The sequence below is a fragment of the Rahnella sp. 2050 genome, assembly GCF_040544515.1.
Taxonomy (GTDB): domain Bacteria; phylum Pseudomonadota; class Gammaproteobacteria; order Enterobacterales; family Enterobacteriaceae; genus Rahnella; species Rahnella aceris.
Genome location: NZ_JBEPKE010000012.1, coordinates 1 through 57,018, shown reverse-complemented (window position 1 = coordinate 57,018; position 57,018 = coordinate 1). Strand labels below are relative to the sequence as shown.

At 49.2% G+C, this 57,018-nt stretch carries 56 protein-coding genes and 6 pseudogenes (1 of these 62 only partly in view); 26 read left to right on the top strand and 36 right to left on the bottom strand.

The genetic code is table 11. From position 1 onward, the window contains the following. The 6 genes and pseudogenes from ABIC79_RS24490 to ABIC79_RS24465 form a co-directional block, all read right to left on the bottom strand. Positions 1-290, bottom strand: the 5' portion of a protein-coding gene (locus ABIC79_RS24490; protein ID WP_013578412.1) for a thioredoxin fold domain-containing protein. The gene continues 241 nt to the left of window position 1, outside the view; 290 of the gene's 531 nt are visible here — the first part of the coding sequence; it begins with the start codon at positions 288-290; its stop codon lies beyond the left edge, outside the window. A 36-nt stretch (positions 291-326) separates the two neighbouring features. Continuing rightward, positions 327-869 (bottom strand): annotated as a pseudogene (locus ABIC79_RS24485) (ATP-binding cassette domain-containing protein); the annotation flags it as partial. Beyond that, positions 844-1,281: a fumarylacetoacetate hydrolase family protein gene (locus tag ABIC79_RS24480; RefSeq protein WP_242775689.1), complete on the bottom strand. Its 438-nt coding sequence runs from the start codon at positions 1,279-1,281 to the stop codon at positions 844-846. The gene ABIC79_RS24480 and the pseudogene ABIC79_RS24485, both read right to left, overlap by 26 nt. Positions 1,282-1,322: 41 nt before the next feature. After that, complete coding sequence (locus ABIC79_RS24475; protein WP_041689240.1) at positions 1,323-1,541, bottom strand: aldo-keto reductase family protein; 219 nt, start codon at positions 1,539-1,541, stop codon at positions 1,323-1,325. A 171-nt stretch (positions 1,542-1,712) separates the two neighbouring features. After that, positions 1,713-2,123 (bottom strand): GlcG/HbpS family heme-binding protein, encoded by a 411-nt coding sequence (locus ABIC79_RS24470; RefSeq protein ID WP_013578413.1) that lies wholly within the window; start codon positions 2,121-2,123, stop codon positions 1,713-1,715. Positions 2,124-2,151: 28 nt separating this feature from the next. Continuing rightward, positions 2,152-3,372 carry an MFS transporter gene (locus tag ABIC79_RS24465; RefSeq protein ID WP_354568765.1) on the bottom strand — a complete coding sequence of 407 codons (1,221 nt, stop codon included), beginning with the start codon at positions 3,370-3,372 and terminating at the stop codon, positions 2,152-2,154. A 105-nt stretch (positions 3,373-3,477) separates the two neighbouring features. Between ABIC79_RS24465 and ABIC79_RS24460 the strand changes: the two genes are divergently transcribed. The 4 genes from ABIC79_RS24460 to ABIC79_RS24445 all read left to right on the top strand — a co-directional run bounded on the left by ABIC79_RS24460 (position 3,478) and on the right by ABIC79_RS24445 (position 4,941). Continuing rightward, entirely contained in the window at positions 3,478-4,170 is a 693-nt protein-coding gene (locus ABIC79_RS24460) for a TetR/AcrR family transcriptional regulator (RefSeq protein WP_013578415.1), read from the top strand. 35 nt (positions 4,171-4,205) lie between these two features. Then, positions 4,206-4,412 carry a tautomerase family protein gene (locus ABIC79_RS24455; protein ID WP_354568762.1) on the top strand — a complete coding sequence of 69 codons (207 nt, stop codon included), beginning with the start codon at positions 4,206-4,208 and terminating at the stop codon, positions 4,410-4,412. Further along, on the top strand, positions 4,361-4,573 hold the full coding sequence (locus ABIC79_RS24450; RefSeq protein WP_354568760.1) for a tautomerase family protein: 213 nt from the start codon (positions 4,361-4,363) through the stop codon (positions 4,571-4,573). Before ABIC79_RS24455 ends, ABIC79_RS24450 begins: the two co-directional genes overlap by 52 nt. 71 nt (positions 4,574-4,644) lie before the next feature. After that, positions 4,645-4,941, top strand: coding sequence for a putative quinol monooxygenase (locus ABIC79_RS24445; protein ID WP_013578417.1), 297 nt, complete (start codon positions 4,645-4,647; stop codon positions 4,939-4,941). Positions 4,942-4,995: 54 nt separating this feature from the next. Here the strand turns inward: ABIC79_RS24445 and ABIC79_RS24440 are convergent, their stop codons facing one another. The 3 genes from ABIC79_RS24440 to ABIC79_RS24430 are packed head-to-tail and all read right to left on the bottom strand — an operon-like array spanning position 4,996 to position 8,220. After that, positions 4,996-5,889 (bottom strand): metallophosphoesterase, encoded by an 894-nt coding sequence (locus ABIC79_RS24440; RefSeq protein WP_013578418.1) that lies wholly within the window; start codon positions 5,887-5,889, stop codon positions 4,996-4,998. Continuing rightward, positions 5,886-7,415 (bottom strand): alkaline phosphatase family protein, encoded by a 1,530-nt coding sequence (locus ABIC79_RS24435; protein WP_013578419.1) that lies wholly within the window; start codon positions 7,413-7,415, stop codon positions 5,886-5,888. The genes ABIC79_RS24440 and ABIC79_RS24435 overlap by 4 nt, the downstream gene beginning before the upstream one ends. After that, positions 7,405-8,220 carry a DeoR/GlpR family DNA-binding transcription regulator gene (locus tag ABIC79_RS24430; RefSeq protein WP_013578420.1) on the bottom strand — a complete coding sequence of 272 codons (816 nt, stop codon included), beginning with the start codon at positions 8,218-8,220 and terminating at the stop codon, positions 7,405-7,407. Before ABIC79_RS24430 ends, ABIC79_RS24435 begins: the two co-directional genes overlap by 11 nt. 575 nt (positions 8,221-8,795) lie before the next feature. Between ABIC79_RS24430 and ABIC79_RS24425 the strand changes: the two genes are divergently transcribed. Genes ABIC79_RS24425 through ABIC79_RS24410 form a run of 4 tightly spaced genes read left to right on the top strand, consistent with a single transcriptional unit; the run spans position 8,796 to position 12,718 of the window. Then, complete coding sequence (locus ABIC79_RS24425) at positions 8,796-9,905, top strand: ABC transporter substrate-binding protein (protein ID WP_241917318.1); 1,110 nt, start codon at positions 8,796-8,798, stop codon at positions 9,903-9,905. Beyond that, on the top strand, positions 9,889-10,839 hold the full coding sequence (locus tag ABIC79_RS24420) for an ABC transporter permease (protein ID WP_013578303.1): 951 nt from the start codon (positions 9,889-9,891) through the stop codon (positions 10,837-10,839). The genes ABIC79_RS24425 and ABIC79_RS24420 overlap by 17 nt, the downstream gene beginning before the upstream one ends. After that, positions 10,836-11,630: an ABC transporter permease gene (locus ABIC79_RS24415; protein WP_013578304.1), complete on the top strand. Its 795-nt coding sequence runs from the start codon at positions 10,836-10,838 to the stop codon at positions 11,628-11,630. The genes ABIC79_RS24420 and ABIC79_RS24415 overlap by 4 nt, the downstream gene beginning before the upstream one ends. Continuing rightward, complete coding sequence (locus ABIC79_RS24410; RefSeq protein WP_013578305.1) at positions 11,627-12,718, top strand: ABC transporter ATP-binding protein; 1,092 nt, start codon at positions 11,627-11,629, stop codon at positions 12,716-12,718. The genes ABIC79_RS24415 and ABIC79_RS24410 overlap by 4 nt, the downstream gene beginning before the upstream one ends. A gap of 1,026 nt (positions 12,719-13,744) precedes the next feature. On the opposite strand, the gene ABIC79_RS24405 is transcribed toward ABIC79_RS24410, so the two are convergent. The 8 genes from ABIC79_RS24405 to ABIC79_RS24370 all read right to left on the bottom strand — a co-directional run bounded on the left by ABIC79_RS24405 (position 13,745) and on the right by ABIC79_RS24370 (position 22,132). Continuing rightward, a complete protein-coding gene (locus ABIC79_RS24405; protein ID WP_241917317.1) occupies positions 13,745-14,809 on the bottom strand; it encodes a Replication protein in 1,065 nt (354 codons plus the stop codon). Positions 14,810-15,081: 272 nt separating this feature from the next. Further along, positions 15,082-15,348, bottom strand: coding sequence for a replication regulatory protein RepA (gene repA / locus ABIC79_RS24400; RefSeq protein ID WP_241917316.1), 267 nt, complete (start codon positions 15,346-15,348; stop codon positions 15,082-15,084). 591 nt (positions 15,349-15,939) lie between these two features. After that, a complete protein-coding gene (locus tag ABIC79_RS24395) occupies positions 15,940-17,214 on the bottom strand; it encodes an efflux RND transporter periplasmic adaptor subunit (RefSeq protein WP_354568755.1) in 1,275 nt (424 codons plus the stop codon). Continuing rightward, positions 17,207-18,691, bottom strand: coding sequence for a TolC family protein (locus ABIC79_RS24390; RefSeq protein ID WP_241917314.1), 1,485 nt, complete (start codon positions 18,689-18,691; stop codon positions 17,207-17,209). Before ABIC79_RS24390 ends, ABIC79_RS24395 begins: the two co-directional genes overlap by 8 nt. After that, positions 18,684-19,934, bottom strand: coding sequence for an ABC transporter permease (locus ABIC79_RS24385; RefSeq protein ID WP_420878720.1), 1,251 nt, complete (start codon positions 19,932-19,934; stop codon positions 18,684-18,686). Before ABIC79_RS24385 ends, ABIC79_RS24390 begins: the two co-directional genes overlap by 8 nt. Then, complete coding sequence (locus ABIC79_RS24380; protein ID WP_241917312.1) at positions 19,921-20,634, bottom strand: ABC transporter ATP-binding protein; 714 nt, start codon at positions 20,632-20,634, stop codon at positions 19,921-19,923. The genes ABIC79_RS24385 and ABIC79_RS24380 overlap by 14 nt, the downstream gene beginning before the upstream one ends. Then, entirely contained in the window at positions 20,634-21,611 is a 978-nt protein-coding gene (locus ABIC79_RS24375) for a hypothetical protein (protein ID WP_241917311.1), read from the bottom strand. The genes ABIC79_RS24380 and ABIC79_RS24375 overlap by 1 nt, the downstream gene beginning before the upstream one ends. A gap of 50 nt (positions 21,612-21,661) precedes the next feature. Next, entirely contained in the window at positions 21,662-22,132 is a 471-nt protein-coding gene (locus ABIC79_RS24370; RefSeq protein ID WP_354568752.1) for a hypothetical protein, read from the bottom strand. 496 nt (positions 22,133-22,628) lie between these two features. On the opposite strand from ABIC79_RS24370, the gene ABIC79_RS24365 reads away from it, so the two are divergent. Continuing rightward, positions 22,629-22,898, top strand: coding sequence for a hypothetical protein (locus ABIC79_RS24365; RefSeq protein WP_112198284.1), 270 nt, complete (start codon positions 22,629-22,631; stop codon positions 22,896-22,898). 390 nt (positions 22,899-23,288) lie between these two features. Here the strand turns inward: ABIC79_RS24365 and ABIC79_RS24360 are convergent, their stop codons facing one another. Then, entirely contained in the window at positions 23,289-25,061 is a 1,773-nt protein-coding gene (locus tag ABIC79_RS24360; RefSeq protein ID WP_119261680.1) for a sensor domain-containing phosphodiesterase, read from the bottom strand. Positions 25,062-25,479: 418 nt separating this feature from the next. Between ABIC79_RS24360 and ABIC79_RS24355 the strand changes: the two genes are divergently transcribed. Together ABIC79_RS24355 and ABIC79_RS24350 are read left to right on the top strand one after the other, a co-directional pair. Further along, a complete protein-coding gene (locus ABIC79_RS24355) occupies positions 25,480-26,010 on the top strand; it encodes a GNAT family N-acetyltransferase (protein WP_047609663.1) in 531 nt (176 codons plus the stop codon). Further along, a pseudogene (locus ABIC79_RS24350) lies at positions 26,010-26,227 on the top strand (DUF7661 family protein). Before ABIC79_RS24355 ends, ABIC79_RS24350 begins: the two are co-directional and overlap by 1 nt. A 242-nt stretch (positions 26,228-26,469) precedes the next feature. Here ABIC79_RS24350 and ABIC79_RS24345 read toward each other — a convergent pair. The 3 genes from ABIC79_RS24345 to ABIC79_RS24335 all read right to left on the bottom strand — a co-directional run bounded on the left by ABIC79_RS24345 (position 26,470) and on the right by ABIC79_RS24335 (position 29,354). Then, on the bottom strand, positions 26,470-26,841 hold the full coding sequence (locus tag ABIC79_RS24345; RefSeq protein WP_241917310.1) for a VOC family protein: 372 nt from the start codon (positions 26,839-26,841) through the stop codon (positions 26,470-26,472). A 456-nt stretch (positions 26,842-27,297) separates the two neighbouring features. Beyond that, positions 27,298-27,921, bottom strand: coding sequence for a histidine phosphatase family protein (locus tag ABIC79_RS24340; protein WP_241917309.1), 624 nt, complete (start codon positions 27,919-27,921; stop codon positions 27,298-27,300). 194 nt (positions 27,922-28,115) lie between these two features. Beyond that, entirely contained in the window at positions 28,116-29,354 is a 1,239-nt protein-coding gene (locus tag ABIC79_RS24335) for an IS110 family RNA-guided transposase (protein WP_241917308.1), read from the bottom strand. Between the two features lie 540 nt (positions 29,355-29,894). Here ABIC79_RS24335 and ABIC79_RS24330 point away from each other — a divergent pair. Beyond that, entirely contained in the window at positions 29,895-30,491 is a 597-nt protein-coding gene (locus ABIC79_RS24330; protein ID WP_241917307.1) for a nucleotidyltransferase domain-containing protein, read from the top strand. Positions 30,492-30,571: 80 nt separating this feature from the next. Here the strand turns inward: ABIC79_RS24330 and ABIC79_RS24325 are convergent, their stop codons facing one another. Then, a complete protein-coding gene (locus tag ABIC79_RS24325; protein WP_241917306.1) occupies positions 30,572-31,528 on the bottom strand; it encodes an IS110 family transposase in 957 nt (318 codons plus the stop codon). Positions 31,529-32,073: 545 nt separating this feature from the next. On the opposite strand from ABIC79_RS24325, the gene ABIC79_RS24320 reads away from it, so the two are divergent. Continuing rightward, the gene (locus tag ABIC79_RS24320; protein ID WP_354568747.1) at positions 32,074-32,463 is read left to right on the top strand and encodes a hypothetical protein; all 390 of its coding nucleotides are present in this window, start codon (positions 32,074-32,076) and stop codon (positions 32,461-32,463) included. A gap of 177 nt (positions 32,464-32,640) precedes the next feature. Here the strand turns inward: ABIC79_RS24320 and ABIC79_RS24315 are convergent, their stop codons facing one another. The 7 genes and pseudogenes from ABIC79_RS24315 to ABIC79_RS24285 all read right to left on the bottom strand — a co-directional run bounded on the left by ABIC79_RS24315 (position 32,641) and on the right by ABIC79_RS24285 (position 37,501). After that, positions 32,641-32,874 (bottom strand): hypothetical protein, encoded by a 234-nt coding sequence (locus ABIC79_RS24315; RefSeq protein ID WP_241917304.1) that lies wholly within the window; start codon positions 32,872-32,874, stop codon positions 32,641-32,643. A 37-nt stretch (positions 32,875-32,911) separates the two neighbouring features. Next, the gene (locus tag ABIC79_RS24310; RefSeq protein WP_241917303.1) at positions 32,912-33,307 is read right to left on the bottom strand and encodes a plasmid partitioning/stability family protein; all 396 of its coding nucleotides are present in this window, start codon (positions 33,305-33,307) and stop codon (positions 32,912-32,914) included. A gap of 18 nt (positions 33,308-33,325) precedes the next feature. After that, entirely contained in the window at positions 33,326-33,508 is a 183-nt protein-coding gene (locus ABIC79_RS24305; protein ID WP_241917302.1) for a plasmid segregation protein ParM domain-containing protein, read from the bottom strand. Positions 33,509-34,871: 1,363 nt separating this feature from the next. Beyond that, the gene (locus tag ABIC79_RS24300) at positions 34,872-35,150 is read right to left on the bottom strand and encodes a ribbon-helix-helix domain-containing protein (protein WP_121019193.1); all 279 of its coding nucleotides are present in this window, start codon (positions 35,148-35,150) and stop codon (positions 34,872-34,874) included. Then, on the bottom strand, positions 35,150-35,785 hold the full coding sequence (locus ABIC79_RS24295; protein WP_037035481.1) for an AAA family ATPase: 636 nt from the start codon (positions 35,783-35,785) through the stop codon (positions 35,150-35,152). The genes ABIC79_RS24300 and ABIC79_RS24295 overlap by 1 nt, the downstream gene beginning before the upstream one ends. Positions 35,786-36,038: 253 nt before the next feature. After that, on the bottom strand, positions 36,039-36,299 hold the full coding sequence (locus ABIC79_RS24290) for a hypothetical protein (protein WP_241917301.1): 261 nt from the start codon (positions 36,297-36,299) through the stop codon (positions 36,039-36,041). Positions 36,300-36,332: 33 nt separating this feature from the next. After that, positions 36,333-37,501 (bottom strand): annotated as a pseudogene (locus ABIC79_RS24285) (ISL3 family transposase). 429 nt (positions 37,502-37,930) lie between these two features. On the opposite strand from ABIC79_RS24285, the gene ABIC79_RS24280 reads away from it, so the two are divergent. Both ABIC79_RS24280 and ABIC79_RS24275 read left to right on the top strand, forming a co-directional pair. Then, complete coding sequence (locus ABIC79_RS24280; protein ID WP_353050908.1) at positions 37,931-37,999, top strand: DUF6500 family protein; 69 nt, start codon at positions 37,931-37,933, stop codon at positions 37,997-37,999. Next, positions 37,996-38,461 (top strand): annotated as a pseudogene (locus ABIC79_RS24275) (DUF4113 domain-containing protein); the annotation flags it as partial. The gene ABIC79_RS24280 and the pseudogene ABIC79_RS24275, both read left to right, overlap by 4 nt. 634 nt (positions 38,462-39,095) lie before the next feature. Here ABIC79_RS24275 and ABIC79_RS24270 read toward each other — a convergent pair. Further along, complete coding sequence (locus ABIC79_RS24270) at positions 39,096-40,145, bottom strand: RepB family plasmid replication initiator protein (protein WP_241917300.1); 1,050 nt, start codon at positions 40,143-40,145, stop codon at positions 39,096-39,098. An 819-nt stretch (positions 40,146-40,964) separates the two neighbouring features. On the opposite strand from ABIC79_RS24270, the pseudogene ABIC79_RS24265 reads away from it, so the two are divergent. From ABIC79_RS24265 to ABIC79_RS24255, 3 genes and pseudogenes are all read left to right on the top strand, one after another. Next, positions 40,965-41,414, top strand: a pseudogene (locus ABIC79_RS24265) (integrase core domain-containing protein); the annotation flags it as partial. 316 nt (positions 41,415-41,730) lie between these two features. After that, positions 41,731-42,087 carry a hypothetical protein gene (locus ABIC79_RS24260; protein WP_354568742.1) on the top strand — a complete coding sequence of 119 codons (357 nt, stop codon included), beginning with the start codon at positions 41,731-41,733 and terminating at the stop codon, positions 42,085-42,087. 117 nt (positions 42,088-42,204) lie between these two features. After that, entirely contained in the window at positions 42,205-43,527 is a 1,323-nt protein-coding gene (locus ABIC79_RS24255) for an IS4-like element IS1271 family transposase (protein WP_354568740.1), read from the top strand. A 59-nt stretch (positions 43,528-43,586) separates the two neighbouring features. On the opposite strand, the gene ABIC79_RS24250 is transcribed toward ABIC79_RS24255, so the two are convergent. From ABIC79_RS24250 to ABIC79_RS24235, 4 genes are all read right to left on the bottom strand, one after another. Further along, positions 43,587-44,120, bottom strand: a complete 534-nt coding sequence (locus ABIC79_RS24250; RefSeq protein WP_014683039.1) for a flavodoxin — start codon at positions 44,118-44,120, stop codon at positions 43,587-43,589. Positions 44,121-44,185: 65 nt separating this feature from the next. Then, positions 44,186-47,710, bottom strand: coding sequence for a pyruvate:ferredoxin (flavodoxin) oxidoreductase (gene nifJ / locus ABIC79_RS24245; protein ID WP_354568737.1), 3,525 nt, complete (start codon positions 47,708-47,710; stop codon positions 44,186-44,188). Between the two features lie 989 nt (positions 47,711-48,699). Beyond that, complete coding sequence (locus tag ABIC79_RS24240; protein WP_014683042.1) at positions 48,700-50,160, bottom strand: sensor domain-containing diguanylate cyclase; 1,461 nt, start codon at positions 50,158-50,160, stop codon at positions 48,700-48,702. Between the two features lie 355 nt (positions 50,161-50,515). Next, positions 50,516-50,857 (bottom strand): MFS transporter, encoded by a 342-nt coding sequence (locus ABIC79_RS24235; RefSeq protein WP_354568735.1) that lies wholly within the window; start codon positions 50,855-50,857, stop codon positions 50,516-50,518. Positions 50,858-51,008: 151 nt separating this feature from the next. Here ABIC79_RS24235 and ABIC79_RS24230 point away from each other — a divergent pair, with 151 nt between their 5' ends. Further along, positions 51,009-51,269: a type II toxin-antitoxin system TacA family antitoxin gene (locus tag ABIC79_RS24230; RefSeq protein ID WP_112198336.1), complete on the top strand. Its 261-nt coding sequence runs from the start codon at positions 51,009-51,011 to the stop codon at positions 51,267-51,269. Continuing rightward, positions 51,266-51,745: a GNAT family N-acetyltransferase gene (locus tag ABIC79_RS24225; protein ID WP_354568732.1), complete on the top strand. Its 480-nt coding sequence runs from the start codon at positions 51,266-51,268 to the stop codon at positions 51,743-51,745. Before ABIC79_RS24230 ends, ABIC79_RS24225 begins: the two co-directional genes overlap by 4 nt. A gap of 91 nt (positions 51,746-51,836) precedes the next feature. Here ABIC79_RS24225 and ABIC79_RS24220 read toward each other — a convergent pair whose 3' ends face one another. Continuing rightward, entirely contained in the window at positions 51,837-52,886 is a 1,050-nt protein-coding gene (locus ABIC79_RS24220; protein ID WP_354568788.1) for a tyrosine-type recombinase/integrase, read from the bottom strand. A 330-nt stretch (positions 52,887-53,216) separates the two neighbouring features. On the opposite strand from ABIC79_RS24220, the gene ABIC79_RS24215 reads away from it, so the two are divergent. From ABIC79_RS24215 to ABIC79_RS24190, 6 genes and pseudogenes are all read left to right on the top strand, one after another. Next, positions 53,217-53,462, top strand: coding sequence for a type II toxin-antitoxin system Phd/YefM family antitoxin (locus ABIC79_RS24215; protein ID WP_013578405.1), 246 nt, complete (start codon positions 53,217-53,219; stop codon positions 53,460-53,462). Further along, the gene (locus tag ABIC79_RS24210; protein ID WP_013578404.1) at positions 53,459-53,725 is read left to right on the top strand and encodes a Txe/YoeB family addiction module toxin; all 267 of its coding nucleotides are present in this window, start codon (positions 53,459-53,461) and stop codon (positions 53,723-53,725) included. Before ABIC79_RS24215 ends, ABIC79_RS24210 begins: the two co-directional genes overlap by 4 nt. Positions 53,726-54,218: 493 nt before the next feature. Continuing rightward, positions 54,219-54,413, top strand: coding sequence for a hypothetical protein (locus tag ABIC79_RS24205; protein WP_354568729.1), 195 nt, complete (start codon positions 54,219-54,221; stop codon positions 54,411-54,413). Positions 54,414-54,536: 123 nt separating this feature from the next. Beyond that, entirely contained in the window at positions 54,537-54,755 is a 219-nt protein-coding gene (locus ABIC79_RS24200) for a hypothetical protein (RefSeq protein WP_148232237.1), read from the top strand. A gap of 423 nt (positions 54,756-55,178) precedes the next feature. After that, the gene (locus tag ABIC79_RS24195; protein ID WP_013578402.1) at positions 55,179-55,712 is read left to right on the top strand and encodes a thioredoxin fold domain-containing protein; all 534 of its coding nucleotides are present in this window, start codon (positions 55,179-55,181) and stop codon (positions 55,710-55,712) included. A 93-nt stretch (positions 55,713-55,805) separates the two neighbouring features. Continuing rightward, positions 55,806-55,941, top strand: a pseudogene (locus tag ABIC79_RS24190) (integrase core domain-containing protein); the annotation flags it as partial. A 757-nt stretch (positions 55,942-56,698) separates the two neighbouring features. Here the strand turns inward: ABIC79_RS24190 and ABIC79_RS24185 are convergent. Then, the coding region (locus ABIC79_RS24185) for a Tn3 family transposase (RefSeq protein ID WP_354568726.1) at positions 56,699-57,018 on the bottom strand (320 nt) is incomplete at its 5' end.

Sequence of the window (57,018 nt, the reverse complement as noted above, 5' to 3'; positions counted from 1 at the left end):
CCGATAACCTGCTGTTTTATTGCCGGCGGAGCAACGGTCAGGAAGGACATGGTGAGCCCTGCATCCGTGTACTGCTGTACCCTTTTGACCACATCGGTACAATAACTGCACTGATTGTCAATAAAGATCACAAGGTGATATTTTTCCGGCGTCGCTGGCCATGTAATCGGTGAAAGCTCGCTGAGCTTTGCCGTAATTTCCTGCACGGACTGTTCGGGCGACAGCTCATCAGAGGCTGCAGCGAAAGGAAAGCACAGGATAATTAAAAACAACATCAGGTAACTTTTCATATTTTATTCCGCGCATTTGAACCAGGTATTCAGCATCTAAATAACCGGACCATTGATAGTGATAATTCTGTCAGCCGAAGCGATAGTTGAGGAGCGATGAGCAATAATAATTCGCGTAATATTCGGCCCGGCGATAGCCTCATTGATGACGTTTTCATTTTTTTCATCAAGATGGCTGGTCGCCTCGTCCATGAAAATAATACCGGGACGACGATAAAGAGCGCGGGCAATAAAGATTCGCTGACGCTGTCCTCCTGATAAACCTTCACCCAACTCCCCGACGAAAGTGTCATAGCCCATAGGCAGACACATAATATCGTCATGGCTGTTGCAAAGGCGCGTACATTTCATCATGTATTCTTCATCAACAGCATTGCTGAAGCCGGTAATGTTTTCCCTGAGCGAACAGGCAAAGAGTCTGTCATCCTTAAGGATGCATGAAATCCCTTTTCTGTAATTGTTCAGGCCTAGTGCAAGGATGTCATAACCTCCGGCTTTGATGATCCCGCAGTCGGGCCTGATAAGTCCAGCCATGACCCTCATCAGTGTGGTTTTACCACAGCCGGACGGCTCCGTTAACGGCTACCGGCCCCAGCGGGCCGAAGTTGTCGAACGACTTGCCGAGATGCCACTGCTTGTGGCGCTTCTGCCAGTCGCGTGCGGTCACGTCGTTGAGGATGGTGTAACCCCAGACGTGGTTCAGCGCGTCGGCCCTGGCGATGGCGCGTCCGCCCTTGCCGATGATGACCGCCAGCTCCGCCTCGTAGTCCAATGCATCGCTCACGCCCGCCGCATCCCAGATGCGGTCGCCGTACGCGATCACCGTCTCCGGCATCTTGGAGAACACGATCGGGCTGGTCGGAATCGCATCGGCCGCCGTCTGGTCGGCATCGAAGCCGCTCTTGGTGAACTCCTGCGCGTGGTTGGTGTAGTTCTTGCCGACGCAGAACAGGTTACGGGCCGGCTTCGGGATCGGTGCGAGCAGCCGCACCGAGGCCAAATCCAGCGCAGGGGCATCGCTCTTGAGCGACGCTAAAGGCACGTCACTGCCGGTTCGCCCGCCACGCGCTCGGCGCGTCCGTACATGGGCGAACTGTCCACCACGCGGCCGCCGGAGGCGAACAGTGCATCCAGCACCCCGGCAAGCCGGGCGGCATTCCCGCCCGACAGCGTAATGTCGAAGCCCCGGTAGGTGCCCAGGCCGATAACCGGCAGAGCTTCCTGCGAGGATGGGATGAGACGAGTCTGCATCGCCGCTTGCCTCAGCCCTGTTGTCGCAGCAGCGCCTGCGCGACGCCTTCGGAGCTTGCGGGGTTCTGGCCGGTCACGAGGCGGTCGTGCGAGGTCAGAACGAACAGAATCTTCATGGGGTCATCCTTTCTTGGGTTGCGGTGCCATAAGGGATGGCTGCTGTACGGAGAATCAAGCTGCCGCAGCCCAGGCGTCGATGCCCGCCTTGGCGATGGCCTCGTCCTGGTCGGGCGTGCCGCCGGACACGCCCACGGCGCCGACGAGTTGATCGCCCGAGAACACCGGCAAGCCGCCCTGAATCGGCAGGCGGCCATCGTCGAAACTCGCCAGCGTCAGGCGGGCCAACGTCGCTGTCTCGATGATACCGCTGGGCTTTTTCATCATCGCCGAGGTCAGCGCCTTGCCACGCGCCACGTCCGGCGTCTGGAACGAGGCCCCGTCCATGCGGGCGAGCAGCACGAGATGCCCGGCCGGGTCGAGCACGGCAATGCTAGCGGCCAGGCCCAGGCTGGCGGCGGCTTCGATGCTGGCATTCACGATGCGCTGGGCATCGGCGTAGTCGAGATGGGAATGGGTTTTCATGGAATGGCTCCTTTTCAGTTGCTATGGATCAGGCTTGCGTGCCCGAGGAATGAGAGGAGGATGGCCGGTTCAGGATAAGCACTACGCCAGCCATGGCTGCGAGCGCCAGAGCCAGAACACAGACGGCAGTCCAGCCGCCCAGACTCCAGGCCAGCGTGCCCGCGAACGAACCAGCCGCGCCGCCACCGAAGGTGGCGACCATGTAGAGCGTGTTGACGCGGGCGCGGATGTCGTTGCCGAGCGCGAAGATGCGGGTCTGGTTGGCGATCTGGCCGCTTTGCAGGCCGAAGTCGAGCAGGTTGACCGCCACCACCAGCGCCAGCAGCGAGATGCCGCCGACCCAGCCCCCCAGCGCGAAGGCCACGGCGACGGCCGCCAGCGACAGCAGGTTGACCTTGAACGAGCCGATGCGGTCAGACAGCCGTCCGGCCATCGGCGCCAGGATGGCCCCCGGCGCGCCGTACAACCCGAACAGACCGGCGGCAGCAGGGCCGAGGCCGAAGGCCGGACTGGCCAGCTCGAAGGCCAAGGTTGCCCAGAAAGCCGAGAAGGCGCCGAAGACCAGGAAGCCCAGCGTCATCGACAGGCGCAGCGGACGGTACCGCAGCAGCGGCGGCAGCGAGCGCAGCAGGTTAAGGTAGCCGGTATGCGTTGCCCCACGCTCGCGGTCAGGGATCAGACGCGGCACGATCAATAGCAACAGCCCGGTCAGGATCGCCGCCAGCAGGTAGGGCGAACGCCAGGTGTCGGTCGCCTGCGCCACCGCGCCGGAAACAGTACGCGACAGCAGGATGCCGAGAATCAGCCCGGTTTGCAGCGTGCCAATGATGCGCCCGCGATGTTCGGGTGCGGCCAGCCCCGAAATGATCGGGATCAGGATTTGCGGGATGACCGTCGTGGCCGTCAGTGCCACACTGGCCGCGATCAGCAGCGGCGTCGTCGGCGACAGGGCGGCCGCCAGCAGGAACAGCGCAGTCAGCGCCAGCAGCGTGCGCGCCAGCTTGCGTGAAGCAATCACATCAGCCAGCGGTAGCACCAGCAGGATGCCCAGCGCGTAGCCGACCTGCGCGCCGACAGCGACCAGACCGGCGGTCTGCGCGGGCACGCCCAGGCTCACCGCGATCTGGTCGAGCAGCGGCTGGCACAGATAGACATTGCCGACGGTGATGCCGCAGGCCGCCGCCAGCAGCGCCAGCGTGCCGCGCCCCGGCTGGGACGCGGCCGTTGAGGGGGTATTCTTTGTGTTCATGGGACTCACTCGGTTGAAGGGAGTGCTTTGCTTGCTCTCACATGCACTGCACGGTATAGTGCAATTCTGTATTGCACAATGCAGTGCAGTCAAGAGGAGATTCATATGCCCACACAAAAGCGCAACACGGCCTCGTCGCAGCCCGTGGTTTCGATCTTTGAGGCTGTAGCGGCGCCTGCGGCCGCGCTCTCCAAGCGCGACGCCATCCTTGCAGCGGCCACACGGGTCTTTCTGCGGCAGGGCTACGAGAGCACGAGCATGGATCTGGTGTCACAGGAGGCTGGTGCCGCGCGGCGCACGCTCTACAACCAGTTCCCGGACGGCAAGGAAGCCCTGTTCCGCGCCGTGATCGAGCGCGTCTGGAGCGCCTTCCCGGTGCTGGACATTGTGGCCGAGGCCGAGACGCAGGCCGACCCGGAAGTCGGCCTGCGCCGCATCGCAGTCGCAGTTGCCGCGTTCTGGGAGCCGCCGCTGGCGATCGATTTCCTACGCATGGTCATCGCCGAGGGCGCGCGCTTCCCGGATCTCATCGAGAGCTTCTTCGAGCACGGCAAGACGCCGGCGATGGGGGCCGTGCGCGCCTATATCGAGAAACAAGCCGAAATCGGGGCGTTGAACGTCACGAACGGCGAACGCGCCGCCCGCCAGTTCCTGGGTCTGATCGACGAGCCGCTGTTATGGATTCGGGTATTGGGACGTGACGAGAAATTCAGCCGTACCGAACGCCAGGCGGTGATCGATGAGGCCGTGGACATCTTCCTCGGCCATTACAGAACCAAGGGTGCCAGGACATCCTGACTACAACCCACCTTTGCTATGACAGGAAATCAAAGATGCCACTTATCAAGTTTGACGTGATCGAAGGTCGCAGTGAGGAACAGATCCGCCCGCTGCTGGACGCTGCCCATGAGGCAATGGTTCAGGCGTTCCAGGTGCCGCCCAGTGACCGCTATCAGGTCGTGACTCAACACCGTCCCGGCGATTGGTATTGCAAGACACCGGGCTGGGCTATCCGCGCTCGGCCCATGTCGTGCTGCTGACGGTCGTATCCCGCCCGCGTCGGCAAGAACAGAAAACCGAGTTCTACCGACTGCTGGCGGAGAAATTGCAGGCTGCGTGTGGTCTGTCGCCGGATGACCTGATCGTTTCGCTGGTGGAGAACACCGACGCCGACTGGTCTTTCGGGCGCGGGCGCGCGTAATTCCTGACTGGCGAGTTGTGACTGACGCTGCAACCGTCAGCACGCCCCATCATCGATAGGAGAATCAATTCATGAGCACGATCACCATCATCGCCTTCCCGACCGCTCCTGCCAGCAAGGAGCACGAGCTTGCCGCGCAGTTCGACAAACTGGTGCCGGCAACCCGCGCCGAACCTGGCTGTCTCGGTTTCACCGTTCATCAGCACCCGCAGATCGCCAACCGCTTCGCCGTGTACGAAAAATTCCGCGACCAGGCGGCGTTCGACGCCCATCTGCAATACGCGCATACCAAGGCATTCGTCGAATGGATTCAGGCCAGCGGCTCGGTGCTTCATTTTGAACGCTGGGACGAAAAACCCCAGCCATAAGTCGCACAGGTCGAGATCTTGAAAGAGAGCGCAGTTTATCGGCTGCGCTTTTTGTTATTTGATGGACGGCAGGCGGCTATGATGACTGTCAGGCAAAGAGATCTTCACGTTAGCTGGCATTGAGCTATCACCTTTAACGCTGAGGAGGTGACGAGTTCTATCCTCCAGAATTACGCAATTGAGAACTCCGCGGGTGTAAATTTCCGTATCAACGTTAATTCTGTTCGGCAGGCTTTCTACGTTCTTGGCCGGGGTATGTCCATGGACCACTACTTTCCCGAAATCTTTTCTTGACTCCAAGAATTTGTACCGGATCCACGTCAGGTCATGATCAGTCTGCTGATCGAGCGGGATATCTGGATCAACGCCCGCGTGGGCAAAAAAGTAGTCACCAAATTCAAAGTGACTCAGTAATGAACGAAAGAACGCCATATGTTCCACTGGCACTAGGTTCAAGAATTGATGACGGACATCTTCGGCAACCAAGGGGTCCTCGATGCCTGCTTCAATTTGCGACAAGGGCACCCCATATGAACAGAGAGTCTGCACACCTCCTTTTCGGCCCCAGACAGGAAGAACGGTACTGTCTTGCGAGAAATCGATGAGCCATTGCTCATGGTTACCTCTCAATAAAACACAGTCCAAGATTCTGCTTTTCTGCAGTTCACAAAGTCTTTCGACCACGAGTTTGGAGTTCGGGCCACGATCGATATAGTCACCAAGAAATACAATGATGGGGTTTTCGCTCGGCACCTCCGCCATATCTTCCCAGATTCTCCTCACCATGGAGTTGAGCTGAAAATCATAGCCGTGGATATCAGCGACCGCGTAGATCCGGCGAGAGGTCATCGGTGCTTGCGCTCTGATACGGAAGTGCTCCCAATCCCCACTTCTGAAATCCACTTCCAACGGTATTCTAACGTTCTCCGCGCGGACTGTGTTGGTCATTGTACCGCTCCGACACCGCCACTTGTCGTGATGTCGTGCGACATAGTCCCCTCAACGCCTCCTTCGTTCAGGTACATGCGGTCACCCAACTTGGAGACGCTTAGCACGGTTGGTTTGATGCCTCCCGACGATCGTATCCTCTTACTGGTGACCTCGCTCAAAATTGACCTGTCGTCAGTAAGCTCTCTTAGGATCCTCCCGCTCATCGATGCTGGGCATGGTATACCTAATATGCTCAGGACTGTCGGAGCGATATCTGTGATCGAGCTTGGCGCATCCGTAATGAGCCCCTTCGCCTGCCCCGCTCCATAGGTGGCTAGAACGGACGAAAGCTCGGCAGCGTGAAGACCGCCATGTGTTCCACCACCCAACCGCAAGTCGTAGTCACCCGCATCATAATAGGCACTACCACGGATGCCAGCTGCGCTGACGCCGAGACCAGCTGCAAGATTGACGCATAAATCTGGTGCGCGGGGTCCGCCAGCACCAATGAGTTCGAGCGCCAGCGTATTGGCCAGGATACCGTCAGGGCCCCCCGGCTCAATGGCACGAGTAAATGCACCACCGAACCATTCTTGTTCAGTCAGAAAGCTCAAAACATCCCCGAGAAGTACGGGATCGAACCTTCGCATCCAAATTCCCGCTGCACGGCCGGGTCTCAAAAGAAGATCAGTAGCATTATCCTCGAAAGACGAGTCTGCGGCAAAGCCGGCCTTTCGCAGTTCTTCTGCAACTGACACTAAACCACTAATAGTAATGTGCCCGTGGTCAGACACGACGAAGATGCTGATTTCGTCCCGGTCGGGTTGAAGGCTGTGCCAAGAGAGAAACTCTCCTACCACATCGTCACAAAGGCGCATCCTGTCATAATGTTCGGGTGAGCCTAATCCGTACAAATGCGTCGCGCTGTCGACCTCTGTGAACCACAGGATAGATACGTCTGGACGATGGTGTGGCCATACTTCCTTCTGAAACAACTTGAGAGCTGTTTTCGGGCCGTCCACGGAGAGGCCTCCGGCTGGAATTTTTAGATTGCGATGCGCTCTCGCTGCGAAGTCATGAGGGAAGGAAGTCTGGGGGTGTTTTACATTGAACCCAATTTGTCCGTACTTGTCACCTTGCCAATTCAACGCCGACAGAGCTCCAGGGCCACTGGATGTTATGACTGCGAGTTTTTTCTCTGCGTCACGCAAGACTTTCGCAAGCGATGTAGCGGTGACCAACTGCCCTTTGAGCCGATTATCTGCAGCATACCAGTCGTGGGTAGTTTCAGTGAAAATCTGATTGGGGTCGGTGTCTCTGATGTAGAACTGATTACCGAAAATCCCGTTGGTTTCAGCGTGTGCTCCGGTGACGAGAGCAGTCAACGCGCCCCGTGTCTCGCTAGGGAAGACGGTCTTATGGTTCTTGCTCCAAGTGCCCTTTCGTCCCAATTCAGTCAGATTGGGCATCGTCCATTCGTTGACCATGTCCGGTCTTAAGCCATCGATGCCAAGAATAATGACTTTTTTCGCTTTACAGATCATGTTGTTTAGTCCCAATAGTACTTGGATAAATAACTTTGACGCCCGATTCATTGAAAACGGTGACGAAGTCTTTTGGCGGAGCGTAGTCTGTGACAATGATGCCTATTTCTGATAGGGGAACGGAAACGTAAGGGCCTGAAGCGCCGAACTTGCTGTGGTCAGCAACAAAGATACGCCTGCTACTCCTCTGACAAAGTAGGCGCTTGAGATGCTGGTAGTACTTCTCGGCCTCGACCAGCCCATGCACAGGGTTGATTCCGTAAGTACCCATAATGACGGTGTCGAACACGCACTCGGAAATGGCCTCAAGAACCTGCTGGCCGCCCAAAGCGCCATCAGCGTGGTTGTATTCGCCGCCGGTTAACACTACGCGATGCTTTGTCCCACCGTGGAGAGCCTCAGCAATTGCCGGCATATTAGTCATCACGGAAATTGGAGGACCGTCGTTAAGCGCTCTCGCAACTGAGAGCGTCGTGCTTCCATGCGTCAGGAATATCCATTCATCTTTCTCTATCAACCTCGCCGCCAATGCTCCTATCGACGCTTTCTCGAGACTGAGGTTATTCACCCGGATGTTGATAGAAGCTGAACGCCCAGCCGGCATGGCGCCACCGTGCACACGGTAGACGAGCCCTTCCTTTTCCAATGCTGCGATATCGCGACGTATGGTCTCCATCGACACTGAGTACTGCTCCGCTAGCCCGGCAATGCTGATACTTGATCCAGCATCAACCATTTCGGTTATTGCCTGCAGCCGGCTAGCAGCAGGTAATCTGCCCATTCGTTGGCTTCGAACTTCAGTCATCACGCGAGGTACTCCTTAGCCACAATGTTATGTTTGTTGAGATATAATGATATTTTGTGCACGCCATTGTGTCAATGACGCCCACCCGCGCTCCAAGAGATTCGACTAAAAATGACAGATTAAAGATATACTTATGATCAAGATAACACCCAAATATGAACTATTGATAGGGATGCAGGAGGGAGTCATTCAGATTTAATAGCGAAATCTATTCTGGGAAAAGACCTAAATACCCACATTTCCCAAGCCACACGCCCTCATACACCTCGTATTTCACAATACCCCGTAGCATTTTAACTAGTTTTCCCCGGCCGGAACGTCTTCATAACCTTCAGGGCTATTTTTTATTTTTACATAATATGTTGATATTATTGCTATTTTACTCGAAAGACATATGACGAAAATCAAGAGGCACAACGAGAAATACTTCTTGACGAACTTAAAGCCATAAAATATCACTTATTCTCTAATAATGTCACACCAGTGTAACGCAAGATCAATAATCTGGCTGTCGATAAGGCGGCTTCATATGGATGCCTCCAAGGCCTGTTCGTTGGATGAAAAACTAGGAGAGAATGATGCGCGTGAATACCACTGCAGGACTGCTCGCCAGCGTGGCGACAATGGCGCTGGCCGTCCTTCCCGCCGCTGCATCGGCACAAGACCTCAATGCCCTCGTCGCTGGCGCCAAAGCTGAAGGTCAATTGACAGTGATTGCCGTTTCACACGACTGGTGCGGTTATGGAGCTCTCATTCAGGGCTTCAAGGACAAGTACGGCCTCGTCGTAAATGAACTGAATCCAAACGCTGGTTCGGGAGAAGAACTTGCCACGATCAAGGCTAACATTGGGAACACGGGACCGCAGGCTCCCGACGTCATCGACGTTGGCATGGTGTTTGGTCCGACGGCCATGCAGGACGAACTACTGCAGCCGTACAAGGTCAAGAATTGGGATTCGATTCCGGACGCCGTTAAGGATCCGGAAGGGCACTGGTACGGCGACTATTATGGCGTGCTGGCATTCCTTGTGAACAAGGACGTGGCCAAGAAAAGCCCTACTGATTGGTCTGATCTTCGCGATCCGATGTACAAGAAAAGCATTTCGTTACCAGCAGACCCGAGAACGGCGAACAACGCGATCCTGAGCATTTATGCCGCCGGACTGGCCACTGGCGCGAAATCGGGTGCCGATGCAGCCAGGGCGGGTATAGCGTTCTACCGTCAACTCAATGAAATCGGTAATCTCGTTCCGACTTTCGGTACCGCTGCTGCAATTGCCAAAGGCGAAACGCCAATTACATCACGCTGGGACTTTAACGGAGTCATCTACAACGAAAACTTCCACGGCAACCCTCTCATTGAAACAATCGTCCCCAAGGTGACCGTTGCGGGCGTTTACGCCCAGGCGATCAGCAAGTATGCACCTCATCCCAACGCGGCGAAGCTCTGGATGGAGTACTTGTATTCCGACGAAGGGCAGATCGGATTTCTGCACGGTCTCTGCCATCCGATCCGTTTCGACCAAATGCGGAAGGCTGGCTCAATCACGGATGAGATGGTCGCTAAACTTCCTCCATCCGGGGATAATGTCGTGTTCCCGGCACTTCAGGAGCTGATCGAAGTCGGCAAGATTGTCGCTGAAAACTGGACTACGAGCATCAACGCAAATGCCAAGAAGAACTAAGGTGTCCCTGTCGAAGAAGGAAGTCACTGAGTTGGGGATTTCCGAACCCTGCGAGCTTCCTATCACTCGTCGAGCTTCGGCGTTACGACGATTGGATTGGTCCGCGTTGATCGGAGTCGCGCCGTTTTTCATCTTCGCTCTCGTGATGATGGTCGCGCCAACAGTTTCGCTGATCGCCAACGCGTTTGTCGATCAGCAGGGGCACCTGACGTTCGGGAATTTTGCTGACCTCAACACGCCTGAGGTTACAGGCGCGTTTGCCGAGTCTATAAGGCTCTCTGCAGCGTCAGCTGTGCTTGGTGCAATAATTGGCCTAGGCCTTGCTCTAAACGTGGACCGCGGTATAGGCAGCACTAAGGTCCGTTCTATCGTGATGACATTCTGCGGCGTCGCTTCGAACTTCTCGGGAGTTCCACTCGCCTTTGCGTTCGTCGCAACACTTGGACGTCTCGGATTAGTCTCCGTAGCAATCAAGGCGGCCTTTGGCATAGATATTTATGCCAAAGGCTTCGATCTGGCCAGCTTCTGGGGTCTAACAGTCACTTATCTCTTTTTCCAGATCCCGATCACGATTACCATCATGATGCCAGCCATTGATGGCTTGCGTAGAGACTGGCGCGAAGCTGCGTCAATCCTAGGCGCCAGATCTTGGCAATATTGGCGACATATTGGCCTGCCCATCTTGTGGCCCAGCCTCCTTGGGACACTAGCGCTCCTTTTCGCGAACTCGTTCGGGGCAATTGCCACAGCCTATGCCCTCACCGGTTACGCGGTGAACATCGTGCCGATTCTGCTATATGCGCAGATCCGTGGTGACGTCCTGCACAATGACAGTCTCGGTGCTGCACTGGCGCTTGGCATGATTATCGTCATGGCGTTTGCCAACACGATCTATCTTATCCTCCGCACCCGCGCTGAACGGTGGCTCAGATGATAAAAACTATGCATCTTCTTCGTTGGATCTGTCTGTCCCTAGGTGTTGCTTTTTTCCTCATGCCATTGATCAGTACAGCAGAGTTCTCGCTTAGCCTAAGGCGCGATGGCTACAGTCTCGATGCCTACCGTTACGTGTTCGCCGATCCGGATTTCATTTCGAGTTTCAGTTATTCGGCGCTCATCGCCTTATGCACCATCTTCGTAGGCACTATTCTCGTCGTGCCAACCGTATATTTGGTACGCCTGCGCCTCCCATGGCTTCGGCCAGCCGTCGAGTTTATCGTGCTGCTGCCGCTGATCGTTCCACCAATAATATTGGTGTTTGGCTATGTGCGAATGTTTTCCTCTTCATCGCTGCTTCCTCTTACAGGAACTTCTCGCGGGTCCGATATATTGTTGATATGTGGTTACGTGACGCTAGCGCTTCCGTATCTGTATCGAGCTGTTGATACCGGCCTCCAAGCAATCAATGCCCGCGTTCTCACTGAGGCTGCAACAATTCTTGGCGCCAGACCAATCACTATTATTGCCCGCATAATTCTACCAAATATACTGGTTTCAGTGTTGTCTGGTGCGTTCCTAACTTTCGCCGTTGTAATCAGTGAGTTCGTGATGGCGAGTCTTCTCACGAGGCCTGCCTTTGGCCCCTATATCCAGAGAGTTGGGGTCGCAAAGGCCTATGAACCGGCGGCATTGGTTATTCTGTCATTCTTCATTACCTGGACCGCAATGGGACTGGTCCAAGTTTTGGCGCGTTTTTCACCTAATGTGCAAAGAGAGAGTAAATGAATCTGGTCGCGTCCTCCGCTAAAACAAATACCGCCCTTCACCTTTCCGGGGTCATCAAACGGTTCGGGGAGCATGAAGTCGTTCGCAATCTAGATCTTGAAGTACGAAAAGGCGAATTCATTTCGGTTCTAGGCCCATCAGGCTGCGGAAAGACTACGGTATTGCGTATGATTGCAGGATTTGAGCATCCGACAACTGGCCAAATTCTGATTGATGGGAGAGATGTTTCCAGGTTGCGCCCAGATCAACGCAACCTTGGAATGGTATTCCAATCTTACGCGTTGTTTCCGAATATGTCGGTTGCCGCCAACGTCGGCTTTGGTCTAAAAATCGCGGCCATGGCAGATCGAGACATTCAAAGGCGCGTTGCTGAAATGTTGGAACTCGTCGGTCTGACAGGGTTCGAGCGGCGCTTTCCTTATGAGCTTTCGGGCGGCCAGCAACAGCGCGTGGCTTTGGCACGAGCGTTGGCAACAAAACCAGCGATGCTATTGCTTGATGAACCGCTCTCGGCACTTGATGCAAAGATTCGTCTTTCTTTGCGTGAACAGATTCGAGACATCCAAACTGAACTTGGCATCACCACGCTTTTTGTGACTCACGACCAGGAAGAGGCATTGTCGATGTCTGACCGGGTTGCTGTCATGAACAGCGGAAGAGTTGAGCAATTTGGCACACCACTTGAAATTTACAATCGTCCGGCCACTCGTTTCGTCGCATCGTTCGTTGGAACGCTTTCTGTCCTCAATGCAACACTATTGGACCCTGCGAGCGGGGCAGTGGAGGTCGCAACCGCAACTCTCAAAAATCTGGAACTTCCGCAGGGTTTAGCGCGGGGCGACCATATCTCATTGGCAGTCCGGCCTGAAGCAATACGCTTTGGCGTCCACAAGGGAGATGCCATACTGAGAGGCAAGGTTACGGGGGTTGGCTTTTATGGTTCCGTAATTCGGGTTCGCCTGCTCGTTGGCAATGAGACAATCACTATTGACATGTTTAACACGCCACTATCCTCCCCGCCGTCGCGCGGCGAGGACGTTGATATTTCGATAGACCCTAACAGCGTGTTTGTGATGCGAGCGGAATAATGAGATCTGTTGCAACGTTTGGTTACTGGCTGTATCGCAAGGAACCCTAAGATTGTTTTCGGAGAGTCTTGATGTACAAGGGTACCAAGTTGAAGAGGTTCATTAGGGAAACGGTGAACGGCCGCGTAACAAATTCCTTGAATGCGATGGGTTGTATTTTTTATGCACGTAAGTGCATGAAGGCGACAATGATTGTTGCCTGTGACACCATCAGCTAAGGGTCGCCGTGACGCGGCGCAGCCGCCCTGGTTTTATAGGTAACACCGATGCCCGTCCCTCGCCCTGCCAGACCATTGCTGCTCACAGCAACGAAACGTCAAGGTACGCGGTCGGAGTGGTCCTGGCGAAGCCAGGGCGTATCTCCGCGTTAGCGCCTTTGGCGCTTACGAGCGTGTTCCCCAAAACCAAAGCGAAACCTCTCAAAGCGACACTACCGCAGTAGTTACAACATTCACTTTTAAAGCCACTCTGTTCCGGGCCTTTGGCCCGGGGCGGGGCGGCTTTTCAGGTGGGCGGAGGGGGTGCGTTTGTGCTCGGTGCTGGGGGTTGACGTGGTTGAAGTTTATTGAATGTTGTAACTAATATGATGAGTGTTATGCCCCGGCTTGTCCGGGGAGCTACTTCTTTTTTTGCCCTGCCAAATGATGCCGTTGATAAGGTGTGGTTGCCCTGAGCATAGCGAAGGGAGCTACTCCAGATGCCATGCCGTGGCTGGCTCAGGAGTACTCTTTCTTTAGAAAGCTTGTTTTGTTCAGAAGTAACGTTCGAAATTACTCATATCTGAAGAAGGATTTTCGAAGTTAATGGGATGCCTCGACCGGGGGAATTATCTCTTCGAATTTAAACGATTATTTATTAATCAGACGTTGGCCAGCGCCGTATCGTGAGCATGCCCCGACCGTCACCGGTGCACATTTTGGCGGACAACAGACGTGGGGAAGCCTGCCAGGCATCCGCGAACGGAAAAAATGCCAGCATCAGGCCCGCAAAATCGCAGGAAGGGGAAAGGTTTAGAGAGGAATGTGGTTAAGACAGTGGAACGCCGGCGCGCTCCAGGAGCCGCTCATAAAACGTCTCAGCATCCGTGGACAGCAGCGTCGGGAACTCGGCTTTGAGGGCACTTTCCAGCGACATCTGCGCAACCGTGGTGAGCAGACCACTGGCCGTAAAACGCCGCCAGGCGTTCTCATGCGTGGCCGTGCTATTTTTTGGACGCAGCTGCCGCACTTTACGCGCCTGTTCGTCAAGAACGGCGCCAATATCGGCCTCAGTTCGCGCTTTTTCATCGCGCAGCTCCGGGCTGACAACCCAGCGTTTTATCTGTCTCAGACGGTTTTTAAGTGAATGGTGGCGGTCAATATTGATGCCCAAACGCGCCATTTTGAGCAGGTGACGCTGATATTTCTGCTGCATCGACTCCGCCAGTCCGCTGGCTACCGCCCACTGGCGATATTTATGCAACCACTCCCGGATGCTTTCAACGGCGATGCCCCGTGAAGTAAAGCATTTGTCGGTGAGAAAAATTCGCATGGGCTTGTTCTGGCCAGAATCGGCTTCGCGGTCACGGTGTATCACCACGTAGTCCAGTTGCTCCATCACCCGCAGGGCATGGAGCAGAACGTCATAGGCTTTACGACCATTCTCATAAACGTGCAGCGCATTCATGCGGCGGGCAATCTCTTCCACCGGCAGCATCATTTCGAAAAGGTAATCGCTGTCCGGGTTGTAGTCACAATTTGCGGCCAGAACCAAAGAGAGACAGGTCAGCGCCTCACGGCTCTCAGAGCGTGGGGTAATACGCATAGGTTTAGGGGTAAAGGAAGGGTCAGAAGCACGAGAGTAAGGCGTGTAACCAGTACGACGAAGCGCGATCAAATCGGCATTTCGACGCCAGTCATGCTGACGGAAGCAGGCCACCACTTTTGCAGCCATGCCGCGCGGCGTTTTGCCCGTGTAGACCGGCTGGTTGTTGCGGTGCGTCTTCGACTGCCCTTTGCGCAGACGGTTAGCTTCACCCCGGCGCGAAGGACGATAAACACAGGCAGAAACACTGTTTGCTAACGGTGAGAACGGAAACTGTTGTTCAGACACGGCTCCCAACGCTTATGTTGCGCCGGAGGAGTTGACCTTTAAAAGGCATAAATCTATACTCCCTGCATAGAGCAACAACTCTATACAGTGTTAGTGAGCCCCGATTATCTTTCCTCGCCCGCCAAAGTGAAGAAGATATTCGGGGTTTTTGCTTTTCTGGGCCTGTAAAACCTTCTACACAGTACCCATTCCCTGCCACCTTACGGCGTGGCTCACCAAAATTCTCTAACTGATCAGCAATCTAACACCGGATCCCAAAACACTCAAGAAAGTTATTCCGTAACGTCTTCAGCTAACCGGCTGCTCGCGGCTTTGATTAATACTTCGAGCATCTCTGTTTGCGTAAGACCTTCTGCTTCGCATAAGCGTTGAAAGTCTTCTTTCAGCGCACTCTGCACGTACACACGGATCTCTTTATGGGTGTCTTTTCTACGAGCAACCAGAGCCTGCTGTCTTTCTGACGGCGACAATGGATTGCCTTTCCTGTAAGGGCGTTTATTTTTCGATGAGGAAGAAGCTACATTTGTGGATTGTGACATTTTTGGCCTCCCCAAGGATCTGAATATATCGTTTGGGAAAGCCTACTATAGATTCATTAAATCAGCAGCATAAAAAGCATTTCACTCCCGTTGGCGCGGGATAAGGCGAAAATGCGAAAAGAGGTAACGTTCGCCTATCAGGGCTCCGTTTCCCAAACGGAGCCCTGATAGGCGGCTGCGATTTTACCTATGGTCTGCTCCTATTCCGGACTGAACGCCGGTAACTCGGTGCCGGCGTGTGCAATGTTTACAAAAAATTGAATGTTGTAACTATAATTATGTTTCTTAGGTTCATTATAGTTCTGTGTTTTGGGCTTGAAGTGGGTGTAACTTGGGAAATACCCCTTGAATTGGCCATGCGGACTCGCTCAGTCTGGGTATTTTTACAGGTGGATGGCACAGCGAGTTTGGATAATTTAGCTCGTTGTATAGGCTATCACCGCGCCGGCGGAAAACACTAGGTAATGGGTATATGGGGTCAAAACCAGTTGGGGTGGCTTAAAAAAATGAAGTTATACAACTGAGCTTTTGCCTTCAGGTGGGCAACATAAACGAGGGGGGTATTGATTACTTTCTTTGAGACGGCCGCAGTCACGGAATCATCACATAACCCGCCTGTATTCCAAGTATCTCAACCCCCTGTGAAACTGTATTTCCTATCTTAACGTGTTGCTTAATTGTCTCAGTATCTAGAGTCTTTCGATACCATACCCAGGCTATGTCCCCCTCTCCGTGAATCGCCTGAGGAGGCACAACTATAGCTTTTTCATTTCTGTAAAGGATGACTACGACTCTCGCGCTCATCCCCAAACGGATCTGCTGTGCTGAATCTGATGGAAGGGTATCAATGGCCGCTACAACATCATAACGGGCTCCTCCTCCGTATGAATCTGAAGCGTTACTTTGTACGGAAATCGCTGCAATATGTCCTTCGAGAACGCAGCCAGTAAACCCATCGCCTGTAATTTTCACAGGCATTCCCACACGCAACTGGTAAAGGTCTGACTCGCTGACTTGAGTCAAAACCTGAAGGCGATCAAGCCCGATAACCGCCAGCAATGGCGTCCCTTGGCTTACCTGAAGCCCCGGTTGAGCAAAAATAGCCTTACTGCCGTCTGTTGTGTCAGGTCGTACCGCAATACCGGGAAAAGGTGCTTTGATAGTCTGTTTTTCACTTTGGGCTTTCAGCGTCTGATAACGTACCTGAGCGTTGAGTAGCCCCATTTCTGCGATTTTACGCTCCTCTCCCTGACCCCGTTCCTTAACATCGCGCAAGTCATCCTGTGCGCTGAGCAAATCCTGTTGCTGTGTGAGTTCCTGCTGAACAAGCGCATCGACCTCCATACGTGCAACGATCCCTCTTGTGAATAAGGCCCGTGTTTCGCGTAAATTTGCCTGAGTTGTGATTAAGGTGGTACGAGCCGATTGCTCAGATCTACGGGCACGGGAAACTTCAGGGCTGCTGCTCCAGATATCCAGCTGGTGAACTTCCCTCTGAGCTTTTATCAGTTCAGCCTGAGCCTGGCGCAGTTGAATCCCGATCATTTCGGGATCAAGCTGAACTAGTATTTGCCCTGTTTTAATTGACTCACCTTCCCTGACCCTAACCTCATGAATGACACCTTCGAAAGGCGCTGAAAGCGTTTGCTGCCTGGCAGCTTGTATACGGCCAACGAGACCCAATTGCTGCTCAATTTCCTGTTGCTGGACACGTACCCAGTCAACTAATTGTTCATGCGCGGGTTTTTCAGCGTATTGCACCACAGACAGACATATAGCCACGGTAACGACGAACAGCAGTATGATTATGATTGAAGTGCGCGTCCGAAGTCGGTCTAAGACCATTTGCCAGCGTTTCTTAGTCATTGAGCGAGATATCCCAACTTTGCAGGGTAGTACCTAGAATTTGATCCAGCTGAGCTTGTGCATTTAAATAGTTAATAAGCGCGTTGAGCCTGGCATTGTCCGCATTACGCAGGTCATTCTCAAAGCTCAGCACCTGGAAGTTGCTGGAGCGCCCTGCCGTGAGTTTCTCGCGCTCAATTTCCAATTTCCGTCTTGAGAGATCGCTGATGCGCATAGCAATCTCGTATTGACGCCAACGAGTGCCGATATCTCTGACCGCGTTAGTGACGTCAAGCTCCAGTTGCTGCCGGGCGTCTTGCAACTGGACTGCCTGCTTACGCACATTAACTTGCGCCTGAACCTCTTCCTGATGTGCACTCATATCTCCTACAGGTATTTCTACCTGTACGCCAACATAGTTGTCCCAGGTGCGGGATGAGATATTCTGTTCGCTTCGGGCGCGGATCTGGTTAGCCCCACCGACGAGTGAGATGTCCCACAGCCTGTTGTTGTTTGCTATGGCAAGGTTAATTCCTGCTTGTTTCCCCGCAATTAGTTGTGCCAGCCATTCTGGTTGTGAATTCTCAGCCTCAATCAGAGCTTGCCTTGCGTTAATGTCGATGCGCCTGATTTGTAAAGGCTCACTGGCAAATATCGGGGTATCAAGATTCAGTGCCAGAAGCTGTAAAAGCCTAAGCCTTGCAGTATCCTGCTGGTTACGGGCATCTTCCAATGCCAGTTCCTGGGATGCGGTATCGGCTTGCGTTTGTACAATCTCAAATTCTGCCATGCGGCCGGCGGAAATCATCGCCCGATTGACGTCAGCTAATTGCCGGGAGCGCTCCAGTGATTCCTGCGCAATTTTTACCTGTTCCTGGGCCTGGAGCAATTCACGGTAGGACATAATGATTTTTGTCACCGTCTGCATGACGGTGAGCTTTAACGAGAGGTGATTTATCTGCTCATTAAGTTGGGCAAGCCGAACGGGGGCGGTAGTGATATCTTTTCCAGCCCCGCGAAGCAGTGGCTGAATAACGGTGATGTTCGCCCCGTCATTACCGGAAAAGCCCGCATTTTTGGCTATCGTCTGGCTGCCGGTCCACCCTAGGCTGAATCGGGTGCCATAGGGAGTGAGTAAGGTTGTGGAAGGCGAAATATTACCCTGCCGATAACGGTCATCCTGATTTCTGTCAGACAAATAACTCGCACTTAGCACGAGCTTTGGTGTAAACCGGTCTTGCGCAACGCGCAGGTCAAACTTTTGAGATATCCTGTCAAGATAAACGCTGCGAATTGAGCGATTATCACGCAGACCCAGAGAGATAGCATCACTCAACGTAAGATCAATGGTCTGAGCATTCAGGGAAATCGCGTTTATGCCAGAAGTCGGCTGACTTAGCCTTGAAGCATGAGAGGGAAGTATTCTGTCCTCGCTCCATGCATATGATGCAATGGGTATGACAAGCACGATTAAAGTTAATAATCGACACTTACTCATCGCGCAGAGCCTTTATGGGTGACATCCGCGACGCATTTATCGCAGGCGATAATCCGAAGAAAAGGCCTGTAACGATAGCACTTCCAATGCCTAATGGAAGAGAGATCGCGGACAGAGTAAAGCTCTGCCAACCCGAATAATGGACGAATATCCATGACGCTGTCAGACCCAATGTTGCCCCAGCAAATGCCCCTGCCGTCGCCAGGACAACGGCCTCGAGTAAAAAAAGCCGGGCAATGTCTTTGGGGCGAGCACCGAGTGCCATGCGGACGCCTATCTCACGGCGTCGTTCAGATATGTTCATCACCATCACATTCATTACGCCTATACCGCCAACCAGTAATGAGATCCCACCAAGCCCTGAAAGCAGCCAGGAGAACATACGTGACTGCTGAGCCATTCCATCAATAAGTTGATGGGGTATTTGTACGTTAACGTCAAATCCGGGAAATTGTGTACTCAGCCATTGCTGAAGATGTAGAGCCCCGCTATCCAGCGTGCGGCTGTCAGGGTGGCGCGCGACCACTGCGGAGATCTGTGGATTAGGGACAATGCGCTGCATACTTTCAACCGGGAGAAAAATCGCCTCGTTCGGAGAGACAGGTACTAGGGGTGTAGAACCTTTACTCTTCAAAACTCCTATTATTTCAAAAAGATAGTCACCTATCTGAACCCAATCTCCCACATTTGCACTGATGCCAGCACTTCTCCATTCGCTTTGTACTTTTGCCCCTAAAACCGCATAGGTATTGTGCGCATCATATCTGCTCACAAAGCGGCCCATACTGAGATCCAGATCCAGTACTCTGGCTAACTCAGCGTTGGTACCAACAACAGAAATATTTAACGTGTGCGCTTTCAGACGAACATCCATATTCATGGAAATAATCGGTGCCGCTGACACAATGTTTGGCAGGGTTTGGTGCAATAGCGTTGCGTTCAGTATGGTGACTGCAGGGGGAGGATTAGTATAATTTCCCTGAGGGGGTTGAATGCTACACACCAGTAAGTCGCTGCCCATTCCCTTAAAAACGCTCATAGCCTGAACTCTGGCGTTATGACCGATATTCAGCAAAGCGACCACCGCCATACATCCCACGGCAATACCTAGCAAAGCCAGCACGGCCCGGCGACCTAAAAGGCGCAAATTTTCGAGCGGTTCGATGAAAAGATAGGTCCAGGAAGGACCGTAGTTTTCGTGCAATTCACGAAGAACTGTTACGCCTGAACTATCGAGGCGCATACCGGTCCTCAGCAACACGGCCATCACGCACCCTGATACAGCGCTCCATACGATCGGCTATCTTCTCGTCATGTGTCACAATGAGCAGCGTTGTGCCGAACTTATCGTTCAACGATAAGAGCAATGCAACAATATCCTCTGCTGTATCGTGGTCAAGATTTCCTGTCGGTTCATCGGCCAGTAACAATTCCGGCTCGCCAACCAAAGCGCGGGCAATCGCCACTCGCTGCCGCTGACCGCCCGATAAATCAGCAGGGCGATGATAAAGTCGTTCAGATAACCCCACCCGCTCAAGCTGTAATTGTGCTTTTTGTCGTGCAATGGTTCGGGAGAAACCTCTGTATAGCAGTGGCAAAGCGACGTTATCCAGGGCGTTCAGGCGCGGTAGTAGGTTGAACCCCTGAAAAACGAAGCCAATAATCTGGTTTCGTACCTTGGCCCGTGCATCTTCGGAAACTAATGACATATCCTCCCCGGCAAGAAATACCTGACCGGAGGTGGGCTTATCCAAAAGCCCAATAATATTTAGAAGCGTGCTTTTCCCAGACCCGGAGGTTCCAACAATTGCGCAACTTTGCCCGGCGGGGACTGATAACGAGACATTATTTAATATGGTATGCAACGTAGTGCCTGCCGGGTAAGAGCGTGTTATTCCTAACAAACAAATTACATGTTGAGACTGCTGATCAGGGAAATTCATCAGGCATCAATATTTTTGAATTTTTTATCTTCATCTTTCGAAAAATGATAATCAAATAATGTCGCTGGCCTGTCATGACCACTTTTTTCTATTTTTTCATTACTCGTAAAATTATCAAGTAATGAGGGAACACTCTGAGACTGAATATCAGGCATCGATACAGCATTCTTTTGCACTACTTTACCACCTACTAACTGAAAACCGTGCTTCATCCCTGTTTCAGTAACTGAGAACACACCATCCACATTGACGACGTCAGGCTCTTCAGTATGCAGAGTAACTTCACTGGCAGTATTAACGACGAAATTATTCTTTCCTTGACTTACGTAAGTGGAGAATTTAGACGTCTGGCCCTGCTCAGTAGATATTTCATTACTTCCAGTGTTATTAATTACCGATTCGAGATAAGCGAAATTTGTACGGTGCGCAAAAGAATAACCAGGGTCAAGTTCATATTTTACAAAACCTGGATCTAAGACTGAGCTGGATATATTTCCACTGTTCAATATTCTGGTCGCAGTGGCAGTATCATCCGCTGAAAAACTAAATGTCTGCAGGTGGCCCGTATTATCATAAGTACCACCATTATTCGCATTAGCCATTACGTGATTGAACATGCGATAAGTACCCAGATCATTCGCGAGATCATCTACATAACTAAGATCTGTCCCTTCTTGTTGCGCCTGAGCGTATAGATCCGACAACATATTACGGTCATCTTTAGTCAGAAAGTTGACAGATTGCATGGCCATGGTGTCTTTTGTCAGTGTCGTCTGGATTGTTGGATTAGCATCGGCATTACCAAACAACCGAGACATCATTAATCCCTGGCCACTGATAGTCGACTGTCCTGAAGACGGTAAGCTTGTATCCTTTACGAGGTTTGTCTGAGAAGGCTGGAGGTTAGTCGATTTTACGGTAACATCCGAGTTATTTTGCAACTTTTTATATGTGCTTGTTGATGTATTAATATTCATTTTAAGTTCCCCTCCAGCCTGGTTTTTCAGAATTGACAATTACTTTTTAATTAATAACTGTATTCCACAGTGACACTTTCCTGACGAGATGGCTGAGCCTGCGTACCTGCAGATCCCGTAATAGTATGCCGAACTTGAAGCTCTACACCCGATTTCAATTCATAGCTATTAAATGCTGGCGTTGTTGAAGATGCACCACTATTTACGGTCACGCATTTTGCTGGCGAAGCCTGAAAAGGCAAGTAATAACATAACTGAACAAGGTCCGAGGATGCTGATGGGTACGCAGCAATGTTGTACCTTACGAGAGTGAGAGTTTTTGTTTTACTTGCAGTACCGGAAGGGAAATCGGATGAGTTAATAAAAAAGTTCGTTAGTCCAACAGGACCGGTTCCATTCGAAAGAATACCGATCGTTGGTGCTGCGCTGGTTTTCGTAATTGAGCCTGTGATTGCGAAAGCCGGAAAGGAGGCAGTAGCGGCAGCGAACAACAAGGATAGAGAAACTAATTTCTTGTTCATTTTTTCCTAAATAAGTTTGGTCTTAAGTTACTTCAAGAATGGGGATAAAACATACAGCATTACGCATTCCATATTTATCCCCCCTTACATGTAAGCTCCGTCTACTTTGTAAGCAAAACTGGTAATGAAAACGTGTTTGATGCTTTAGAGAAGCCGGAACAAACTTGTTTTTTCATTGAAGTTACAGTTATCGGCAAAAGAGTTAGAGAACTTGAGGAAAATTTTCGTATCAGAAGAAGATTCAATAGCCAGTGACCTGCTCCCCGTTAATTAATAAGGAATGATGTTAGCAACGTCCGCTCTGGCACAAAGCTGCCCACGGCTGCAACTATGGGGCTATGAGTGAAAAACGGATATGCCCCTCACAAGGCCAAAGGATTGCTAATAAGAAATCGAAGTTCTTACCGGATTAAAAAATAAACTTGAAAATGTTTTCAGGATCCCCTCAAACTGGACATATTCTTTTAAATATCACCTTTTCTACATGGAGCACGAAATGCTGAATTACTTTTTTTTTCAAAAGGGTAAGCAAATTGTTGTACTGGAAAGCTCGGACGTGGGCAAAGCTTCTCAACTGATTGAACAAGGCTACGAAAAACAGTTTGAAGAGGTCAGTGCCACGAATGAAAAAAACGCGCTTGCACGCTTTGCTGATATTCGCCGAGATAACCAGATAGATCGCGATAACTTCCTGGCAGGCGCTGGGCCTATGCCCCTTATAGGTGGATTAACGGCCATTGCTGCTTATCTTGTTAGCAAAAAGTAGCTCAGCTACGAACGGCTGAGGGTGAACCGCCGGAAAAATGCACCCGCAATATGGCGGGTGATGGTGTACGCTCATGGCACAAAGCTGCCCACTGCTACGAGCAAGGGCGGCTATGAGCGAAAAGCGGACCTTGACATCTATTCCAATCCAAGCAAATTTGAAAAGTTTTAATAATTATAAAGTCTTAACTTGTGATTACTAAACTGAGGTTCCAATTGATGGCCTATCTCACTCATGCGTATGCAGGCGTGGTACAAAATGCGGCAAGTAATTACAGTTAAAATGCCAAACAATTTCGTAGAGACCGGTAAGCGCTAGGTTAGCAATGCAGTGTTCCTCAAAAAGGAACAGTTGGTGAGCTTACATAGTTATCCTGATAATTAGACCGCTTCATGGCTTCTTTTCCAGCGCTTCGTTTCTGGCCCGATACCACGCTTCAAAGGCAACCGATACCATCGGCTTGGCATAAAAATACCCCTGAACCTCATCGCACCCCAATCCTCTTAAAATTTCAACTGTTTGGGCGTCCTCGACGCCTTCGGCCAGGACGACATAATCAAGTTGCTTGAGAAGCATGACAACGTTGCGCGCAATAATAAGGCTGGGTTTGTCACGGGCAATCTCACTCACAATAGAGCGGTCGAGCTTGATTATGTCCATTGGAATTTGACGCAGGTAATTAATGTTGCTGTATCCAGATCCAAAATCGTCCAGAGATATTTTAAATCCGCGTAATTTGAGCATGGCCAGTCCGTTAAGAGCCGTTGGACTCTCAAGCATCTTCTCTGTCTCCAGACATTCCACCCCCAGTAGGGATGGATCTAAACGTGCGTCCCGCAATTTCTGTTCAAGCTCCTCAGCGAAATCTGGTCGAGAAAAATCACTGGCGGCAAGATTAACTGAAACGGGCAGAGAAAGTCCCCGATCCCGCCAGGCACTCAGCTGTGCGATGGTGTGATCGATTACCCACGCGGTGAGTTCACGCATCAGGCTGGTCTTTTCGACCAAAGGAATAAACTTCCCCGGCAGCACTTCGCCGTTTTTAGGATGCTGCCATCTTAGCAGTGCTTCAGCACCCGTTACGCGCCCCGTCACCAGTGAGATTTTCGGTTGATAGACCAAATATAACCCTTGGTTTTTCTTCAGCGTTTGTCTGAGTTCGGTCAGAAGGCTGAAATCACTCTTCTTGCGCATATCCAGTGCGCCATCATAGGTACTAAACCGTTGCCCATGACTTATCGACTCATGCAATGCGCTGACTGCGCGGCGCAGAATTTCATTTGGCGTCAGGTTGTTATCACAAAGTCCCGAGTCACCTATGTGGATATCCAAATCTAGCGCAACTTCCCGGTTGATTCTGGCTTGGGTTCCCTGAAGACTTAGGGTGATATCATCTAATGAAAGAGCCATCTGCGCAGGAGTGAAAAAGGCAAAGCGTCCGACCGCCACGGCATAGAGTTTCCCAGCAAACGGCAACCGGGCATGCAGTTCTGTAGCCATGTCACGGAGTAGATTTTCTACGACATGCATCCCCAATGAACGGGCCATCTCGTAGGCAAGTGGCATATCAATGCAGTCAATGATGATGACCCTGAAGGCGCCCACCGCCAAAATCTCGATGTCCTTCAGAAGTCGCTGTCGATTTGGTAAAAGGGTGACAACATCGATGTAGCCGAGTGCGTGCCAGGAGGCTAAGAAATCCGATATCAGCTCGGCCAGGGTTTCAAAAATACCAATCTGCTCATCTGAAAGTATCCTTGGCTGAATATCTAAGATACACAAGGTACCCACAGCAACCCCATCACGTGTTTTAAGAGGGCACCCCGCATAAAAACGAATGAATGGAGCCTCCCTGACAGCCTGATAGCGACAAAATATTGGGTGCTGATGCGTATCATCACAAATGATAGTTTCACCCTGTTTCAAGGTCTGCACGCAAAATTCTTCGCCCAAGTTGGTTTCCGCGACTACGATACTCTGAGCAGAATTATGGTATTGCTTTTCATCATCGAGAATCGACACAAAGCCCATCGGCATTTTCAGCAACTGGCAGACAAGTTGCGTGTATTTTTTTAACGCTTCGTCCCTGCCTTTATCAGGATTTTTCAACAGGTCAATCGCCGCACGTCTTTTACTTTCATCGTTACTGAGATCAGTCAACATACCAAAGCTCTCCGGTGCAGTAGATTTTCAGTCATCCCAACCCACTGATCGAGTGTATCTCTTTATTAACGAATGATATCAATATGAGCCCCATCATCTGCCTCGCACCTCACATTAAAATTTTTTCCATTGATTGTCTGCGAAAATATCGCCCGCCAGAAGTGCCCGGAAAATCTGCCGCATGCCGGTAGCCCACTCTTGGCTAAAAACATACGTTAACGGTGGAGCGTCCGCTGATGGCACAAAACTGCCCCTTCCAAGGACGTAGGGCAGCTACGAGCGAACAGCAGACGTTTACTGAGGACTACTAAATATTTTCATCATTTTAAACATAACATCCCTGTTGTGAATCTGAAGTATTTTGGTTATAAAAACAGCAAGATAACTCATTGAATGAATCAAAAACTCAGGAGACATTTTGCCGATAACTACCTCTCGACTGCATCTTCGCCCTGTAATCAACTCAGACGGAGATGACCTTTTCAGAATTTATGGCGACCCTGCCACAAATACGTTTAATCCTGCAGGACCGTATCCTGATATTGATTATGCTCGTGATGTCTTGGCTCGATGGCTTAAACACTGGGAAGATTACGGTTTCGGAAACTGGGCTATCTCGTTAAAAGATAATCCTGAAAGGATTATCGGTTTTGGCGGGCTAAACATCCGCAGTTATGCCGATATTTCTATCAATAACTTGGGATATCGTTTCTCCACTGAGTCATGGGGAAAAGGCCTGGCGACAGAGTTTGCTAACTATGCGGTCAGCTATGGGTTTAATGAGCTCAAACTGCCTGATATATCTGCCACAGTAAGAGCAAATCACCTGGCGTCACAGAAAGTCCTAACGAATGCCGGACTAAGGTATGTACGTGACATTCATGATGTGGAAAATGCTCCAGCCAGCATGCTGTTTACACTGACCCATGCCGAATGGCACAAACAATAATGTTGATTTACAACGTATTGGGACGACACATTGGGATCAAGCGCGAAGATGATCGCTGCTGATATTTCGCGCAGACCTGACAGAGCGAAAACTTTCCCGACTTTACAATATTACTATTCCGGACAGTATGGCAGAAGATGAGATCATTGGCTGTCTGGGCGATATTTTCCATGAAGCAGCAACAGAGCGTCATCCTGATGTGATACGTGTTGAATAGCAATCTGTCAGGCTCACCCTCCCTAATACAACCGTTTTACCATAAGTCCTTCAACTTCCGCTCATGTAACAAAGCCGCCCGAAGGTGCGGACAGACTGCTATGAGCGAACAGCGGAAGTAATGAATCACTACAGGTATTAATAGCATTACCGTGTCTTAATCAGCGGAGAGTAAGCGACATCTTTCCCTGTCAGTTCGGTCGCCATTTGTCGGCGACCGATTTGCGCAAAGACTACTCTTAATTACTTCCTCAGAATCTGTCCAACGTCTATTCGATTTCCATCAGGATCAGCGAAAACAAATGCCCGCATGCCGTAATCTTTATCTTGTATGCCTTTGATAATTTTGGCACCGATATTCTGACATTGGATATAAAATGCATTTGCGTCATCTACAAGAAGGTGTGCGACAGGAAAGGAAGGCGCTTTGTGCTGTGGCTGCAGAGTCAAATGTAGCTCAGCGTCTTCACGCTTTAATATCATGAAGCCCACAGGGTCTCCATTTGCAAAAACATCATTGAAACTCAGTCCATTGATGTAGAAGTCACTGGAAATTTTGATGTTTTTTACGGGTATTACGGCTGCTATACGACCAAATCTAACGGGATGCTGCATGATCAACCTCGTGGTTGTTAATCAATAGCATAGCGATGGGCGGTGCCGTAGCTAAGCGACTGGACGGTGCCAGGTGATTGATAAAAGTATGATATTTTCTTCATAAATGGAATTGAAACTTTTAAGTGCAGTGACAAGTACTCAACCGCTAACTTTCTGTTGTGATATTAACGTCCGCCTTTGGCACAGGCTGTGTGAAAACCCTGACCAAAAACTGAAGTGCGCACGTCTACGAAAAATCTGGAATTGATCGACTGGTTAGTAGAGCCTAATTTTAAGTATGAGCGCGATTTTCAGCTCTGTTTTTGGCAGTTTCATCGGCCAAAAAAGTTTTCACACAACCTGGGCACACAGCAGACAAGGCCTTAGAGCTGAAGGTCTGCTGAGAGCAAGAAGCAGAGATCGTGTTTACGGTAAGATCGCCGAACTCAAATGACCACTGGCCTTAAAAGGAATCTACCGTTCAAGTTGAAGTAGGTGTGTGGCAATTCCCCATCTCAGTGCTATACATTTTTCATCAAAAAAATCGAAAACAGAGTAACTCGCATTGGGGTGAGCGTACCGGGAAAAGTTATCGATAGTCCCTTCTTTAAGTATTGCCAGCACTCCCTGACTGACATGCCCATGCGAGACGATACATATGCACTTATGTTCTGTGGTGCCTTGCAGGTTTTGTAAGAAACTTATTATCCGTTGAGTTGCCAGTGATAGTGACTCCCCCTCTGGTGGACAATACTCTGCATCAAGTCTGAATAACGCATTTACATCGTTCGGATAGTGTTGCAGGAGCTGTGCCGTTGACATGCCTTCAAACTGACCAAATGCCTGTTCTTTAAGGGCAGGTTCAGCCATCAATGAGCAACGAAAGCACTCAGCCAGGCTCTGTCCCATTTGCCAGGTACGGCCAAGCGGAGAAGCGTAAACACATTCAACTCGGTAATCACTTGCGGCAAACGCTGCCAGTAAGGCTGATGTTTGGCGCTTCCCCCGGTGGGTCAACGTACTATCGCTCTGCCCCTGAATAACTCCTCTCACATTCCACTCTGTTTCTGCGTGTCGAACAAGAATCACTTTCATCATTAGTGGACCATGCATCTTGTTGATTTAAATGTCTTAGACCAAGCATACCAGCCTGCTGTAGTGGAATGCTTTCTGTTCCGGACGAAAAACAGTAACAAGTGTAGCTGAATGCAAACCGGGATGGCCTGTCCCAAGAGTGAGGCGCTGAACGTAGATAATGTCCGCTTCACGCCCTGAGACATTCGACAAGTTTTTTACGGCATCAGTAAGGGCGATTTTCGCTCTTCCAGTGCCAGCAAATATTTCGCTTCGTCATAGCGGGTTCTGGTCTTCCAGCAGCGGTAAATGATCCTTAGCCATTTGAATGCCAGAGCCCGGATCGCGGATTGATGAGATTTTCCCTTTTCTCGCTGCCCCTGATAATACAATTTGGCCCAGTATGATGAGTTAACCGTCTTGGCAGCCCATTCAACAAAGGTCTGCCTGACGAACTTCGCACATTGCCATCGCCAGTGAACCCAGGATTTCTGGCCACTTCGTTCTGTCACCGGTGCAATACCTGCGTAGTTTTGAATTTCTTCAGCGCTGTTAAACCGGTCTCGGTTATCACCAAGTGCAGCAAGCATACGTGGGCCCATACACGGCCCCATGCCCGGAAGTGATTTGAACAGCCCCGCATCTGGCAATGTGTCAAACAGCGTTTCGATTCGTTCGTCATAGGTTTTGATGATTTCACTCACGACTTTAATTTGTGTCGCCAGTGCTGTTGCCATCAAAGCATTAGCCTCTATAACACTCGGGTCTGTCGTCAATGGGATCGCGTTATCAATACTCGCAACACGTTGCTCGGTAAGGGCTATTGCGCGGCTACCTTTGGCATTCAGAAAGTTGCGGATCGTGTCGCGCCTGGCGCGTTTCAGTTGTTGCAGACTGGGCCACCGCATAATCAGTTCACACAACAGTAAGCTACCCCTATGTGAGAACCACTCCAGGGGCTGAGGGTAATACTGTTTAAGCGTGTTGATTATCCGGTTCACAAAGCGGCGTTTATCTTCAACCAACTGACGACGCTGCTCAACCAATTGCTGGAGTAACCGGATATCCGCATTGTCGGGTTCAATGGCTTTTATCTTTTGGGGATAACGCAGCATTAACTCTAATGCCAGCTCGGCATCCTGCGGGTCATCTTTAGCGCCGCTGGGCGAGAAGGCTTGCCGGTAACGAGCCAGGGACAAAGCGTGGACAGGGAAAACAGTGATAAACGGATATTTCTGAAGAGCATACACCACGGGGCCCTTCTTCAGCTCAAGGGCGATAGCTATTTTGCCTTTCACCTGTTTGTGCAACGCGTTGAGCCAGGCATCAAGCGCTTCTGCTGTATGTTCAATCACATGGAATGTGCGTTCGCCGTTTTTAAACTGAACGCAAACATCATGCTTTTTATCCGCCCAGTCCAGACCAACATGAGCAGCAAACTGATCTATCGCAGTCATAACCAACTCCTTTTAACCGGGGATTGGTATGCATTCCACGCTCTTCGAAAGAAATATAGTCAGCAGTTTGTCTGCATGCCCTGAGTATTCGTTAGCGAACGTGGAGCACTTACTGGCTCGAAAGCAAAGCGGCAATCATCAAACCACATGATTCTGGCACAATATTCGTAACCAGTAAGCGCATACCCTGAATCACTTAAAAGTGTAACTCTCAGGGTTCGAATGACTATACCTGGCACAGGCTGTGTGAAAACCCTGACCAAAAACTGAAGTGCGCAAGTCTAAGCAAAATCTGGAATTGATCGACTGGTTAGTAGAGCCGAATTTTACGTATGAGCGCGATTTTCAGCTCTGTTTTTGGCAGTTTCATCTGCCAAAAAAGTTTTCACACAACCTGGGCACGAAGCGGACATACGCGGTATGTGATATCGTAAAGCCAGACGCATCAATGTTATCGTCGTCCGCGATGCGAAGGGCCGTTATACCTAACTGAGTAATGCGGCGTTCGAGTAGATAGAAAAGCAGAAGATGAGAATGAGGATGCAGCATATTCCCGATGATGCGTGGGACGCCTGGACACCGGAACTGCTTTTTCACCGCTTCCGCTATCAGAGTTCGCCTTGGTACGTTGTCGGTGGTTGGGCACTGGACCTGTGGCAGGGCCACCAGACCCGCGATCATGAGGACCTGGAGTTTTGCATACTTTCCGAGGATATCGATCTTTTTCGCTCCCAGTTACCCGAGCTAGATTTTTTCGAGGTCCATAACGGCATGTTTGCTTATCTTGCCCCTGAAATGAGGCCTCGACCAGAGACCTACCAATTGTGGGGAGCCGACACGACCAACGCTTGTTGGCGAATAGACATGATGATCGAACATGGCACCCCGGAAATCTGGACTTATAAGCGCGACCCATCGTTCCGTTTGCCTAGGTCGACTGTCGTTCGAGAAACACCATCCGGAATTCCTTATCTCGCTCCTGCTCTCGTCCTTTTGTTTAAGGCAAAACACATTCGGCCCAAAGATGCTGCAGACTTCCAGGCTGCGCTGCCGAAGCTTCACGTTCAGGAAAAAGCCGACCTACAATGTTGGCTGGAGGCGATGTATCCTGGACATGAATGGATCACACAGCTTTAAGGAAAGGCAGGATGGCCGCTATTGGCACAGAGCAGCCCCTCAGGAAGACCCTGATATGCCATTACATCTGAGAGTGAAAACTAAGGGGTTAGACTGCTTGCCCCCTCATAAACCCAGTCTTTTTGATCGCGAAACATGGCATTAAGTATCGTAACAAACTTCCTTATACAGGCTGTAAGCGCCACTTTTTTGGGTTTTCCCCTTGCTAACAGTCCGTTAAAGAAAGCTTTGATTTGAGGGTTATAACGGACCGCTGAAAGCATGGACATAAAGAGAGTGGCGCGCAGACCAGACCTTCCACCCCAGATCGCCCTTTTCCCTCGGAGTTGCCCACTGTCTCTGTCATAAGGACAAACACCAACCAAAGCTGAAATCTGTCGACGCGTAAGACAGCCCAGTTCCGGAAGCTGTATCAGCAATGTGGCCTGCGTTATGGGCCCGATACCTTTTACCTTATCAAGCAACAGACGCTTTGCTGCCAGATCGTCATCCTGGCGTAGCCGCTGCTTAATTTCGGCATCCAGTACATCAATCTCAACATCGAGCCATTCAATGTGCCGCATAATTCCTTGTTCAACATAAGCGCCGCATCGTTCTTTGCAACGGTTAGATTCCATCACACGGTTCTGAACCAGCTGACGCCGACGTGTCAACAGTACGGCCAGGTCTTGCTGCTGCTCGCTTTTCGCCGGTCTGAATTGTGGAGTCATGCGTCGGCCATATTCGCAAATAATTCTCGCGTCAATTGGGTCGCTCTTTGCCACCTTCCCCATAGCTCTGGCAAAGTTCTTGATCTGACGAGGATTAATTACTGCGACCGGCAGACCCGCAGCACTGAGCATTAACTCGGCAGTACAGTGATACCGGCTTGTTGCTTCCATAATTATTCCCGTAACAGAAAGCCCGCTCAGAGCTGCCTGCAATTCAAGTATTCCTGCAGCTGAATTTTCCAGATGCAGTAGCTGCCCGGTAGTATCGATAAATACTTCCAGAGTGTTTTTAGCTACATCTATACCGATTGTGGTTTTATCACTCATGTTCAGTTCTCCCTGCCTTGCAGATACGGGCTGTTTGCACGCCCCGGCAATTGTTCGGGTTAATACTGAGAATGACGTTGCGCAATGATGCTCACCCTCGGGCTCATATCCCAGGACGACGAACGTGCTGCAACATCAGGTAAAACACAATGAGTGTATACGCTTCTCACTGTCATCCTAAACATACAAGGAGACGACGGAGTGAACACTTGCAGGCGCAGCGGCCCGGCTACAGTGCGGGCACGGGGTTGGCGCTAACGTTAAGGACGTGGGGGGATAGCACGGAAGTGAGCAAATCAGGGCGGCACCGTCAGGTGCTATGGATGTGGAGCAACGCGACATCCTTGGGTGAAAAGCCGCCAGGCACAGGACCGGCGCAGAAAGGTACACCGACTTACCCCCCGCGAATACCGAAGTTACTCAGTGAATCTGTGGATAACCGGCTGCGGTTTGAAATGAGGCGGTAGTCTGCGACGACCGGGGCGGTACCCGAAATGAATGGCAGCAGGACAGACACCGGCCAGGCCGGCCCCTGGGGTCAGACGATGAATGAGGATAACATTCTGTTCGTCGCGGGCGGTTCAGAGGTGCCCACGATTCTCTTCAAGCAGGTCAATCGCCTGCTGCATTACGCCGGCCGTATAGTTGTCTTCAATAATTTTCGCATAAGCCAGCCGGTCGGCCAGGCATTCCACCAGGGTATCGTGACAGATTTCGTTACCTGTCAGAAAAATACGAGTCGCTGCGTCAGCGACGGCATCTTTGACATCCGAGAAGAAAATCAGCTCTTTGGGAAAGCGGGGATTAATGACCATTTCATGTCTCCGGCGGGGTTAAACGCTCCTCTTATCATGCGTCCGGGTTCTGATGCCGTCCAGCACGACCAGGCAGTCGTCTTGAGAATGTCGAAAAACGGTAAAAAATCTATCCTGTAAAAACCCGCAACGCTCGCCGCAGACTCGGCTGAGGCGTACCGCAGCATCGCGAGGAACGAACAGCCGCGACGAGGAAGCGTCATATCGTCTGCAGCTGATGTGAAAACCGCACACTCCCTGCCTGATGTAGCCCTAAAAAAAACCGGCACGCAGGCCGGCGGAAAGCGATGATCGGTTTTACTTACGGTTTTTCTTCCAGGTTTCAGAGGCCAGAAACGCCGCGCGTACCACCACAATGGCCCAGCACAGCTGCAGGAGTATCTTCACGGGCACGCTGAATCCGTCAAATATCAGCAGCGGCACGATAAACAGGCAACTGATGAGAAAACACCACTCCGCCGCGCTTTTGCGCGCCCTGCCCGTCAGCGTCTCCAGCCCGATGATCCCTTTGCATAACAGCATCAATGACATGGTTCTCTCCACAAATCTTCCGGCACGCCGGAGGGCTTCAGTCTTTTTTCAGCATGCGTTTGAAATTAGTTCGGGCCTGCCCTTCCCCTTCCGTACTGCCGGTGGGTTCCGGGAGCACTGAGGGGGCAGGCACCTGGCCAGCGCAGGCGGCAATGACGTCCTGAATGCTGGCCGTCGTGGGCTGCCATCCCGTCGTTTGCTGAATAATACTCACCAGCTGGTCGGCGGTCAGCTGACCATCGAATAACATGGACAACAGGTAAGGCAGACGCTTATCCAGCTGGTATAACGCGCTTCCGCCGACGATCGCCGCCCGGAAAAAATCACCACGGGTGCGCAGGGGAACTGACTCGATAATCTCCATCGCCCTGGCATCCTGACTGTCGTCTTCAGGGTGCAAATAGACGGTCAGTTTCTTACGTTTGTCGGTCACGGATAGCGCTCCTTGGAATTAAAGTAAAACAAGTTCGCGAACCAGCGCCGTCTGGGGTTCATTGACTACTACAATGCGTTTAGGAGTCAGTTTCCAGGCACGGTGCACAGCGACTTCAATCAGCGACACACCACCACCGACCAGCCACACCAGGTTTAGGGCAAAAACAATCTGCCCTTCGGTGAATCGTGACTTTTTCATCGGCACATCCTCTGTTCAGGGGAGTCATTATCATGCCGGAATTCTGTTTCTGAATGGAGCAGGATTTTGGGTCAGGGTCACCCCCCTGCCCTGCTGCCGGGAAATTGTTGTTTAGAACAAGATTGCGACTCTATTGTCGCATAACCATGGTCACAGTTTCTGACAAACATTTCTCTTATTTTCAAAGATATGACTGATGAGCAGCTATTTACCCGTGAAATTGCGGATGTAGATAATATGAAATAATAAGTATGAGATGTGAGATGTGAGATGTGAGATGTGAGATGTGAGATGTGAGATGTGAGATGTGTCATATAATCTCACACGAGGCTTAGTGACAAACAAAACGTTTAATAAATATTAAATCACACTTCATAAGTGCGACATTATATTTCACTGCAATTTGCTGCTCCCATCCCCCCTGGTAACGCGCTAACTTTAGTAACTGGCATCAGATTTACTACATTGAATCTCAGCCTGGATATCATAAGTGCTAATCATGAATTCACAAGTATGAATTATGCGGTGGCGCGCAACCGACACAGCACAGACTGTGAAGGATTCAATGAGTCATATTAGAGCCAGATGCCTTGCCTCATGCTAGGAAATGCTACCTTTTATCTCTTCAGATACATGAGTGCACTCCACACATATTTAAAATAAGTATGAAGTATTACTTTTGAGGTTATCCTCATAATTCACATGTGTGACATATGTTTGATCTCAACAAGGGAATACTTTTCTGTGGATGCACATCATCATAAGTAATACTTCATAAATGCTACATGTTAAATAATCAGTAATACAGGGGGCAGATGTAGCCATTGCTAGATGACCCCCTTCTCATTGCTGCTTGTAGGTTCTCTGTAAAATCACCAAACAACACAACTCATAATTCATAATTATGAAATAATAAATAGCAAGGATGAATTATTTGGTCTAATTCTATCAAACAAAACAATGCATAAATGACGTTTATTGCAACACGGACTCACCAGAACGGAACCAGATAAATTTAGGTATGAGGTATGAGGTATGAGGTATGAGGTATGAGGTGACATACTGAATTTAGCATTCAAATAATCAACTCTAAACGATCGTTATCAGTGTGAATTATTACGGAATACTTAATAAAGCAAATTGAATCTACTGGTAGCTAAGGAATTATAAGGTTACGCTCCACACATAATTATCATCAAAAATATAGCAACATGATTGTTTTATTTCAGAAATTATCCAGTTCGGAAAGAGGGAAGGAAACATAATTGTGAAGTATGAAGTGCGGATTATCAGGTGCTAATTGAATACAGTAGGGGAGGGCGCTGGATTTCAAAAAGAAGCCCAGCGGTGCATAAGTATGAAATCATACTTTTTTTAGATACGCGTCCAGAGCATCGCGAATGATAGCGCTCACACTTTTCGGCGCAATACCGACGCGTTTGTTATACAAGGCCAGGTCTTCAATTTCACGCAAGGTATTCTGAGGCAGAGAAATGGTCGTCCTGGTCAATATTTCTGGTACAGGTTCTACAACTACTTTCTCATCGCCATAGGGACGGTCAGCCAATCTGTTCGCCAGAGCATCCGCTTCTGCTTCAGTAACTATGCGGCGATTGGTGAAAGGGGGTTTTTTTAAAGCCATTAAAATACCTCATTCAACAGAGCAAGAACTTCAGACTTGGCTTTTTCGTTAGATGTTTCCAGGACAGATTTACCTTCAGACATCACATCTCGGTAAACCTTTCGGTAACATGCCGTCGCGCTCAAAGGGATCAGTCCTTCGAATTCGCGGACATACTCCAGAAATTCATGCCGTTCGTTTCCCTGAAGGAGGGGATTTGTAGTGGCCATACTTTGATAGCAATATGCCTTAAGCTCTGGATTTAAATCCCGCATGCTTTCTAACTGCTGCTGAAGCTCAACCATCGTATCCAGATCCAACTGAGAGCATTGGTGCGGAGCAATGATCTGATGAGCTACGGTTCCGCCTGTAATCAGCTCACGGCTGTTTCGTCCGGCAACATCCACTATAACGTGATCAAACCTCTCATCAAGGCTTCTGAGTGTTTGAGATATGTTGTCTCTTTTCTCAATCAGGGTGATGGAGGGGGTAAGGCCTGCAGCTTCCCGTTCGGCATACCACCTTGACGAAGAGCGTTGAACGTCAGCATCGACCAGACACACATCCTTGCCCCATAAGGCCAAACCCACAGCTATATTGACTGCAGTTGTTGTTTTCGCGGCCCCACCTTTATTGCATCCAACAATCGTGATCATTTGTCACCCGTGATATCAAAAGTAGTATTTCTTAAATAATAACTCATAAAAGATAAATGTGAAGTAATATCGACTAATTATTATGTATTAATTCATACTTATTACTTAGCTAAAGCATAGTGAGCATCGCTCAATTGAAACCGCAAACGTGATTGAACAGGTAAGAGACAAAATCAAAATTATTTGTTTCCTCGTTGATCAGCTGCCTAAGACTTTCTTGGGTGCAACCCTTAACAAGCTGAAGAACCCATGGTTACACGGTATTAATGAGGGTCTTCCCCTGTTGTGGTGGGTACTCCAGAGCTGCCTTAACTATGAACAATAAGGCCAAGGATGAACGGTCCAACATTCCTCCGAGGATCTTCCCACTGCTTATACCCCGGATAACCACAGATAAAGGTTTACGATCGCTGATACCGGTCATGTAGCCGTTAAACTCATTCAGCCCCTCTTCGATTGACATCAAATGTTCTGGTGTAATACTTTCTGAGACATCTATTCTGATTCCTTCCATTTAAAACCTCTCATTATTGTTTTTAATTGCTAATCACCAGCCCATACCCAGCTTCCCGTAGTGAAACAGCACACCCAGCTTGAACCGTTCTTTATTTCTGAAGACACGAGACTTGGTCCGGAGTAGGCGGATTTTTCTGTTTAGAGATTCCGCATTGCCGTTTGATACCCGGTTTCTCATCGCATTCAGGATGACTTAAAGACGCTTTGCCTCCATCTGGCCAGCTCTGGCCATTAATGGTATTCCTATGTTCTTCGCCATTATCATCCATTCCTACCACAGCCTACGGCTATGGACATCATAGCGACGGTGCCTTAGGTCACGGGCAAGCTCTTTCATTACCCAGCACAGGCTCGTTTGGGGTAACACCCGCCGAGCAACTTCTTACCTCTCGGCCCGGCGCCCGAGCGGTTTTGTTTGCTGTAAAACCACAGGTAGCGTGAGCAGTTGGTGTCTTTCCTGTCTGACGACGGGATCTGTTTCATCTCAGCCTGACGGGTTTTATCAACCACGGCGCACAACATTTTTGCCACATGTAAGTGATCGAAGACGATTTTATCGACGAGATTGGGGAGATAGATGAGGGCTGCACTGATATAGGCCATAGACAGCGTTTTTATCTCATCAAGCTGGTTGCCTCACAGCCTGCGCAGATAACTGGCAACACTCTCTACACCACGATCATCGGCCAGTTGCAAAGCACGTCCCTGCCTGTCAGAGATAACGCCGACGTACTGGCGTTCTCTTTTGAAGCCGACTTCATCAACGAAGAGATGACGGGCCGATAAAGGCTGTTTTATCCGGACTAAGCTTCGTTTGACTGCGCGCATCATGATACCGTCCACGGCATTCGAGCTGAGTTTAAGCTGTTTTCTTACCGCATCATGGTGCTGACTTTCAGCCATGAGAGAACAAAGGCTGCGAACAGCAAAGTGTAGCGGCTGCCTGACCCCGCACAGGCCACAGGCAGTGTCTGGCAACCGTGCTCGTGGCAGTCAACGCGGGGGACATCAGCTTCAACTAGTGTGCTGAACTGACAGGTATTGAGGTGACGCCATTTGCGACGCCGGTGATCATGTATGGAGTAGGATTTACCGCAGGTTGGAAGGGCAGTTGTGTGTTTTCAGCAATGCCGACAATGAACCAAATTTTTCATCAAGGGAAAGGGATTGTACCTGTCACGGTGCGGACTGTTGAATGATATGGGCTTAGAGGGAATTTTCGTCCATGGCAAACTTCTCAGTAAATCAAGACTGCCATCATAATGCCTTTAGCCACTACGATCGGGGAAGACCCATTAATGAACAGTATTAAGTAAGTGTTCATTATGGATATCTTTACCCAACCCCTGACCCTTTAATGCGTTTGATCCTATTCCTTAAGGATAAGGTTCAGGCTGGTTTTCCTTCCCCAGAAGTTTTCCCATATAGGCTTAGTTATCAATCAGCAAAAGCATTCATCTAATCGTCGTTTATCATTAAGTTGGATGTGCCGATTAACCGTTGAGCATAACAATTATCAGCAAGAAGCGAGTACCACAATGGCTATGCATACGACGGCATAATTGTGTTTCGCACAAGCTAGGAGATGTGATGAAACTAAGCCTAAATTCTTAAGATCTGTGATGAAAAATAGCAGCTAATGGAAGCAACGTTGGTCTGTCCTTTTACGCTTTTTTTCGAATAAAAACGATGACCTAGAGTTACTTGATGCTACCACACAACTGATACGCAAACATTTCAATATTGTGCTGGAACGTACCGCCCGGGAGCTGCACGGCGAACCTTGTCTGGAGCTGAAAGAGTTTGCACAGACACAAATCGTTTGCTCCAGGTCATTCGATGATCGCGTATCAGAATACGATTTGATACGTGAGGCAATCTGCAGCCATGCCGTACGTGCCGCCGAGAAACCCCAGGGCGAACATCAGTATTGCCGACATATCTCAGCATTCATCAAAACAAGCCCATTTTTAATAAACGAAGTCTACTTTGGGAAAACAGCGAACAGCTCATGGCAGTTCTCAATGGAATTAATCACAGCGGAAAAGGGCACGTATGGTTCGAGGAACAGGGTATCCAAAAGTCATGGGAGATGAAACGCCAAATGCTATCCCCGCATAGATCAAACGTTTCAGTGACCTCATGCGCGTTAAATTCTAGAGAAGTGGTTTACTGATAAGGCTTGATCAACCCGAGTTGTTAGTGTCAGTTGCTTCCAGCTTCCTTTTTTACCTGCCGCCAATGGAAGGTATTGCATTTTCCTCAGCAGTCCCATGGGGGTGAGAGGACGATGTTCATTATCTCATCACAAAAGTGACACTGTCTCAAAACAGTTTAAAGCTTTAACCCAGACATAATGCGACAAGTTAGCCTATCCACGATAGAGAGAAAGAACCACTGTAGTGAGTAAAGACATCGGAAACCACTACAGTGAGTAAAATCCACTATGGTGAGTAGAAAACACCTAGAATTGAAACAACCGCTGTGGAGAGCGCCAACCACTATAATGAGTAATTACAAGAATCCATCTATTAGTTAGTAATCACTGACGTATATGCTATATGGGGTTTCAGGTTAGTAAGTACTAGGGGGGTTAGCGGAGATCATCTGAATAACCACTATAGTGAGTAAAGAATGCAGTTCACAGTGGATAGGATATTTCGTGATGGAAGCTTTTACTGATTACAGTGGATAGGTTGCTCACTGCAGTGGTTAGTCGGCTTTCAACAATAAATATGAAAAGCCTGCCATCACTGCAGCAAGCTTTAGGGCAATGAGCAGCAAGAGGTCAAAACTATTTCTTTGACTGGCGAAGCTGTTCCAGCAACTCAAGTTCTTCTTTAGTCAGCATTACCATCTCACGAGGCATAGCTGATTCCGCATCCCTCTCTGCCGGGACATCAATGATGTGTTCGTCATCCATTACATCGTAAACATCATCACCTATGCCCGTGGGTATTTGCGCAGGGCGTAACTTTGGCCGCCTATAGTGGATACAAAAATACACTACCTTACCGCGCTTAACTTCAGTGTAATCAAGATACCCAATCGCCTTTAACTGCTCCATAGCCTTGCGTACTGTCGCATTCTGAGTGATGGCTCGAGAGGTCAGATTTAGGCGGGCACGCAGGCGAGACATAGATATGGGAGCAGGATCTGTCGGAAGGCTTTCAATGAACGTATACAGAGCCTGAGCAGACTCCTTGCGAGAGAGTTCGTTGATTGCCCTGAGCTGGAGAAGAACTTTCTTATCAAACTGATACAACTCGAAGATCTTCGGATCCGCCTGCAACTCGACAGCGTCCTTTTTCGGGCTATATTTTGCTGACTGAACAAGGTGAGTTACGTAGTAATCCCCCTCTTTATTCGAAAACGAGAGGGTGTTAGTGGCTATACGTTCAAGTGAGGCCTCCAGACGCGCTCTGAGCTTCGCAGAAGAGCGTGCGGATGGAATCCCACACAACTTAGCGAATTCTACAAATGGCAGGTATACAGAGTCTCCTAGGACCTTATGCTTAGCAAAGGCATGAATGATCCCAACCCAGGTCTTAAAATCGTTATCCATATCAAGCCGGGCGCCGGTGATCTTGATGTTCTCATATCCCTCAGACTTCACGATCGAAAGCTGCTTCAGCTCAGAGGTGACATCCATTGAGTTCATCTGACCTTTACGTCCACGTGCTGTGGACTTCAGCGTAGGTACAAATAAGCCCAACCGCATCAATGCTACAGGCTGAACGGTGTTATTGCTGTTAGGAACCAGAGTAACAAGTTCACCTGTTCGCTTATCGGTTTCAGAGAATGCTTTAACTATCTCTATGTTTTTAGGCTCATTTTCAGACATTATCAGCTCTCACATTGAATGTGGATAAGAGGCTCTAGGTACACAATATAGTGGATACTATCACTCACTATAGCGGTTTTACTACAAAACACAGTGGTTAGTTTGCTTTTTATAGTGGATGTTTTACTGACTACAGCGGTTAACGACCATCGTTTACTCCAGATATGACAAGGCCTGGAAGGCTATGGGGATCTCTTTGGGTCTTATAGGTTCTATAAGGATCTTATTATTGGATCGAACCAGAGGATAAGTTAAAAAACATGACCTTAAGTTTTGGAGTAGAGATCAACGTAGCACTGAAGAGCCGGTATTGGGGCAGTGCATAAAATGTGTACATAATTTTGGATTATCAATCAACTCGTAATCTTTACTATAAATTTCAAATGGTTAAACAATCTCAATTAACTAAATGTTATGTACAGCTATATTGACGATTTACTCACTACAGTGGTGTACAGTCACTCTCCAGCGAAGTTACCTAGCTGTCTATAGTGGTTAACACGCTTAATATAGTGGATGTTTTACTTATTACAGTGGTTGGCAATACGGTTTAAACCCTTACAGGGCAAGGCCTGTAGCTGGGCTGGGATCTCTTTTGATCTATTAGATGATCTATATAGGATCTTATTATTGGATCTGGGCGGTGGAAAAGTGGATAAGTCACTTAAAAATTACATTCAAGGCTGGTATGTGGTGATGTGACGGACGCCCCTCACTCTGTGTAAGTCTTACCATACTTTTGCTGACTGCATTAAGAAGGGGTCAGGGTCAATCGTGTCGGAATTCTGTTTCTGAATGGGACAGGATTTGGGGGTAAAGTCAGGACGCCGGATCCGTGCCCTGACTGTAGTGGATAATTTTAGTCGTGAATGCGTGGCGATCGAGGTAGGCCAGGGGCTTCGCGGTGACGATGTGGTCGCCGTGATGGAACGGATCAGGCAGACACAGCAGCGTGTACCACAGTGGCTACAGACGGACAACGGGAGCGAATTTATCTCAAAAACGCTGGATCGCTAGGCGTATGAAAACAGGGTAACGATGGACTTCTCCCGCCCCGGGAAGCCCACAGATAACGCCCTGGTTGAGTCATTTAACGCCAGCCTGCGTGATGAATGTCTGAACGTGCACTGGTTCCTGTCACTGGAAGATGCTCAGGAGAAGATCGAGCACTGGCGGCAGGAATATAACCAGTACCGGCCACATTCCTCGTTAAATAATCAGACTCCGGAAGAATTTATCCGAAGCCTGCAAACATGCCCGGATCTCTGATTTATCCTGGCACCGATATTGGGAAGGGATCAAGAAACCGGAAATCTCAAAAAGTGCCTGGAACTAAAGCTGGGATACTTACAAAGAAACGGTGAACTGTCGCGGAATTTATTGCGCGGCCGCGAGGCGTTGGCCAAGCCGCCAGCACGACAGAAACCGGCGGGCTACGCTATCGGATAACTAAGATCATTCTTAATAATTTATTTCATTTTTAAGATATCTGCTGTTAATTTGACAGCAGGAAAGATAAAAAATGCTAATGGATAAGCGAAGCAGATTTTTATAAAAACATTCCATGATCTCAAAGGTGCAAAAGATGAAGAAATTTGCTGATGGGTCAAAAGAAGATATAAATCATTGGTTTACATTATGTAGAAAAAAACAGCAACCGTTTATTTTCATTGTACCTCAAAGAAAATATGCATTAATTGAATGGGATTATATGCATTTTGATAAGGCGATAGAGGCTAACATACGGCATCATGAAAGAGAGATTGTTGCGTCAATGGGGGCTATCTTAAAGAAATACCGCTTACAAAATTTTAAGTTTAGCAGGAACAGTCTGGGGCGGAATCTGCGAGGTGTAGAAATCGAAGATTCGGTGCGTGTTGCTGAAGAACTGTATGATTTATTTAATGAATATGCTTATCTAAATAATCCATCACTTAAGTAGACTGATCTTACATACAAAAAAGCCCGCTGTGTGCGTAATGCCGATCGTTTAAGGATCAGTTGACCGATCCGGTGGCTCGTGTAAAAAGGGTTCATGCTCATCATGGACCCTTTTTAAATGGAACTTTCACACGCTCTCGGTATTATCAATCTCACTGCCCCCGATGAAGTTCAAAGCCTCGCTGACCTCCTGTCTCCTGACCTCATTCAGCAAGCTTTTTCTCTCACTGACACCGTCACCCTACGCAAGCGTAAACTCCCCCTCGAGTCCATGGTCTGGCTGGTTATCGGTATGGCCATATTCAACAATAAGCCTATGAGTCATATCGTTAATCTGATGGATATTGTTGACCGAACCGGACGCTCATTCACCGCACCCAGCTCCGTTATTGCCCGCAGAAAAACGTTAGGTGAAGATGCCATCCGGGTTCTGTTTGATATCACTCAGCAACACTGGCATGCAGAGGCAAAACATCCTCTCTGGCACGGACTGACACTCAATGCCGTCGATGGCGTAGTCTGGCATACGCAGGACACGCCTGAAAATGCAGAGGCCTTCGGTAAGGCTTCGAACCAGCACGGCGAACGCGGATATCCTCAGGTCCGCATGGTCTGCCTGATGGAACTGAGCAGTCACCTGTTGCGGGCCAGTGTGATGGACAGTTACGACGTGAACGAGATGCGCCTGGCGGCAAAGCTGGCAGCCAGCGCGCCGGATAACAGTATTACGCTGTTCGATAGGGGTTTTTACTCTTTAGGCCTGCTACATGACTGGCATAATGCGGGCGAAAATCGCCACTGGCTGACGCCGCTGAAAAAGAACACGCAGTATGAGGTGGTGTGTAAGCCCGGCAAACAGGACGAGCTGATACGGCTGAAAACGTCACCGCAGGCCAGAAAACAGTGGGAAGGATTGCCGGAAGAAATGACCGTGCGGCTTATCCGCCGGAAGGTCAATGGCGTTGAACGGCAGGTACTGACGTCAATGACGGATGCAATGCGTTATCCGGCCGCCAGCGTGGCGGAGCTTTATAAGCATCGCTGGGAAATCGAGTTAGGATACCGGGAGACGAAGCAGTTTTTACTGGGGAACCGGTGGGCGCTGAGAAGCAAACTGCCGGAAATGGTGAGGCAGGAACTGTGGGGTATCCTGCTGAGTTATAACCTTATTCGTTACCAGATGATCAAGATGGCGTTCAGCCTGAAGGGAGATTATCTGCCTTATCAGCTGAGTTTTAGCGGTGCAGTGTCGGAGATATTACGGTTGTTAATCGGGCTGCCGTGGGCATCAGCGGGAGCCATCCCGGGTCATCTGAAGCATTTTTACAGCAACGCAGCGATGCTAAAGCTGCCCTCGAGACGTGAGCGTGAATATGCCAGGGAAGTGAGAGAAAAAAGGTCGAAATATCCCTTAAAAAACAATGCCGGTCACCTTAAATGACCGGCATTAAGCCAGACGGCTGGTTTTATATTTTTTGCAGAGGTGCCATCACCGGAGGGTCAAAGCACTGCTTGTTTAAGCTTATCCAGCCAAGTGTCAATACGCTCTTCTGTCAGGTCGTATTGATTTTCCTGATCCAGTGGCAGGCCGACAAACTCATTGTTTTCCAGCAGTGCAGCGGAAAACGAGAATTTATAGCCTTCACGCGGCCAGTTACCGACAACACAGGCGCCACGCTCAATGACGAGGTCATAGAGGATCCGCATTGCGCTAACAAAATTTTTGGAATAGTTAAGCTGATCGCCCAGCCCAAACAATGCCACCGTCTTACCGCTCAGATCAGCTTCAGACAGCGTGTTGGTGAACTCCTGCCAGGAGTCGTACTGACTGCCTGCATCCACACCAGGTAGCTCCCCATCGCCCAGTGTTGGCGTACCTAACAGCAAGACCGGGTAGGATAAAAACTGTTCGCGGGTTGCGCGCCGGACATCCAGGGGCGCGTCGGCAATCCCGTCTAGTTTCTGGTGGATAAGCTTCGCAACTTTTCTTGTTTGTCCGGTATCAGACCCAAAAAAAATACCGATGGTAGCCATAATCATCTCCTGATATATCACATGTTTATTAAAAGATTAGTGCCATGACGACTCGCCGTTTTCTCTCAGGATGACGCGAGTTTTTTATAGCCTTCAAGTCTTTCGCGTGCATCGTCTTCGGTCTTTTTAAACAGAGACTCGGCAAATTCCGGATCCAGCTTTTTCAATGACGAGTAGCGCACTTCGCCTGCCAGAAACGCCTGGAAATCCTCTTCAGGTTCCTCAGAATCGAGAATGAACGGGTTTTTACCGGCCTCTTTCAGTTGCGGGTGATAACGGTAATTAGCCCAATATCCTGCCTCGACAGCGCGCCTGGCTTCACGCTGACTGCATCCCATACCGATACGCAAACCGTGGTTGATGCAGGCCGCGTAAGCGATAATGAGGGAAGGTCCCGGATACGCCTCGGCTTCGGCAATTGCCCGCAATGTCTGATTTTTGTCGGCCCCCATTGCGATTTGTGCGACATACACGTAGCCGTAACTCATCGCCATCATGCCCAGATCTTTCTTTCGGGTTTTCTTGCCGCTGGCAGCGAATTGCGCAATGGCTGCCGCTGGCGTCGATTTAGACGACTGACCGCCCGTGTTGGAATAGACCTCGGTATCAAATACCAGAACATTGACATCCTTACCCGATGCCAGCACATGATCCAACCCTCCGAAGCCGATATCGTAGGCCCAGCCGTCACCGCCAAATATCCAGTGAGAACGCTTCGCCAGATAATCGCGGTGGGCATAGATACTGTCGGTGTGCGGATTTTTCCCTGGCGTCTGCGAAGCCAGAAGTGCCACTACTTTTTCAGCCCGCTCACGGGTGCCTTCGCCCTGATCTTTATTTGCCAGCCAGTCACTCAGACAGGCTGACAGTTCTGCATCCAGTGGCGCATCCGGCGCATTGTCGAGCGCCGCTTTAACCTGTGTGGCGAGGGTATCGCGAATCGCATCCACACCCAGCAGCATGCCAAGGCCAAACTCGGCGTTATCTTCAAAAAGTGAGTTGGCCCAGGTCGGCCCTTGCCCTTTGTGGTTAGTGGTATAAGGAATAGAAGGTGCGCTCGCGCCCCAGATCGATGAACATCCGGTCGCATTGGCAATCATCATTCTGTCGCCAAATAACTGAGTCACCAGTTTGGCGTAAGGCGTTTCACCGCAACCCCCGCAGGCGCCGGAGAACTCCAGCAGAGGCTGTTCAAACTGGCTGCCTTTCACGGTGAATTTATTTTGCGGATTGGCTTTGGGTGTCAGGCTGAGCGCATATTCCCACAGATCAATTTCGTGTTCCTGCGATTCCAGCGGTTGCATCGACAGCGCCTTGCCTTTGACCGGGCAGACATCCGCACAGTTACCGCAACCGGAGCAATCGAGCGGAGAAACGGCGAGGCGGTACCAGGCATCTTCTGTTCCGCTGGCCAGTTTGGCGCTGAACCCTGCCGGTGCATTTTGCCTCTCTTCTTCAGAAATCAGGACAGGGCGGATAGCCGCATGCGGGCAGATAAAGGCACATTGGTTACATTGAGTACATTTGTCCGTCTGCCACACAGGCACGTTAATCGCCACCCCGCGTTTTTCATATGCCGACGTGCCGGACGGGAAGGTGCCGTCCTCGATGCCATCAAAAATGCTGACCGGCAACGAATCCCCTTCCTGACGGTTCATCGGGATCAGAATATCTTTAATAAATGCAGGCAGCATCTTGTGTGGCACCACGTTGTCCTCAAGGTGCTTCCACGCCTGCGGCACGCTGATTTTCACCACCGATTCAATGCCGCTGTCCACCGCAAGATTGTTCATATCGACAACTTTCTGACCTTTATTACCGTACACATGCTCAATACTTTGTTTCAGGTATTCCACTGCGCGGGCCGGGGGAATGATGTCTGCCAGTTTGAAGAAAGCCGATTGCATGATCATATTAAAGCGCCCGCCCAGCCCCAGTTTTTGGGCTATTCCGACCGCATTGACGATATAAAACTGAATATCGTATGCCGCGATATAGCGCTTCATGGCAACGGGCAGTTTTTCGTCCAGCTCCGCAACATCCCAGCTACAGTTGAGCAGGAAGGTTCCACCCGGTTTCAGCCCTGCCAGCAGGTGATATTTGTTAACGAAGGATTGTTGTGAGCATGAAATAAAATCAGCTTTATCGATTAAATACGGGGATTTGATCGGGCTATGACCAAAGCGCAGATGCGACATCGTGACGCCGCCGGACTTTTTAGAGTCATAAGCAAAATAGGCCTGCGCATACATATCGGTTTTGTCGCCGATAATTTTGATGGCACTTTTATTGGCCCCGACGGTCCCGTCTGAACCCAGTCCCCAGAATTTACAGGCGGTCGTTTCGCTGGCTGAGGTATCAAGATCACGACCTGAGAGCGGCAATGAGGTAAAGGTGACATCGTCGTTGATCCCCACCGTAAAGCCATCGCGCGGACGTTCAGAAAGCAGATTATCGAAGATAGAAATAATATGAGAAGGCAGAATATCTTTACCGCCCAGCGCGTAGCGGCCGCCGACAATCACCGGGCGCCAGTCGCTGTTATAAAACGCACTTTTCACGTCAAGATACAGCGGTTCCGCCAGTGAACCCGGCTCTTTAGTCCGGTCGAGAACGGCAATATTACTGACACTTTTCGGAATGTATTTAAAGAAATGCTTCAGGGAAAAAGGTCGGTAAAGGTGCACGGTCAGCACGCCGACTTTCTCTCCGCTGGCATTAAGGTAATCCACCGTTTCCTGAATGGTTTCACACACCGACCCCATCGCGATAATCATCCGGCCAGCATCCGGCGCACCGTAATAGTTGAACAGGTGGTACTCGCGGCCGGTGAGCTTACTGATTTTGGTCATGTATGACTCCACCATTTCCGGCAGAGCCATATAGAATTTATTCGACGCTTCACGCTCCTGGAAATAAATATCCGGGTTTTGCGCCGTACCGCGTACGACGGGATGGTCCGGATGTAACGCATTCTGGCGAAAACGCGTAACAGCATCCCAGTCCAGCAACGCGGCCAGTTCTTCATAATCGAGAACTTCGATTTTCTGAATTTCGTGAGAGGTACGGAAACCATCAAAGAAGTTGATAAACGGGATACGTCCTTTGATGGCGGTCAGATGTGCCACCGCCGCCAGATCCATCACCTGCTGGACGCTGCTTTCCGCCAGCATGGCGCAACCGGTCTGGCGAACAGCCATGACATCCTGGTGATCCCCAAAGATATTTAACGAGTTGGTTGCCAGAGCACGCGCACTGACATGAAAAACGGCAGGCAGCAGTTCACCGGCAATCTTGTACATGTTAGGCGTCATTAACAACAACCCCTGCGAAGCGGTATAAGTGGTGGCCAATGCGCCGGCTTGCAAGGCACCGTGTATTGCCCCGGCAGCGCCAGACTCGGACTGCATCTCCATGACTTTTACGGTTTGACCAAACAGGTTTTTTTTACCCTGTGCGGCCCATTCATCGACACTTTCTGCCATCGGAGTTGACGGTGTAATAGGATAAATCGCGGTAACATCCGTGAAGGCATAAGACACATAGGCTGCCGCCGTATTCCCGTCCATGGTTTTCATTTTTCTCGGCATGACTCACTCTCCAGCTTGATGTTGCTCAATTCAAGGTTTGGAAAGGAACAAGCATGGGACATGCCATACGGGATATTTACATTAATGCATTGAATTAAATGAAGTAATTTTGGGTGTCTATCAGGAGGGTTTGTCGGAATTGAACGTTTCGCCACACATTTCTTAGCAACTTGTCGCTACACTGACATTATCCGCTCCGATTTAGGAACTTATCCACCCAGGTTTTCAGACTGTAGTAAAGCTGATGTCTTTTTATGCCTGAAATTCAGCCCGGCAAAATATGGCCAGTACGGTTTTTCTCAACGGGGTTTTAGAAATCCAGCTCAAGTGCAAAACACAGGTAGGACATCAGCGGCGCGCAATGCCTGAACTGCTGTGCGCAAAAATCCATAACATCCGGCTTGCACAGATCCTCAAACGCAATGCTTTTAACCGAGATAAAATCTTTGCGTTTTGATTCCGCTAACAACAGAATCTGTTGCTAACATTACTGAAGATCCTCAGAGGTATCGCTTCAACGTATACCTTTCAGATCGTGGTTTGATGTTGCGTGAAAGGCTTGATGTAGAAGGTGAGTATCGTGTGCTCTACGATTTTGACGGCACGAATATTGAGATACTGCTTTTTGTTAGTATGAAACAAGATTTTGGGAAGTCGCTTTACCGTTGTAACATTCTGAAATGATGCTCAATGCCCGGTTATACCGGGCTTTTTTATGTCTGCTTTAAGGGAGCGGGTCAAAGGTCCGACATTACTAACTGAGCCTTGTATCTAATCCTAGGGGCAGGTCAGCAAGACGCCATTCTTTATTGGCATTGGCGTGTGCCGGGCAGCAATTAACATTAGCTGATAATATGCAGTATTTGAGGCAAATCGCCGTCGATGACACCTAGAATTACAGTGTTTCACATAGTGAGGTAAATCGCCTTCTTATGTAGAAACGATCAGTATCAGCATCGCGGCAGCCCATCACTCCGCTGCATGCCGGATTATTCATCCATTTTTACGACACAATTCCGCCCCTGCCGCTTGGCTTGATATAAAGCAATATCTGCGCGCTCCACCAAGGATCTCAGTTCCTCATTGCCTTGGGTTTCTGCAATTCCACAGCTTATGGTGATCGGTATGGTTTTGCTTCCTGAGATTAACGGTGATTGTGCAATGTGCTCGGACAGGGTTCGCATACGCGCCACAGCTTGTTCGCCGTTGCATTCCGGCATCAACACCAGAAATTCATCCCCCCCCCAGCGACACATGCCGTCGGTGTACCGCAGAGATGTTTGTATCAGCCTGGCGATGTGCCCAATGGCCAGATCGCCAATGCTATGACCGTGAAGATCGTTGATGGGTTTAAAATAATCTATGTCGATTATCGTCAAGCTCGCCAGCTTGCCCTGTTGCAACATATTTGAACGCATACGCAGGAAATGATGTTCAAATGCCTGGCGGTTCATGACTCCGGTGAGCTTATCTTTGGTGGCCATTTGCTCCAGCCGGCGCTGATATCCGCCGATGGTCAGCCATAGCAGTAATAAAAACAGCACACTGACCACAATGCCGATGCTGAGGTTCTTCAGTAGCGTGATGAAAAGCACCTTTTCCAGAGGATGATTGCTTTGTTCTACCATCAAATACCAATCGAACTCGGGTAATAAACGAGTATTGAGTAGCACTTGCTGCCCCTGGACCTGATACCGGTAGCTTCCGCCGGGAACAGTAAGAATAGCGGTAGTCAGTGGACCTAATCCTGGTTGCTGCCTGATATTCGCTGCTCGTTGGAAGGATTGACCATGCAGGACTACTTGTCCGCTTTTATCTACAAAGTAGATAGTCCGGCTATAGCGCTGCTCATATTTTTCAATCAGCACCTTAATCTTTTCCACTGAAATACCAATACCAGTAACGCCGATAAAGTCACCTTTATAGTCATTGACCTTATGGTTAACGAATACATCAAGATGGGTATGATCCTCTGGATCTGGACGGACATCAATCGAATAGGGTTTGTCCACGGGCAGCGCTTTAACCAGGAAGAACCAACGGTCCCGTAGACTCTCTTCAGAGACTGTTTCGAGGATGCGTTTGGGGTCATAGTAACGGTAGGTTTTATCAGAAACGAAATAGGAAAAAATAGTATCGAAACGATGGTCTATTTCGTTGAGGTAACGAATCATTGCATCAGGATCCTGTTCATGATTTAGAACCCAATCACGAACAAAAGTATCGTGAGCCATCAAAGATGCAATAAGAATGGGTTTCAACAGATCTTGCTGAATTTCTGAATAGACATTATCGCTGGTTAGAGGCAGGATATTTTCTTCAATTTCATTATTTAGGGATTGCCGAGCGACTTCGTAACTGCTCCAGCTGATGAGCATAAAAGCGGTTAATAGCATGAAAGTAAATAAAATAATGACCCGTGTTTTCGTCAACCAATAAGGGCTGTTCATTCAATTTCCCTAAAATGTCTTTTAATGGTAAACAGGGTAAATGCACTTTGTCTAGGCAGCTAAGCCGGGCCTGTTACTCTTATTAGTTAGTGACCCTTTGGAACCTAAATGATCTCATCTGTGCTCCCTCGTGCCAATAATTCTAGCCGTTTCGCGATCCCGTGATCCGTTACGGCGCAGCAATATTATTACGAATTTCGTTCTACTGAGCGACAAACTCCTGTATAGCATTTATTTATGCACCGTATTGGAGGCCGAGGGCCAATGATGTAAAAAAACCACGCTAAGAGTTTAATCCATTGTTTATCTTGAAATTTAATGTTCCTAACTCGCCCGTAAAAATATCTTCCGGTAACTAAAACATATAATGCCCCCCAGCATAACCCGTGGTGTAAGTCGTTGCCAGCAGGCTGGTTCCGACGGTGTAGAGAAAATTCCGATCTAGTCCCATCAGGACTAATGTAATGGCAAATATCCCACACAAGACATCCGAAACAGCCAGAGCAATATAGGCAAGCATAAGAAGCAGACCCGTCAGCTTAATTTTAATGACACCGAACCGGTCGATCAGTTTTCCTGTGCAAAACGACGTTACAAACCGGCTCAGTATATAGAGTTGGATCTCGGCGGCGATTTGTGACAAATCGAAATCGTAATGCTTCATTGCGATGGGCGTCGCCGTCAGGCCCAGAACCATTATTCCAAATCCTGATGCACCGAAAAAAGTGCGTGGAACTAAAACAGGTGTGCTTACACATCTATCGAGAGTTGCCCAAAGGCATAGTGTATTGACAATAGATATACAATCTTATAATGTATATCCATTGTCAATACAGGAGATATAAAAAATGCGTGACGCTGCGATTAATTTGCGTGCTTTGCCGGAACAACGTGATCTCATAGATCAAGCCGCCAGCCTATTAGGTAAAAACCGATCTGATTTTATGTTGGAAGTAGCGTGTGAGCGCGCACAAGCTATTCTGCTCGACCAAGTTTTTTTCCAGTTAGATACTGAGAAATTTCATGAATTCACAGCGATGCTTGACGCACCTCAAAATGCAAATCAAGGTCTGGAACGTCTGATGGCAGTTAAAGCGCCTTGGGCATGAGTTTACAATTGTCTGCTCCTGAGCCACTTACAACTGCACATATCCTTGACGCTTTCGGTTGTGGGGAAACAACGTTAGATGAATGGTTAAAACGGCTCGCTCTGACAAACCACTTAAACGGTGCAAGTCGTACTTTTGTTGTCACGGCTCACGATAAAAGTGTTGTTGGTTATTATGCACTCGCAGCCGGTGCTGTGTCGCACAGGGAAGCGGCAGGATCTGTTCGGCGTAATATGCCTGATCCTATTCCGGTCATAGTATTGGGAAGACTGGCGGTCGACCTTCGCACTCAAGGAGTAAAGTTAGGTTCATCATTGCTACAGGATGCCGTTCTTCGAGTTCGCTCAATTGTTGAAAACACAGGGGTCAGAGCATTGCTCGTGCATGCACTTCATAAACCGGCTAAACAATTTTATGAACACTACGGTTTTACATCATCGCCAATTAATCCGATGACATTAATGCTACGCCTTTAGCGTTTCCAAAGACCATGAAGCGCAGCATGTGATGAAATCGAAAAACACTAAATATGAAGTAATACTTCATAATGATGAAGTATGATTTTTGTTATTTTGTATTATTATGATCTAGAGTGCTTTTTTCCATGATATCGGTCATCGCACCTTCATGCGCCTGAAGATTACGGATATAACGCATTAATGTTTCAGGTTTTTTCCATGTCCCTTCCTGCATGATCTGAGCGACGGCATAGCCACGTCCCGCCATATCCTGTGCAGCGCCTACGCGGGCACTGTGACCAGTCCAGGCCGTATAGCGCCCTTTGTTTGGAATGATAGGTTCACCTGCTCCAATCGTAAGCCAGGCCTGTGCGAAAATTGATTCAATCGCAGGCGTGCTCAGCGGACGGGTGACTGAAAGAGTTGCACTCCCAGAGCGGTGCACCGGACAAAAGAGGAAGGCGTCAGGTTCAGCATTGATACCAGAAACCGACATCCACTCAGTTAGCCGGCGGGAGGACTGCGAACTTAGGGACTTGATCAGGCCACCAGTTTGAACAATAGTTTTGGTGTAACTCACATTAAGGATGATCCTGCCATCTGTTGCCCGGGAGATATCACGAACACGGAGACGGGCTAATTCACTGATACGCAGCAGCGTGCTGTAAGCCACATGCAGAAATGCCAAATCACGTTTATGGCGAAGCGATATCGAGTCAGACCAGAGCGCATCAAGCTCAAGCAGATCTTCAAGACGAAAGGGTACGGCCTGGCCAGTACGTTCACCCGTGACAACTGCAACACGATTTATTTTCTTCACTGCGCGGAAAACCAGCGGTGAAGTATTAGGGGGGATTAGGCCAGCGTTACGGTGTAACATTGAAATCAATGATCCATGCGTCGCAATCGTTGAAGAAGCGCGACCGCTCTCTTGCAGCCAGTTCAGATAATCGCGAAGGTCGGCCGGAAGCATGGGCAAAAACGAGCGGCTATTTTCAATCGACCATCTGTGGCAGATCCGCATAACACTCATCAGTTGTCGCCAGGTATTGGGTGAAAACGCCTCTTTGTCTTGAACAAATTCCTTAAGCCTCGCCAGAACATCCTCTTCAGCCTGGATAGCAGGTAGTGCCTGGTTGATTGGTGACAATTTGTCCATATATAGCTTAAAAAGCGAACTCCCGGTCACTGACAACGCTACGTCGATTCTGAGAAAGATGCAGGGGATTTCCCTTGCAGATTTCACGTAGCAAAACCTGCAAGGTCATCTGCGAAAAATTACCTGCTCCTATAACTACTGGATAGATTATCAGCTACTGTAGCGAATAGCTAACTTTATATAAGTCCCATTATATAATGTTAGAAATATTATCTTGGAGACTTACAGTCTGGGTCATAAGTTAACAGGGTGAACATTATATCAAAAGGTGTACTTGATTAGGTACAAGTGCTATAGTTGTACGCGTGATATATGACAGGAAGGTAAAAAATGCATTCATTAACGTTTACTGATGCCCGTAAGCATTTTGCTGAGACAATGCAGCAGGTTAGCGACAATGCCGAGCCCGTGCGTATTCTGCGACGTGATGCTCCTGATGTTGTACTGATTGACGCCGCCGAATATGACGCTATTTTAGAAACACTATATTTATTCAGCAATCCTGCGAACGCTGCACATATTAACGCATCGCTGGCTGAGTTAGATCGCGGTGACACTGTCGAAATTGAAGTATGAAAACTCGATTCACTAAGAGAGGGGCAGCCGATTATCAATACTGGCAGGGAAGTAACGCCAAAATATTCGAGCGCATCCGTATACTGATACATGCGATTCATGCCGACCCACTGGGCGGTATTGGTAAGCCAGAACGGTTGCGCCATTATAAAAATCCGGCACTTTATTCCCGGCGCATAGACAGAGAACACCGACTTGTTTACAGCATGGTAAATGATGAATTAACTATAATTGCCTGCCGGTATCATTATGACGATGTTTAGCCAAGAGTCTGACGTCTGGTGATGTAAAAACCATTCTTAATGAAATTAATAATCGATTGAGTAAAGTCATATTACAAGTTATAAATTTAACATAAATAGCATTATACGAACTCAACTCATTGATTTTATTTAGTTTACAGGTGCGGCATTAAGGTGTAAACAGAACCACGTAAAGTTAGCCGTACGCTTTACACACAGCCTCATAATAACCCGATGATAAAAAACCATTTGTGATGATACAGCTCATCTAAACTTTGGGTTAATGCCATACTAGACCTCTCCCACGGATTTCATGCTCACTGAATGAAGGAGCGAACTGTATTGAATGCATCCTCCAGCGATTCGGACCGCTATCTCCTCCGCCTGAGAGGTATGAAACGCCCTGTTACGACTCTGGTTATATTGGCTACAGCGTTTGTCTGTCTGTTGATATTGGTCCTCGCCGGCGCATTTTATTTCTGTATCCCGCACAGCGCAACTGGGCGATGCTGAAGTGGCCAACACGAATATTGCCCGAATGATCGCTGTACAGATGGAATCCACCCTCAAAACCGCAAGTGTTGCGTTGACCGATCTTTCGGAACGTCTGGAAGTCGACGGTACCGGTGCACACGAACTCGGCCGGCTGCAGGCTCACCTGGTTGAAACAGCCAAGGCCAACTCCGAACTACACGGATTATTTGCCTAAATACGCCACAAGTCGTCCAGCATCGTTCCATTGTGTTTGTCACCTAAATTTTAAAGTATCTATGTTAATTAAGTTGCCTCAGATCACACGAGGGCGTACCTCTAGCCAATATAATGAATATTATTGAAAAATTTATTAGGGATATATATGCGTCTGCTAACTAAGAGTGAAGTTGAAAATATCTCTGGCGGCAACAATGGCAACGTTCCATCATCCGGCATGACGGGTGGTGGTGGCGTTGTTGCTGGCAGTTATGGTGGACTAGGAGGAATGATTGTGAGTGGGATGGGAGGGCTGATTGCCGGTTCAGGCAACTGCTTTGGGAACAGTGGCGGTCGCTAAACAAGTAATAACGGAAACAGAGGCAGCAGTGACCACGGTCATGGCCGAGGGTAAGATGCATAGCGCAAATCACCAGCTATTCGGCTTAGCAATGGGGATTTGTTTCAGACAGTATCATCATTTTATTTAACGTTGGTATGCATGAAAAAATCATCTCCAGTTTTTATATTTGTAACCACATTTTTTTGCGGATTACTAACTTTCGTCATATTAAGTCGCATTGGCGTGTATTTCACCTTTTCGATATTGGAAATACCTCTGTGGTTGGCTAACTGGATTGCGGGTGTAGCGATGATTGTGGGTCTGGTCCGAATTGTCGAAATCGTCTATTACGTATTATTACCTAAAATCAGCGGGCGTCTAAAAAACTGATGGTTGATTAATGAATGGCATCTAAAAAATTATATTAATATGAGAGAAAAAATGAAACATTACTTCCTTGCATCTTTGTTCACTATTATGACCCTGCCAATGGCAACCAGTGCAATTGCCTTAACACCTGAGGCATCTGTCAAGGAAATCGCTGATAACTTGGTTGAACTCAATCCCATAACATGGACCGCTCCTGCCGAAAAATATCACATGGTTGTCTTTATCGATAACCAATGTAGTTATTGTTCGGACGTGGTTAAAAAGGTTCAGCAGTATACGGATGCTGGACTTACCATGTCATTCCTTACGGTTGCTCCTCCGGCTATCCATGATAAAGTGATCAGCGATATGGCCAGGGTCTGGTGCTCCAGCTCCCCACGTGAAAGCCTACGTAATGCAATGGCTGGTTTTTTACCGAATAATGACACTTCACCAGCCTGCATCAGGACAATAGAGCAGCAATCAGCACTCGCGGATCGTGTCGGTATTGAGGTTACACCAGTGATGGTTGTTATGCAGCCTTCGCCAGTTGTGTTTATTGGGAATGTAAAGCCCGCTGAAATCCTCAAGGCATTAAAGCATTAGCCTTTGGAGAATATCTTGTGAGGTTCGTAAGTACACGCTCGTAGGCGCTAACGCGGAGATACACCCTGGCTGCGTCAGGGCCACTCCTACTGATCTCCTCCCGGAAAGCCCACAGATAACGCCCTGGTTGAGTCATTTAACGGCAGCCTGCGTGATGAATGTCTGAACGTGCACTGGTTCCTATGCTCAGGAGAAGATTGAGCACTGGCGGCAGGAATATAACCAGTACCAACACGGGCAGCGGCCGCGCACACGATTCAGGTCGAGATGCGGCAGCCGGCGCTGTTATTGGCGGGATGGTCACCGGACCAGGCGCACCTTTAGGTTCTATCGTAGGTGGTGTCGTTGGTGGGGTGCTAGGCGGGGCGTCATTCGATGCAGCCTGGAGTGCCACCCATGACAATAATAATGGTGGCGGCGGTGCTTTCGGTGGGGATAGCAACGCAAATAGTGTAAATGGTCAGTGTCACTGGTAAGATAAACATGGCCGGAATTAACCGGCCCATGTATTAATGGGTAACTGATGATGAAGTTTTTTAAATCATTTTTTCTATTTGTATTATGTTTTTTGGTAGTGGATATTTTTCTTAAAGTGCCTTTCACTCCTGTCATCATTGGCAAAATATTCTGCTATTCAGCTGTTATTGCATTAGTTTATTTGTTTGTTACAAGCTCCTGGTGGAAAAGAAATATATTGAAGCTAAAAAATTGACATTAAGAATTTTTATCCACCTTAAGCTATACTGCATCTGTTCAAAAGGTATTTAATCACCCCTGGTCAAGTGTCGTTAAACAACACCAAGAGATTTTTGGAGTGACAAGTTGAATCTATTGGAGTTTCCAAAAAAAGTCCTTGCTATTTTCATGTCAAATGTTGACAAGAAAAAATAATGACTAATATTAATTGTAATTTAAATATTGTTTAAGATCTATTTTTAACATGCGTTCTAATAGGGGTCCGCTTGGAAAACGGAAAATATCCTACGCTAAGCCTGTTTTTTGTACAGACTACTTTTCACTGAGCGTAATGCGCGGTATTTACCCTGTCCCAGTTTGAGGTTTGTTCTCCAGAGGTAATCCCCGCTCAGGTTGATGTGTTCCCATCCCAGCGGTGACAGATGAGAAATCAGCTGCTCATTTAGTGGGATCCCTTTTCGCTTCAGAGAGTCTATGGTTCTTTCTATATATACCGTATTCCACAGTGAGATCGCCTGACCTGCTCCCAGTTGATTAGTACACCCCGATGTTAGTAATGTCTTCATAAGCCACATGAGGACATCCCCATGAAGAAGCGTTTTTCCGACCA

Bases quoted from the DNA above. Each gene is read 5' to 3' on its own strand.
- ABIC79_RS24475 (WP_041689240.1), bottom strand. From the start codon at position 1,541: ATGCAGACTCGTCTCATCCCATCCTCGCAGGAAGCTCTGCCGGTTATC.
- ABIC79_RS24470 (WP_013578413.1), bottom strand. From the start codon at position 2,123: ATGAAAACCCATTCCCATCTCGACTACGCCGATGCCCAGCGCATCGTG.
- ABIC79_RS24465 (WP_354568765.1), bottom strand. From the start codon at position 3,372: ATGAACACAAAGAATACCCCCTCAACGGCCGCGTCCCAGCCGGGGCGC.
- ABIC79_RS24460 (WP_013578415.1), top strand. From the start codon at position 3,478: ATGCCCACACAAAAGCGCAACACGGCCTCGTCGCAGCCCGTGGTTTCG.
- ABIC79_RS24455 (WP_354568762.1), top strand. From the start codon at position 4,206: ATGCCACTTATCAAGTTTGACGTGATCGAAGGTCGCAGTGAGGAACAG.
- ABIC79_RS24445 (WP_013578417.1), top strand. From the start codon at position 4,645: ATGAGCACGATCACCATCATCGCCTTCCCGACCGCTCCTGCCAGCAAG.
- ABIC79_RS24440 (WP_013578418.1), bottom strand. From the start codon at position 5,889: ATGACCAACACAGTCCGCGCGGAGAACGTTAGAATACCGTTGGAAGTG.
- ABIC79_RS24435 (WP_013578419.1), bottom strand. From the start codon at position 7,415: ATGATCTGTAAAGCGAAAAAAGTCATTATTCTTGGCATCGATGGCTTA.
- ABIC79_RS24430 (WP_013578420.1), bottom strand. From the start codon at position 8,220: ATGACTGAAGTTCGAAGCCAACGAATGGGCAGATTACCTGCTGCTAGC.
- ABIC79_RS24425 (WP_241917318.1), top strand. From the start codon at position 8,796: ATGATGCGCGTGAATACCACTGCAGGACTGCTCGCCAGCGTGGCGACA.
- ABIC79_RS24420 (WP_013578303.1), top strand. From the start codon at position 9,889: ATGCCAAGAAGAACTAAGGTGTCCCTGTCGAAGAAGGAAGTCACTGAG.
- ABIC79_RS24415 (WP_013578304.1), top strand. From the start codon at position 10,836: ATGATAAAAACTATGCATCTTCTTCGTTGGATCTGTCTGTCCCTAGGT.
- ABIC79_RS24410 (WP_013578305.1), top strand. From the start codon at position 11,627: ATGAATCTGGTCGCGTCCTCCGCTAAAACAAATACCGCCCTTCACCTT.
- repA (WP_241917316.1), bottom strand. From the start codon at position 15,348: ATGTCACAATCCACAAATGTAGCTTCTTCCTCATCGAAAAATAAACGC.
- ABIC79_RS24395 (WP_354568755.1), bottom strand. From the start codon at position 17,214: ATGACTAAGAAACGCTGGCAAATGGTCTTAGACCGACTTCGGACGCGC.
- ABIC79_RS24390 (WP_241917314.1), bottom strand. From the start codon at position 18,691: ATGAGTAAGTGTCGATTATTAACTTTAATCGTGCTTGTCATACCCATT.
- ABIC79_RS24385 (WP_420878720.1), bottom strand. From the start codon at position 19,934: ATGCGCCTCGATAGTTCAGGCGTAACAGTTCTTCGTGAATTGCACGAA.
- ABIC79_RS24380 (WP_241917312.1), bottom strand. From the start codon at position 20,634: ATGAATTTCCCTGATCAGCAGTCTCAACATGTAATTTGTTTGTTAGGA.
- ABIC79_RS24375 (WP_241917311.1), bottom strand. From the start codon at position 21,611: ATGAATATTAATACATCAACAAGCACATATAAAAAGTTGCAAAATAAC.
- ABIC79_RS24370 (WP_354568752.1), bottom strand. From the start codon at position 22,132: ATGAACAAGAAATTAGTTTCTCTATCCTTGTTGTTCGCTGCCGCTACT.
- ABIC79_RS24365 (WP_112198284.1), top strand. From the start codon at position 22,629: ATGCTGAATTACTTTTTTTTTCAAAAGGGTAAGCAAATTGTTGTACTG.
- ABIC79_RS24360 (WP_119261680.1), bottom strand. From the start codon at position 25,061: ATGTTGACTGATCTCAGTAACGATGAAAGTAAAAGACGTGCGGCGATT.
- ABIC79_RS24345 (WP_241917310.1), bottom strand. From the start codon at position 26,841: ATGCAGCATCCCGTTAGATTTGGTCGTATAGCAGCCGTAATACCCGTA.
- ABIC79_RS24340 (WP_241917309.1), bottom strand. From the start codon at position 27,921: ATGATGAAAGTGATTCTTGTTCGACACGCAGAAACAGAGTGGAATGTG.
- ABIC79_RS24335 (WP_241917308.1), bottom strand. From the start codon at position 29,354: ATGACTGCGATAGATCAGTTTGCTGCTCATGTTGGTCTGGACTGGGCG.
- ABIC79_RS24330 (WP_241917307.1), top strand. From the start codon at position 29,895: ATGCAGCATATTCCCGATGATGCGTGGGACGCCTGGACACCGGAACTG.
- ABIC79_RS24325 (WP_241917306.1), bottom strand. From the start codon at position 31,528: ATGAGTGATAAAACCACAATCGGTATAGATGTAGCTAAAAACACTCTG.
- ABIC79_RS24320 (WP_354568747.1), top strand. From the start codon at position 32,074: ATGAATGAGGATAACATTCTGTTCGTCGCGGGCGGTTCAGAGGTGCCC.
- ABIC79_RS24315 (WP_241917304.1), bottom strand. From the start codon at position 32,874: ATGTCATTGATGCTGTTATGCAAAGGGATCATCGGGCTGGAGACGCTG.
- ABIC79_RS24305 (WP_241917302.1), bottom strand. From the start codon at position 33,508: ATGAAAAAGTCACGATTCACCGAAGGGCAGATTGTTTTTGCCCTAAAC.
- ABIC79_RS24300 (WP_121019193.1), bottom strand. From the start codon at position 35,150: ATGGCTTTAAAAAAACCCCCTTTCACCAATCGCCGCATAGTTACTGAA.
- ABIC79_RS24295 (WP_037035481.1), bottom strand. From the start codon at position 35,785: ATGATCACGATTGTTGGATGCAATAAAGGTGGGGCCGCGAAAACAACA.
- ABIC79_RS24290 (WP_241917301.1), bottom strand. From the start codon at position 36,299: ATGGAAGGAATCAGAATAGATGTCTCAGAAAGTATTACACCAGAACAT.
- ABIC79_RS24270 (WP_241917300.1), bottom strand. From the start codon at position 40,145: ATGTCTGAAAATGAGCCTAAAAACATAGAGATAGTTAAAGCATTCTCT.
- ABIC79_RS24260 (WP_354568742.1), top strand. From the start codon at position 41,731: ATGAAGAAATTTGCTGATGGGTCAAAAGAAGATATAAATCATTGGTTT.
- ABIC79_RS24255 (WP_354568740.1), top strand. From the start codon at position 42,205: ATGGAACTTTCACACGCTCTCGGTATTATCAATCTCACTGCCCCCGAT.
- ABIC79_RS24250 (WP_014683039.1), bottom strand. From the start codon at position 44,120: ATGGCTACCATCGGTATTTTTTTTGGGTCTGATACCGGACAAACAAGA.
- nifJ (WP_354568737.1), bottom strand. From the start codon at position 47,710: ATGCCGAGAAAAATGAAAACCATGGACGGGAATACGGCGGCAGCCTAT.
- ABIC79_RS24240 (WP_014683042.1), bottom strand. From the start codon at position 50,160: ATGAACAGCCCTTATTGGTTGACGAAAACACGGGTCATTATTTTATTT.
- ABIC79_RS24235 (WP_354568735.1), bottom strand. From the start codon at position 50,857: ATGGTTCTGGGCCTGACGGCGACGCCCATCGCAATGAAGCATTACGAT.
- ABIC79_RS24230 (WP_112198336.1), top strand. From the start codon at position 51,009: ATGCGTGACGCTGCGATTAATTTGCGTGCTTTGCCGGAACAACGTGAT.
- ABIC79_RS24225 (WP_354568732.1), top strand. From the start codon at position 51,266: ATGAGTTTACAATTGTCTGCTCCTGAGCCACTTACAACTGCACATATC.
- ABIC79_RS24220 (WP_354568788.1), bottom strand. From the start codon at position 52,886: ATGGACAAATTGTCACCAATCAACCAGGCACTACCTGCTATCCAGGCT.
- ABIC79_RS24215 (WP_013578405.1), top strand. From the start codon at position 53,217: ATGCATTCATTAACGTTTACTGATGCCCGTAAGCATTTTGCTGAGACA.
- ABIC79_RS24210 (WP_013578404.1), top strand. From the start codon at position 53,459: ATGAAAACTCGATTCACTAAGAGAGGGGCAGCCGATTATCAATACTGG.
- ABIC79_RS24195 (WP_013578402.1), top strand. From the start codon at position 55,179: ATGAAACATTACTTCCTTGCATCTTTGTTCACTATTATGACCCTGCCA.